Origin of the sequence: Nocardia sp. NPDC051750 (assembly GCF_044453135.1) — a bacterium.
Taxonomy (GTDB): Bacteria; Actinomycetota; Actinomycetes; order Mycobacteriales; family Mycobacteriaceae; genus Nocardia.
On record NZ_JBITCK010000002.1, the window covers coordinates 1 to 55679 of the forward strand.

The following is a 55679-nucleotide window of genomic DNA, read 5'->3' on the forward strand; positions in this document are numbered from 1 at the left end:
GTCCCATTCCGAACCCGGAAGCTAAGCCTGCCAGCGCCGATGGTACTGCACTCGACAGGGTGTGGGAGAGTAGGACACCGCCGGAACATAATTCCCTCTAGGGGCCCACATTTGTGGGCCCCTAGAGTGCTTTTCGGGGTGCATGCCGACCTCGTGGCCGCTAGGGCCAGAGCGGGGGCCGGTCGGGCACTGTCTCCGCCAAGGCGTTGCTCATACTCTGCAGCGTGTAGACACCGCGGGGACTGCGGCCGTGGCCGGGAAGGTCCGGAGCGGTCGCGCACCTTTGACGGAGAGTGGGACGGCCTCCGGATTCGGCTGCGGTATCTTCTCTTTGATCACGCTTCCACCGGACTGTGCACCGGTGGTTCACTGTTCGGGCGTCGACCGCAGTGGTCCGGCGCCGGGGAAGGGGGCTCCGTGGCTCATCCATATGGTGCGGCATCGAATGTTCCGCACGGGGGTCCTGGATTCGGCGGATATGCCGGGCCGCCCGGATACGGAGGTTATCCGGCCGGGCCGCCTATGAACCCCCGGCCGCAGCGACCCATCTCCGTTGCCAGAGTGGTGATCGCAGTGGTGATAGTGCTCGGCCTGACGTTCGGTGTGGCGGTGGGCGCGTACTTCTGGGTGGAGCAGCGTAAACGTGCCTCCGGGCCGATGGAATATCCGGCTGTCGGTGACTGCGTGGCGGCCACCAGTGCTCTGTTCATAGAGGTCGACGAGGGCGATGATCCCGTTCGTGTCCTGGATTGTGCGGACCCCACGGCCACCTGGAAGGTCGTCGAATCCAACTTGGAAGAAGGGGGATACAACAGCGATCTCCAGTGCGAGATCGGTGATGTGGGGTCGATCCACATCACCGATGACCATTACGGGGAGCAGCACTCGGCGAGGGTTTGTACGGTACCGAATCTGCAGCCCGGTCGTTGCTACGAGCACAGCGGGATTCTCGAGTACACATATGCACCATCGTGTGGCGACCGGTCTGCCCGGTTCGACCGGGAGGTGCGGGGAGCTACGGATGTAGCTGTATGCGAACCGGCGTTCGAAGGTGAGCGGCCGTCCTATCTCGGGGGCTATCACCACGCCGACAAAACGAACCGTGTCGTCTACTGCTTTGGGTACATCGAATGACCGCCGCCGATAACCGGCGTCGCTGAGCCTGTTCCGGCTTGTTCGCCCGGTTCGGTCGAGGCGCCGTTCCGGAGCCCGTACCGAAAGGGCCTAGACTCTGCCGGATGCGACTCGTGATTGCTCGTTGCCAGGTCGACTATGTGGGGCGGTTGACCGCTCATCTGCCGATGGCTCGCCGGCTGCTGATGCTCAAGGCGGACGGGTCGGTGCTGGTGCATTCCGATGGGGGGTCCTATAAGCCGCTGAACTGGATGAGTCCGCCGTGCTGGGTCGAGGAACGGGAACCCGATGCCGCGGCGGGGCAGTTGAAAGCGCTGTGGGTGGTGAGCAACAAGGCGGGGGAGGAGCTGCGGATCAGTATCGAGGAGATCGAGCACGATTCCAGTCATGAACTCGGCGTGGATCCGGGGCTGGTGAAGGACGGGGTGGAGGCGCATCTGCAGGAGTTGCTGGCCGAGCATGTGGAAACGCTCGGTGCGGGGTTCAGTCTGATCCGGCGGGAGTACATGACCGCGATCGGCCCGGTCGACCTGCTGTGCCGGGACGCGACCGGGCAGACGGTCGCGGTGGAGATCAAACGGCGGGGTGAGATCGACGGGGTGGAACAGCTGACGCGGTACCTCGAGTTGCTGAACCGGGACCCGCTGCTCACGCCGGTGGCCGGCGTGTTCGCGGCGCAGCAGATCAAACCGCAGGCGCGGACGCTCGCGGAGGACCGCGGGATCCGCTGCCTCACCCTGGATTACAACGCCCTCCGTGGGACCGAGAGCAACGAATTCCGGCTCTTCTAAGCTGGAAGCTATGCCACGACGGAAACCGCGCAGCGAGCGCTACGGAGCGCAGCCGCAGCAGTTGGGCACGGGCCTGGGGGACGTGTACCGCCGGACCGAGGCCGGGCCCGACGGTGACGAATACGTTGTGCGGACGGTGCCCGGGGCGCGAGCGGTGAAGCGGTACCGCTGCCCGGGCTGCGATCACGAGATCGTGCCGGGAGTGGCGCATGTTGTGGCCTGGCCGGTCGGCAGCGGTGAAACCGACCGCCGGCATTGGCATCGGGGCTGCTGGAACGGACGGGGAACCAGGGGGATCACCCGGCGCTGGTCCTAGCGGTTATCGCCTGGACCTGCGGTGTGCTGACGGGTGCGATGCGGAAGCATCGTTGCCGACCGCGGAACGGTGCGGCCGAACCGATCGGGGGGTCGTGCGCGAAGGGTCAACGGGTCGGCTCGCGACAGTGTCGTCCGCGGCGCCGTGCCCGGAGGTCGCCGGTTCGCCGAGCGCCGAATCGCAACGGCGGGGCGCTCTGACGCGGTTGGTACAGACGGTGGGGAGTTGGCTGGGAAGCCGGGGAGTCAGTGGCGAGACGCCGGTGAATGTGGAGGCGTCGGCCGGGGCGAGGCCCGCCGGCCTTGGCGGGCCGGGGCGGTCGACATGAGGAAGGCCGCCCCGGTGGGGGCGGCCTTCGGAGTGATTTGTCGTGTCGCCGTACACGTTCCGACAGCAGCTCTGAGGGAGCTCTAGTTGCTGATGTCGGCGTTTTCGCGTTCTTCGTCGACGATATCTTCCGACTCGTCGTCGGCGTTCACCTCGGGGATCGCCTTCTGATTGTTGCGGCCGGATACCGACTTGTTCTGCCCACTGCCGATGGATTTACGCGACTGTTCGGGCACCCCGTCGAGCAGCTCGCTTTCCCGGTTGACGGCGGCCAGCATGGCGGGCACCGAATCGAGCTGGCCGCGGATGCCGAGCAGCTGGGCGAGCACCCGGCCACGCAGGACGCGCATCTCCTCGGCCAGTTCCTTGGCGTGCGCGATCTTGCGCTCGGAGGTCTGGGTGGCGGAGGTGATGAGGCGGTTGGCCTCGTCGGTGGCGTCCTTGATGCGCTGGGCGGCCTCGGCGCGGCTGGTGGCCTCGAGCTCCTCCATCGCGCGGGTCAGCTTGGTGCGCCGCTCCGCCATGGTGACCTCGAAGTCCTGCTGAGTCGCCTTGCGCTTGGCGTCGGACTCCTTGGCCAGGCGCTCGGAATCGGCCTGGGCGGCTTCGATGATCTTGGCGGATTCGGTACGCGCGTTGGCGACGGTCTGCTCGTATTCGATTTCGAGAGCTTCGCGCTTCTCTTTGGTCTCGGCGAGCAGCGATTCGTACTTACCGCGCATCTCCGTGGCCTGCTGTTCGGCGATGGAGACCATCTCCGCGGCCTCGGCCTGTGCGAGTGCGCGGACCTCGGAGGCCTCGTCGGAAGCCAGTCGCAGCATCCGGGAGATGCGGTCGCTCATCCCTTCCGCAGTGGTCGGCGGGACGGACAGCCGGTCGACTTCCTTACGGAGCTCGTCGATTTCGTCGCGGGCATCCTCCAGCTGACTGGCGAGGTTGCGGGCCTGGGCGGCAGCGGCATCGCGGTCGGTGGCGGTAACCCGCAACTCGGCATCGAAACGGTCGAAATAGTTACGTACCTCGTCTTGCGCATAACCCTTGCGCACGACGGTGAAGGGCAGCGCAACGAAGCGATTGCGATCGGACTCGGGTGACGACATGGCCAACAAACTACAGCCTGAGACCGGCGCATGGTGAGTCGACCGGGAATGTTATCGGAGGTACTCCTAACGGTCCGATTACGATACTAGTGCGTAACATTCGGATCAGGTTCGAGTAACTCGACCAGCACACCGCCAGCATCCTTCGGATGGACGAAATTGATTCGCGAATCGGCGGTTCCGCGGCGCGGCGCCTCGTACAGCAACCGGATCCCGCGATCGCGCAGATATGCGGAAACGGCCTCGATATCGGTGACCCGGAAAGCCAGTTGCTGCAGGCCGGGGCCGCTGCGATCGATGAACTTCGCGATCGTGGAGGTCTCGTCGAGCGGAGCCAGCAACTGCAGAGCAGTCGAATCGTCCTCGGCGGCGGGAGCGGACAGCATCGCTTCCTGAACGCCCTGTTCCTCGTTGACCTCGCGGTGGGTTTCGACCAGGCCGAGCGTTTCGGCGTACCAGGCGACGGCCACGTCCAGATCGGGCACGGCGATGCCGACGTGATCGACTGCGACGACGTAGTCGGCGGGGATGAATTCTGATGACGGGGTAGCGGTGCTCACCCTTCGAACGTAGCGCGTTCCGGTGTGACGCCGGTATCTACCCGCCCGGTTCCAGGTTGACCGAGGGCGGCTGCCGTCAAATCGTCACCAGTGATATGTGCATCCCTGTGGACTACTCCCGGGCGCCCGCAGGTTACCGTGGAGTCGTCCGCAGGTGCGCTGCTTCCGGCAGCGCGCCGAGGTCGGTTCGCCGAAGCCGGGCCGGGCCGGCCGGGAGTTGTTCGCGAATGCTTCCGGACCGATCACCCCGGTGGTCGAGGCTCGGCTGATCCGGAGCGATCAGCGGGAGGGGGCGCAGCGACCGGCCGGCGGGAGTGAAGACCGGGGTCACCAGGGCCCCGACCCGCGGCGCCGGAGGCGCCGTCGAGATACAGGAGGCTCGTCGTGACCAACTCCGTGATCGTTGCCGGTGCCCGTACCCCGGTCGGCCGGCTGCTGGGCGGTCTGAAGGATTTCAGCGGATCGGATCTCGGCGGGTTCGCGATCGCCGCCGCGCTGGAGAAGGCCGGTGTCCGCGGCGACCAGGTCGACTACGTGATCATGGGCCAGGTGCTCACCGCGGGCGCGGGGCAGATCCCGGCCCGGCAGGCCGCCGTCGCCGGCGGTATCCCGATGGATGTTCCGGCGCTGACCCTGAACAAGGTGTGCCTGTCCGGTATCAATGCCATCGCCCTGGCGGATCAGCTCATCCGGGCCGGTGAACACGAGATCGTGGTGGCCGGTGGTCAGGAGTCGATGAGCCGTGCCCCGCATATGCTCGAAAAGAGCCGGACGGGTTTCAAGTACGGCGATGTGACGCTGCGCGACCATATGGCCTACGACGGCCTGCACGATATCTTCACCGATCAGGCGATGGGTGCGCTCACCGAACAGCGCAACGACAAGGATCCGATCGCCCGGGCCGACCAGGATGCTTTTGCCGCGGCCTCGCATCAGCGGGCCGCCGCCGCGTGGAAGAACGGGGTCTTCGATGACGAGGTGGTACCGGTCGAGGTGCCGCAGCGTAAGGGCGACCCGGTGCTGTTCCGGCAGGACGAGGGCATTCGCGCCGACACCACCGCGGAGTCGCTGTCGACGTTGCGGCCTTCGTTCAGCAAGGACGGCACCATCACCGCCGGTTCGGCGTCGCAGATCTCCGACGGGGCCGCCGCGGTGGTGGTGATGAGCAAGACCAAGGCGCAGGAGCTCGGGTTGAGCTGGATCGCCGAGATCGGCGCCGCCGGTATGGTGGCCGGCCCGGATTCGACGCTGCAGGATCAGCCGGCGAATGCCATCGCGAAGGCGTGCGCCAAAGAGGGGATCGCGCCGGCCGATCTGGATCTGGTGGAGATCAACGAAGCGTTCGCGGCGGTGGGTATCGCCTCGACCCGCGCGCTGGGCATCGATCCGGAGAAGGTCAATGTCAACGGTGGCGCCATCGCCATCGGGCATCCGCTCGGGATGTCGGGTGCGCGGATCGTGCTGCATCTGGCGCTGGAACTGAAGCGTCGCGGTGGCGGGGTCGGCGCGGCCGCGCTGTGCGGTGGCGGCGGTCAGGGTGATGCGCTGATCGTCCGGGTCTGAGCGTCCGGTATGACCGGTGTGACCGGTTCGACTACGACGGCGTGTAGTGGCTGAGGCAGAATGGTGCCCATGAACTTTCTTGGTCTGGGCACCACTGCCGGCAGGTTCCGTTTCTTCGCCGTGCTCGAGGCTGTTTCCTGGTTGGGGCTGCTGATCGGAATGGCCTTCAAGTACCTACCCGAGAACGGCAACGAAATCGGCGTGAAGATCTTCGGGCCGGTGCACGGGACGATCTTCGTCATCTTCGTCCTGGTTGCTCTGCTGACCTCGCGCGAGTTCGAATGGAACTGGAAGACCACCGTGCTGGCGCTGCTGTCCAGCATCCCGCCGTTCTTCACGGTTCTGTTCGAGGTGTGGGCCGTGCGCACCGGCAAATTCGATGAGTCGGGTGCGTCCGGCAGCACCGAGTCCCCGAAGACTCTCGCCGCCTCGTCGTGACAGACTGGAACCTGTGACTCGACCAGCATCTCGCCGTCCTTCACCAGCCGCAGCCGCCGCCATGTCCGGGGCGGTCGATCTGTCCGCCCTGAAACAGCCGCCCGCGGGTGCGGCGGCCGACGTCGGTGACCACACGGTCACCGAGGCGGATTTCGAGACCAAGGTCCTGCGCCGCTCCGCCCAGGTGCCCGTTGTGGTGGTGCTGTATTCGCAGCGCAGCCCCGGCAGTATCGAACTCGTACAGCTGCTGGAACGGCTCCTGGGCGAGGCGAACGGCGCCTGGGATCTGGCCGCCGTCGAAGCCGAGAGCAATATGCGGATCGCGCAGGCGTTCGGCGTGCAGGGCATCCCGACTGTGATCGCCGTCGCGGGCGGTCAGCCGCTGGCCGATTTCCAGGGTGGGCAGCCCGAGACCCAGGTCCGGCAGTGGCTGGCCGCCGTGGTGCAGGCCGTGGAGGGCAAGCTCGAGGGAGCCCCGGACGCCCCGGCCGAACCGCCCGTCGACCCGCGGTTCGCGGCGGCCGAGGCGCTGCTCGACCAGGGCGATCTCGCGGGCGCGGAATCGGCCTACGAGGCGATCGTGTCCCAGGAACCCGGCAATATCGAGGCCAAAGCCGCGCTGCGGCAGCTGAAGTTCCTGGTCCGGGCCCAGGAGGTGCCGGAAACCGCCATCGCGACCGCCGACGCGGATCCGGCGAATGTGGCGGCCGCGCTGGATGCCGCCGATGTGGAGATGTTCCAGCAGCGACCCGAGGCGGCGTTCGACCGATTGATCGGACTGATCAGCCGCACCGCCGGTGACGAGCGCGCGACCGTGCGCACCCGGTTGGTGGAACTGTTCGAGTTGTTCGACCAGGCCGAACCGTTCGTCGTCGCGGCCCGCCGCAAACTGGCCACCGCCCTCTACTGAGCCGCCGACCGCCCGCTGCTGAGCAGCGGACGGTCGCCCTGGCGAGGCGCTGGGCTGCGGTGGCGGAACATCTCAGGGGCGTGGGGTCAGCCAGAGGACGCTGAGCGGGCCGAGCGTGAGCGCGGCGGACGCGGGCCGGTCGTGCAGTGCCGTGGGATCGGCGTGGACGACGCCGAGGTTTCCCGCGCCGGTTCCGCCGTATTCGAGTGCGTCGGTGTTCAGGATCTCGAGCCAGTCGCCCGCCAGGGGCAGGCCGATCCGGTAGTCGGTGTACGTGCTGCCGGAGAAGTTGCAGACACAGGCGACGGTGCTGCCGTCGGCGGCGTGGCGCAGGAAGGCCAGCACGTTGGATTCCCGGTCGTCGCTGGTGATCCAGGAGTGGCCGCCGGGGGTGGTGTCCTGGCTCCACAGAGCCGGATGCGCGCGGTAGACGCGATTGAGGTCGGCGACCAGGAGCTGGACTCCGCGGTGCAGCGGGTTGTCCAGCTCGTGCCAGTCGAGGCCGTGGTCGTGCCACCATTCGCGGTAGTGACCGAATTCCTGGCCCATGAACAGCAGCTGTTTGCCGGGGTGGGCCCACATATAGGCGAGTAGCGCCCGGACGCCCCCCGCCTTGGCGAACTCGTCGCCCGGCATCCGGGTCCACAGGGTCCCTTTCCCGTGCACGACCTCGTCGTGGCTGATGGGCAGCAGGTAGTTCTCACTCCACGCGTACATGAGCGAGAAGGTGATCTCGTTGTGGTGCCAGCTGCGGTGCACCGGGTCGCGGCCCAGATAGCTCAGCGTGTCGTGCATCCAGCCCATATTCCATTTCATGCCGAAACCCAGGCCGCCCACCTCGGTGGCGCGGGTGACGCCGGGCCAGGTGGTGGATTCCTCGGCGACGGTCAGCACCCCCGGATACGAGTCGTGCAGGCTGTTGTTCAATTCGGTGAGGAAGGCGACCGCCTCCAGGTTCTCGCGGCCGCCGTGGATATTCGGTTCCCAGCCGCCGTCGGGACGGCCGTAGTCGAGGTAGAGCATCGCGGCGACCGCGTCGACCCGGAGTCCGTCGATATGGAATTCTTCGATCCAGTAGCGGGCGTTGGCGACCAGGAAATTGCGGACCTCCGGGCGGCCGTAGTCGAAAACGTAGGTGCCCCAGGCGGGTTGTTCGCCGTGGCGGGGGTCGGGGTGCTCGTAGAGGGGGGTGCCGTCGAACCGGGCCAGGGCCCAGGCGTCGCGGGGGAAATGGGCGGGCACCCAGTCGAGGATGACGCCGATACCGTCGGCATGCAGGTGGTCGACGAAGGCGCGGAAATCGTCCGGGCTGCCGAACCGTGCGGTCGGAGCGTAATAGGAGGTGACCTGATAACCCCAGGAGCCGCCGAACGGATGCTCGGCGATCGGGAGGAGTTCCACATGGGTGAAACCGAGGCGGCGCACGTACTCGCTGAGTTGTCCGGCGAGTTCGCGATAGGACAGGCCCGGCTGCCAGGACGCGAGATGGACCTCGAAGATGCTGAGAGGTGCGCGCGCCGGGTCCGTGTGGGTGCGGGTGGTGAGCCAGTGCTGGTCGGTCCACTGGTGGTGGCTCTCGGCGACGACGGAGGCGGTGGCCGGGGGTAGTTCGGTGGCGAAGGCGAGTGGGTCGGCGTGATCGGCGATCCGGCCGTCGGCGCCGTGCACGCGGTATTTGTAGCGGTCGCCGGGAGCGGCGCCGGGGACGAAGACCTCCCAGACGCCGGACCGGCCGAGGGCACGCATCGGCCAGGTGCCGCCTTGCCAATGGTCGAAATCGCCGAAAACGGTGACACCGCGGGCATTCGGCGCCCACACCGCGAACGACACCCCGGTGACCTCGCCGTCCAGGCCCGGATAGCGCCGCGCATGCGCGCCGAGTACCTCCCACAACCGCTGATGGCGGCCCTCTCCGATCAGATGCAGATCGAGCTCGCCGAGAGTCGGCAGGTGGCGGTAGCCGTCCGCGAGCACCGTGGCGGGATGATGCGGGTAGGTGGTGACGACGCGGTAATCCAGCAGCTCGGGGTACGGGAGGGTGGCGGCGAAAACCCCGTGGCCCAGCGCGTCCAGCCGGTGTTGCGCCTCGCCCACGAGAATCGCGACCGATTCCGCCTCCGGCCGCAGGACCCGGACGGCCGTACCGTCCGGACCGGGGTGGGCGCCGAGAACCGTATGCGGGTCGGGATGGTTGCCCGCGGCCAGCAGCAGCAGATCCCGCCGGTTCACCGCGACCTCACCGGAAGGACCGCCGGTAGGCCAGTCCGGCGCGGGCATGATGCGGAACCGGGGGCAGGGCGATCACATGGGCGACCGCGCGGGCCGGGTCGAGGCGGATGTAGTTCGTCTGGGCCCAGTGGTACTGCTCGCCGCTGATCTCGTCGTGGACCACCGGATGGTCGTGCCATTCCCGGCCGATGGCGGGCAGGTCCAGCGAGAGCATGCCCTGTTCGGCGGTGAACGGGTTGAGGTTCACCACGACCAGGACGGCGTCCCCGGTCGCCGGGTCGATCTTCGAATACGCCAGCAGGTTGTCGTTGTCGATGTGATGGAAATGCAGGCAGCGCAGCTGGCGCAGTGCGGGATGCCGGCGGCGGATGTCGTTGAGCCTGGTCAGCCACGGCTCCAGCGATTCGCCGCGGGCGCGGGCCGCGGCGAAGGGCCGGGGGCGCAGCTCGTATTTCTCCGAGTCCAGGTATTCCTCGCTGCCCGGTCGCACGGCCTGGTGCTCGTACAGTTCGAAACCGGAGTAGACGCCCCAGCTCGGAGCGAGGGTGGCGGCGAGTACCGCGCGCACGGCGAACATGCCCGGGCCGCCGTGCTGCAGGCTTTCGTGCAGGATATCCGGGGTGTTCACGAACAGGTTGGGTCGTGCCTCGTCGGCCTTGGCGGCCAGTTCGTGCCCGAATTCGGTCAGCTCGTGCTTGTGGGTGCGCCAGGTGAAATAGGTGTAGGACTGGCTGAATCCACGCCGGGCCAGACCGTACAGGCGGGCCGGATAGGTGAACGCCTCGGACAGCAACACCACCTCCGGGTCGGTCCGGCGGACCGCGGCGATCAGCCATTCCCAGAAGTCGGCCGGTTTGGTGTGCGGATTGTCGACGCGGAAGATCTTCACCCCCAAGCCGATCCAGTACCGCACCACCCGCAGCACCTCGGCGTACAGGCCGTCGGGGTCGTTGTCGAAATCGAGCGGGTAGATGTCCTGGTATTTCTTCGGTGGATTCTCGGCATAGGCGATCGTGCCGTCGGGCAGGGTCGTGAACCATTCGGGATGCGCGGTGACCCAGGGGTGGTCGGGCGCGCACTGCAGGGCGAAGTCCAGGGCGACCTCGAGCCCGAGATCGGCCGCGGCGCGTACGAACGCGGAGAAATCGGCTTCGGTGCCGAGTTGCGGATGGAACGCGTCGTGCCCGCCGTCGGCCGATCCGATCGCCCACGGTGACCCGACATCGTCCGGACCGGCGGTCAGCGCGTTGTTACGGCCTTTGCGGTTCACCCGGCCGATCGGATGGATCGGCGGCAGATAGACGACGTCGAAACCCATCGCCGCGATACGTGGCAGAGCGGCGGCCGCGGTCGCGAAGGTGCCGTGCACCGGGTTGCCGTCGGAATCGCGACCACCGGTCGAGCGGGGGAAGAACTCGTACCAGGCGCCGGCGAGGGCACGCGGGCGCTCGACCAGCACCGAATACTGCGGCCCGCGGGTGACCAGATCCCGCAGCGGGCTGTCGCGCAGGACCTCCGCGATCTCCTCGGTGAACGCCGGAGCGACCCGCGCGGGCAGCGGGTCGGCTCCGCGCAGGGCGGCCGCCACCGCCCGCAGCCGCTCGAACTGTTTCTTGCCCACCGCTTGCGCCGCCCGGTCGAACAACCGGGCGCCGGACTCCAGATCGTTGGCCAGATCGACCGCGCTCTGCCCGACCGCCAGTTTGGCCTCCACCGCCGACCGCCACGTCGCGAGGGAATCGGCCCAGCCTTCGACGCGGTAGTGCCACAGGCCGGGGGTACTGGGTGTGAAGATCCCGTTGAACACATCGGGCTGGTAGTCGGGTGTCATCGGGACCCGGGTCGACCGGGACGACCCCGGCGCGCGGATCGCCAGGGTCGCGCCGACCGCTCCGTGGCCGTCCCGCCACACCACGGCCCGCACCGGGAACACCTCGCCGACCACCGCCTTCGCCGGATACCCTCCGGGGATGTGCGGGGCGGTGTCATCGATGGCGATGCGGCCGGTCATCCCGACAACAGTATTGGCGTCGCTTCCGAAGCCGGGGGGCCGGGGGTGCTGTGTCTTCGCAGGGGCCCGCCGGCTTCCCCGACCACGGATCATCGGGGCCGGCGGGGTATACGGACATCAGTGGCCAGGCGGGCGACCGAGCCCGGGGGGCCGGCCACCCCCTTGATTACCCGTGACCATGGTCGGCCCGGATCCCGGATGCCAGGGGGAGATGGGGCCAGTGCGACAGATCGGCGAGCATCTGCCGGTCGTGGGTGGCGACGACGACGGCGGCCGGTGTCTCCGACAGGGCGGCGGTGAGATCGTCCACCAGCGATACGGACAGGTGGTTCGTGGGTTCGTCGCAGAGCAGCACCATGGGGCGGGCCGACAACTGCAGGGCGAGATACAGCCGGCGCTGCTGACCCTGCGAGAGCCGCCCGACGGGCGTTCGATACGACTCCTTCTCCAGCAGGCCCATCGATGCCAGCGGTACCGGGGCGATATCGCTGTGCAGGGCGAGGCTGCGCACATGCCGGTCGTAGAGTTCCTGCGCGGTCGGCTCCGGCTCCCAGGCGGGGACCTCCTGGTCGATGCGGACGATACGAGCGGCGCCGTGGTGGTGAACGCTGCCGGTGGAGGGTTCCAGCTCCCCGGCCAGCACCGCCAGCAGGGTCGACTTACCCGCACCGTTGTGCCCGGTGACCAGGAGCCGTTCGCCCGCGTCGAGGGAGAGTGCGACCGGGGAATCCAGCCGTCCCGTGACCGTGATGTCATCGCAGCGGAGCAGCGGGGTGCCCGGGCGGACAGCGAGGTCGGGGAAACGCAGCCGCAGCGGCGGTTCCGGCACGGTGACGGTATGTGCGTCGAGTTCGGCCCGGCGCCGGTTGAATGCCTGTACGAGGCCCGGCGTCCGGGACTGCCGCTGATGCTTCCCGTGTCCCTTGTCCGGCCGCCAGCCGGTGCTGAGCCGGTCGCGGGCGTGCGCGACGGCTTCGCGCAGGCGCGCATGCTCGGCCAGCTGATCCGCGTAGTCGTTCTCCCACTGTTCCCGGGCGCGGCGCCGGCCCTCCTGCCAGCCGGCGTATCCGCCGGCGAAGAGCTGTGGCCGCCCGTCCTCGCTGGGGTCCAGATCGAGGAATTCGTCGGCGACCGCACGCAGCAGCGCGCGATCGTGACTGACGACAACCAGTCCGCCGGAGCGGGAACGCAGGCGCCCGGTGAGGAAATCCAGCCCGTCCCGGTCGAGGTGGTTGGTCGGCTCGTCCAACAGCAGGATGTCCTGGGTGGCACCGAGCAGGCACGCCAGCCGGACCCGATGGCGTTGCCCCACGGACAGCGTCTCCAGCGTGCGTTCTCGGTCCGTACACGCGTGCAGGGCCGCCAGCGCGATATCGACCCGGCGTTCGGCATCCCAGGCGTCGAGCCGGGTGGCGGCATCCAGCGCGGCGGCGTAGGCGTCGTCGGCTCCGGGTGCGCCGGCCGCGAGCGCGACGGACGCGGAGTCCAGGTCCCGCAGGGCCCGCAGGGCCGGTTCGATGGATTCGGCGATCAGGGTGCCGACGGTCTCGCCCGCGCGGAACGGTATGGCCTGCTGTGCCACACCGATCGTGCCGATCCGGCCGACGGTGCCGCTGTCGGGTTGCCGCAGCCCCGCTAGTACGTGCAGCAGGGTGGTTTTACCGCGCCCGTTCTCCCCGACGATCGCGAGCCGGGAACGGGCGGACACCGTGACGGAGACATCCGCCAGAACGGGTCGCGAACCGAGGGTCACGTGGACAGAGGTGGCCCGGATGTGCGCGTGCGCGCCGGCCGGCAGCCGATCGGTGGACGACGAGTCCCGATGGAGGTCGGAGGAGGTCAGGCCACTGTGGGCCGGGTGAGAATCGGAAATGGTACGAAAATCAGGCACTGAAGCTCCGCAGCTCGAGGAATGGAGCCGGGACAGCGCAGAACACCGCCCGGCACGACGCTCGGACGGCGGCTTCGGAGAAGAGTCGGAATTCCGGTCGCCGCCGTCAGCGGCGCGACCAGGGCTTCATCGACACAGAACCTGCAAACACGTCGGCAACCCTAACGGAACCGCTCTCCCCGGGACAACGAGATTTCGAGCACTGCGCCTCGAGTAACCCCGATCGAACCTGACGCGCCCAGCGGCGGCGCCCAGTCTTACGAGGCCCTTGGAGGTTTTGGCCCGGCCCTGCTTTCAGCCCTCGAAGCGCATGCGGCGCAGCCGCGAGTCTCGAGGGCTGAAAGCAGGGCCCAAGGGGGGCCAAAACCCGCGCCGCCGCAGGCGGCGCAAAATAACACAGCATGAAGGCACTGCGTCGGTTCACCGTCCGCGCCCATTTGCCGGAGCGTTTGGCCGCGCTGGGCGAGCTGTCGACCAATCTGCGCTGGTCGTGGCACAGTCCGACGCAGGATGTGTTCGCCGCGCTGGACCGCGGGCGGTGGGCGGAGATCGGGCACGATCCCGTGCGGATGCTGGGGGAGGTGCCGCCCGCCCGGATGGCCGAGCTCGCGGCCGACCCCGGATATTGCGCGCAACTGGACGCCGCGGCCGCCGACCTGCGGGCCTACCTGGATCGGCCCGGCGCCGATTTCGGGGTGCGGGGGGTCGCGTACTTCTCGATGGAGTTCGGGGTCACCGAGGTGCTGCCGAACTACTCCGGCGGGCTCGGGATCCTGGCCGGGGACCATCTGAAGTCCGCCTCCGATCTCGGTGTGCCGTTGATCGGGGTGGGGTTGCTGTACCGATCCGGCTACTTCCGGCAGTCGCTGACCGCCGACGGCTGGCAGGCCGAACGATATCCCGCGCTGGACCCGCAGGGGCTGCCGCTGCGGTTGCTGACCGCGGACGGCTCGCCGGTGCTGGTGCATGTGGCGATGCCGGATCGGCGGGTGCTGGCCGCGCGGGTGTGGATCGCGCAGGTCGGCCGCGTGCCGCTGCTGCTGCTGGATTCGGATATCGCGGGTAACGACCCCGATCTGCGGGCGGTGACCGATCGGCTCTACGGCGGCGATCAGGACCACCGGATCAAACAGGAGATCCTCGCCGGGATCGGGGGGGTGCGGGCGGTGCGGGCCTATACGGCGGCCGCCGGGCTCCCGGATCCGGAGGTCTTCCATATGAACGAGGGCCACGCGGGTTTCCTCGGTCTCGAGCGGATTCGCGAATACCTCGCCGCCGGGCACGATTTCGATACCGCGCTGGCCGCGGTGCGGGCCGCGACCGTCTTCACCACCCACACGCCGGTGCCGGCCGGTATCGACCGGTTCCCGGTCTCGCTGATACACCGGTATTTCGGTGGGGCGGCGGGCGAATCGGATTCGCCGCTGCTGCCCGGTATCGGGGTGGACCGGATTGTCGCGATGGGCCGGGAAGCCGATCCGGCGTTGTTCAATATGGCGCATATGGGGTTACGGCTCGCCCAGCGCGCCAACGGGGTGTCGCAGCTGCACGGTGCCGTGAGCCGGAGCATGTTCAACCCGCTGTGGCCGGGATTCGATCCCACGGAGGTGCCGATCGGATCGGTGACCAACGGTGTCCACGCGCCTACCTGGGCCGCCCGGGAGTGGGGCGAGGTGCTCGATACCACGGACGGTTCGGGTGACTGGGAAACCTTGCGCGACCTGGATCCTGAGCGGTTGTGGGATATCCGCAACACTCTCCGTGCGACGCTGGTCGGGGAGGTGCGCCGGCGACTCCACGAGTCCTGGCGGCAACGCGGTGCCGTCGCGGCCGAATTGAACTGGGTGGATTCGGTTTTCGATCCGGCTGTGCTGACCGTCGGCTTCGCGCGCCGCGTTCCCACCTACAAGCGGCTGACGCTGATGTTGCGCGATCCGCAGCGATTACGCGACCTACTGCTGGACCCGGACCGCCCGGCGCAGCTGGTGGTGGCCGGTAAGAGTCATCCAGCGGACGAAGGTGGCAAGGCACTGATCCAGCAGGTGGTGCGGTTCGCCGACGATCCGTCGGTGCGGCACCGCATCGTCTTCCTGCCCGATTACGACATGTCCATGGCCCGGTACCTCTACTGGGGTTGTGATGTGTGGCTGAACAATCCGTTGCGGCCGCTGGAAGCGTGCGGCACTTCCGGCATGAAATCGGCGCTCAACGGCGGCCTGAACCTGTCCATCCCGGACGGCTGGTGGGACGAGATGTTCGACGGCGAGAACGGCTGGACGATCCCGACCGCGGACGGGGTCACCGACGACGACCGGCGCGACGACCTGGAGGCCACCGCACTCTACGAGCTGATGGAGCGGACCGTCGCACCCCGGTTCTACGACCGCGACGCGCGCGGCCTGCCGGTGCGCTGGCTCGAGATGGTGCGGCACACGCTGTGCACGCTCGGGCCGAAGGTGCAGGCGGACCGCATGGTCCGCGACTACGCACAGCGGTACTACGCCCCGGCCGCCGCCGCGGGCCGGCAGGCGACCGAGTCGGATCTGCGGGCGGCGCGGGAAATCGCGGACTACCGGAACCGGGTGACGCAGGCCTGGCCCGGGGTACGGGTGGTGCAGGTGGACGCGGCCGGTCTGCCGGACACCCCGGTCCTCGGCGCCCCGCTGTCGCTCACCGCGCGAGTGGATCTGAGCGGTCTCGAACCGCGGGACGTGGTGGTCCAAGCGGTGCTGGGCCGGGTCTCACCCGAGAACGACCTCACCGACATCACCACGGTCACGATGTCGCCGGCCGGCCGGGAAAACCCGGACGGCGGGCTGGAGGTGTTCACGGTCGAAACGCCGGTCTCGCTGTCGGGTGCGGTCGGTTACACGGTCCGGGTGCTACCCGCCCACGACCTCCTGGCGTCGAATGCCGAGCTGGGCCTGGTCGCCAACGCTTGAGGGGCGGGGGAGGTCGTCAGGGAGCGGTGACTACGGTTCGTAACAACTTTCCGATACCGTTCCACTGGCGCTGACCGGCGTTGCGTTCCACCAGGTCGCGGGGTTGCCCGCGGGGTGGAAGCTGCCGGTCACGGTGTGCTCGGCCGCAGATACCGGCGGGTGTTGCCGTGGTTCGTTCGACTCCGCTCGCACGTGACCGGCGCCCGGACGGAGAGACCACGCTGAGCGACTGGAGGGCCTCATGGCCACAGGTCTACTGACCCGGACCCGCGGACGGGTCGATACCTTCTTCGGGATCGGAGTCCACGGGTCGACCGTGCGACGTGAGCTGATGGCGGGGACGGTGACGTTCCTGGCGATGTGCTACGTGCTCGCGGTCAATCCGTCGATCCTCGGCGACCAGGGTGATCTCGGGGCGCAGGGCATTCCCACGCAGGCGGTGTTCACCGCGACCGCGGTGGCGGCGGTGGTGGGCTCGCTGGTGATGGGTTTGTGGGCGCGGTATCCGATCGCGCTCGCGCCCGGTATGGGGTTGAACGCGTTCTTCGCCTATTCGGTGGTGCTGGGGATGGGGATCCCGTGGCAGGTCGCCTTGTCGGGGACCCTGCTGTCCGGTGTGATCTTCTTCGTCCTGGCGATCACCAAGATCCGCGAGAAGATCCTCAACGCGATTCCGCTGCAGCTGAAGCTGGCGGTCGCGGCGGGCGTGGGGACCTTTGTGGCGTTCCTCGGGCTCAAGAATGCCGGGATCGTCGTGGACGATCCGGCGACCCTGGTCGGGCTCGGTGATTTCACTCAGGGCACCACGGCGCTCGCCTTGTTCGGGCTCATCCTCACCGTTGTTTTCCTGGTGCGCGGCTGGCACGGGGCGGTGCTGTACGGCATCGTCGCGACAGCGGTTCTCGGCATGATCACCGGGCTGGTGGACATTCCGGACGGGGTGGCCGCTATCCCGCAGGGGCTGGATCAGACCTTCGGCCAGGCGGTGATCCATCTCCCCGACGCGTTCACCGCGCAGATGGCGGTGGTGGTGCTGACCATGCTGTTCGTCGATTTCTTCGATGCGTCGGGGACGTTGATCGGGGTCGCGAACCAGGCGGGTCTGCTGAACGACAAGGGTGAGTTGCCGCGGGCGTCGAGCGCGCTGTCGGCGGACGCGGTGGGCACCATGGCCGGTGCGGTGATCGGTACGTCGACCACTACGGCCTATGTGGAATCGACGGCCGGTGTCTCGGCCGGCGGCCGGACCGGGCTCACCGCGGTGGTGACGGCCGCCTGGTTTGCGGTGGCCATGTTCTTCTTTCCGATCTTCGCGGTGGTGGCGGGGTCGGGAGCGGTGACGGCGGCGGCGCTGATCGTGGTCGGGGTGCTGATGGCCCGGTCGCTGGGCGATATCGACTGGAGCCGGCTGGAGTTCGCGGTGCCGGCGTTCATCACGATTGTCATGATGCCGCTGACCTATTCGATCGCGAACGGCCTGGCCATGGGGATGATCTTCTATCCGGTGGTGATGGTGGCCCGGGGGCGGTTCCGGGAGGTGCATCCGGTGATGTGGGTGCTGACGCTGGTGTTCCTCGGATATTTCTTCCTGCTCGCGGAGTAGCTTGCGCCCCAATAAGGTTAGGATAACCTAGCCAAGGAAATCGGACTTCGGTCCGTTTGTTTCCCTGGCTAACTATCTGCCGAAGATGAGGGGTTCCGATGACTGCCGGCTCGACACTGGACCGCACCGACAACGCCACGACCAGAGAACCGACCCTGTCCACCGATATCGGACTCCTGATCCTGCGGGTGGTGTTCGGTCTGCTGTTCGCCGCCCACGGCGCCCAGAAACTGTTCGGCTGGTTCGGCGGCGAGGGTCTGGACGCCAACAATGCCGGGTTCGAGAAGATGGGCTTCAACCCCGGCGACCTGTTCGGCACTGCGGCCGGCCTCAGCGAATTCGTCGGCGGGGTGCTGCTGGCCCTCGGCGCGTTCACCCCGCTGGCCGCGGCGATCGTCCTGGGCACCGGAATCGTCATTGTCAACACGGGTTTCAGTAAGGGACTGCTCGGCGGCTACGAGATGGGTCTGCTCTTCGCCGTGGTCGCGCTGGTGATCGCCTTCACCGGGCCTGGACGGCTCGCGGTGGATTCCGGTCGTCCATGGGCACGCAGCGGCCTGACCTGGGGTCTGATCTCGGTGGGTGCCGCGGTCGTCGCCGCGGTGATCACACTGATATTCAAAGGCGTGCTGTAATTCCGGGCGCGCCTCCGGCACCACCGCTGGGCGTATTCGATCGAGTGTGGGGCCGAAACCCACGGGTCCTTGCCGAGTTCGGTGGTGCCGGTGGGCGCGTGGGTCAGACCGCTGCTGCGGCGTCGAGGCGGTGCAGGGCCTTCAGCACTATCTCCGGGTCGGCGGTTTCCCAGTACGGGGGCAGGGACGCGCGCAGGTAGCCGCCGTAGCGGGCGGTGGCCAGGCGGGGGTCGAGGATGGCGACCACGCCGCGGTCGTCCACGCTGCGCAGCAGCCGGCCGGTTCCCTGGGCCAGCAGGAGAGCGGCATGGCTGGCGGCCACGGTGAGAAAGCCGTTGCCGCCGTGGGATTCGACGGCGCGTTGCCGGGCTGCCAGCAGTGGGTCGTCGGGGCGGGGGAAGGGGATACGGTCCAGGATCACCAGGCTCAGGGACGGGCCCGGGACGTCCACGCCCTGCCAGAGGGACAGCGTGCCGAACAAGGAGGTCTCCGGGTCGTCGGCGAATTTGCGGACCAGTGCCCCGGTGGAATCCTCACCCTGGCACAGGATCGGCGTTGTCAGCCGGGAACGCAGCGCTTCCGTGGCGGCCTTCGCGGCCCGCATGGAGGAGAAAAGCCCCAGTGTCCGTCCACCGGCGGCCGATACCAGCCGCTCGATCTCGTCGAGATAGGCCGGAGGCAGACCGTCCCGCCCGGGGGCCGGCAGGTGTTTGGCGACGTAGAGAATCCCGGATTTCGCATGGTCGAACGGTGAGCCGACGTCCAGGGAGGTCCAGCGCACAGTATCGGTATCGGTCGGGGCTTCCGCGCCGTTCGCCAGGGCCGGGTCGGCCTTACCGCCCGACTGCGGCGGCAGGCCCCAGGTGCGGGCAAGACCGTCGAACGAACCGCCGATCTGCAGGGTCGCCGAGGTCAGGACGACCGTCGCCGTGCCGAACAACTGGCTGCGCAACAGCCCGCCGACGGCCAGCGGCGCCATACGCAGGGTGCGGCGGGTGACACCGCGGATCTCGTCGGCCGATAGCCACACCACGTCACGGCGGGCCGCGGGATCGGGTTCGTCGAAGGCGGTGAGGGCGCGCACGGCGCTGTCGTGGATCTCCTCGACGGCGGCTACCGCCATATTCCGTCCGGCGACAGCCTCCGGATCGGAGCCGGGGGCGCTCGAGCCCTGCGGGTTGAGGGCGGTGCGCGCGTTCCAGGCGGCGTCCCGGATCAGCGCCAGGACCTGACCGATCCCGCTGGGCAGTGCCTCCCAGCGGCTCGGGCCGAGATCCTCGAGGGCGGCGTGCCAGGCCTCGGCCGCGGCCTCCAGCCGGTCGACCTCCTGCTCGTCCACGAGTTTGGCGCAGCGCCGGGCGGCGGCGCTGATCGCCGTGGCCGACAGTTCGGCGGTGGCCACACCGGTGACCCGGTCGACCAGTTCGTGCGCCTCGTCCACGACCACCACATCGTGTTCCGGCAGGACCTGGATACCGCTGATGGCATCGATGGCCAGCAGGGCGTGATTGGTGACGACCACATCGGCCTGCGCGGATTCGGCGCGGGCGCGTTCGGCGAAACAGTCCTGGCCGAACGGGCACCGGGATTTGCCCAGGCATTCCCGCGACGACACACTCACCTGCCGCCACGCGCGGTCACTGACCCCCGGGGCGAGTTCGTCGCGGTCGCCGGTCTCGGTATCGGAGGCCCATTCGTTGAGTCGTTTGACCTCCCGGCCGAGCCGTGAGACCGCGAAGGCATCGAACAGTTCCGCTTCGGCGGGCTCGTCCGGGATCGCGCTGTTTATCTTGTTCAGGCACAGATAGTTGTTGCGCCCCTTGAGGATCGCGAACTCGGGTGTGCGCCCGAGCGGCTTCGCCAGGGCCGCGGCGAGCCGGGGCAGATCCCGGTCCACCAGCTGCCGTTGCAGGGCGATGGTGGCGGTGGAGACGACCACCGTGCGCCCGGTGCGTACCGCGTGCCGCAGGCTGGGCACCAGATAGGCGAGGGATTTGCCGGTGCCCGTACCCGCCTGCACCGCGAGATGCTGCTTGGTCTCGATGGCGTTGTCCACCGCGGCCACCATGGTCATCTGCCCGGGGCGCTCCTTGCCGCCGAGCTCGGATACGGCGGTCGCCAGCAGGGTCGATACGGGTGGGAGTTCGGGCACTCGGGCAGCCTACTGCGCTGCACCGACACCCGTGCGCGGAGTCGGGAACCGTGCCTTCTCCGCGTGCCATTTCTTCGGCCGGTGCCCGGTGTGGCACTTCACAGCGATCTTACTCAGAAGTAAGGTCGGCTCATGGCGTGGAAACCTGATCAGATGCCCGACCAGCACGGGCGCACCTTCGTCGTCACCGGAGCCAACGGCGGGCTCGGTGCCGAGACCACCGAGGTCCTGGCCCGCAAGGGTGCCACCGTGGTGATGGCCTGCCGCAACACCGACAAGGCGCGGGAGGTCGCCGACACGATCGGCGGCGATGTCCAGGTGCGCCGCCTCGACCTGGCAGACCTGTCCTCGGTCCGCGAATTCGCCGATGCCACCGGTGAATTCGATGTACTGATCAACAACGCGGGTCTGATGAACGTGCCGTTCTCGCGCACGGTGGACGGTTTCGAGACCCAGTTCGGCGTGAATCACCTGGGGCATTTCGCGCTCACCGGCCTGCTGCTGGACCGGATGCGCGACCGCGTGGTGACGCTGGCGAGTATCGCCCACAAGCAGACCCCCAAGTTCTGGGTCGACGACCTGAACTACGAGCACCGGCGCTACCAGCGCAACCTCGCCTACGCGCAGGCCAAACTCGCGAACCTGATGTTCGCGCGGGAACTGCAGCGCCGGCTCGATGCGGCGGGGTCGAAGAAACGGTCCTACGGTGTCCATCCCGGTGTCTCGGCGACCGAACTGTTCACCCGCACCGAAACCCCGCTGGACATGATCAGCAAACCGGTGATCCGGCTGGTCGGGCACGCGCCGGCGAAGGCGGCGCATTCCACCCTGTTCGCGGCGACGATGCCGGACGCCGACCCGGAGACCTACTGGGGTCCGACCCGGCTCTTCCAGTCCCAGGGCCCGGTGCAAGCGTCACCGTCGACCCGGCTGTCGAAGAACACGGACCTGTGGCGGCGGCTGTGGGAAGAATCGGAGCGGATGACCGGGGTCGTATACAAGTTCTGACCGGGGACGACGGGGTTGTCACGATGCCCACCTCACACTACGGCCGGTGTAGTAGACGGGTACCGTGGTAGCCGTGTCCGAAACGCCCCGTCACACCGTGCATCGCCCGGCCCTGATCGTCTTGGTGTCCGTGCTCGCGGTGGCCGCGCTGGCGTTGGGCTGGTGGCAGTGGGAGCGGTTCTCCTCGGCCAGCGGCACGGCACAGAACCTCGGCTACGCGATGCAATGGCCCCTGTTCGCCGGATTCGCACTGTTCGCCTACTTCCGCTTCGTCCGGCTGGAGCGGGAGGCGGAGGACGACGACCGGGCGCCGGCCGGGGACACCGCGGACCGGTCCGCCGGTTCGCGGGACACAGCCGCCGCGGCCGGTTCCGGGGCGCCCGCCGATCGGGGCCCGGCAGCCGGCCTGACAGGTGCGCTGTCCGGCCGCCGCCGCACCGCGGCGGCCCGGCAGCCGCGCGAGATACCGGCCGGGTTCCTGCCCGAACGTCCGCGCGCGGCCCGCGACGCCGATCCGGTGCTCGCCGAGTACAACAGCTATCTGGCCCGGTTGAATGCCGCGGGCGACCAGGCGGGCACCGAAGCCCGCGATTCTGAGAGGAGCGCGGGTTGACCGCCAGCGAGAAGACCACCACCCCGGAGCCCGTGGCGGCCCGGCCCGCAGGCGACCGGAAGATCGCGGGCGCGCTGCTGCGTTACCGCGTCCTCGCCTGGACCACCGGTCTGTGGCTGCTGCTGCTCACCGCCGAGATGATCGCGCAGTACGGGTTCGGGGTCGAGACCCCGTCCTGGATCGCGATGGTGCACGGCTGGGCGTACTTCATCTACCTGATCCTCACCGCCGATCTCGCGGTGAAGGTGCGCTGGCCGATCAAACGTACCGTCGGCACGCTGCTCGCGGGCACGATTCCACTGCTCTCGTTCTTCGTCGAACATCGCAATACCCAGCAGGTCAAACGCGATTTCGGCGTCTGACCGAGCCGGCCCCCGACGCTTACCGCGCCCCGGCCGGCTGGAGACCGGACAGTGAGCGCGGTCGGCACAATGCGGCCGACCGGTGCGGTTCAGCTCAGCCGGACAGTGCGATTCGGTGGGCAGTGCAGTTCGCCGGGCCCGCGCGGTCCCGGCCGGGCGGTGTGGTTCAGCCGGCCAGTGCGGTGAGGGCCGGTAGTAGCTGGGCCAGCGCCCGCGCCCGGTGGGACGCCGCATCCTTTTCCGCCGGGGTGAGCTGAGCCGCGCTGAGTTCACCGCCGTCCGGATGGAACAGGGGGTCGTAGCCGAAACCGCCGTCGCCCTGTGGGGCCCGCGCGATGGTTCCCGGCCATTCGCCGCGCACCACGATCTCGGCGCCGGCCGGGATCACCAGCGCGCACGCGGAGACGAAAAACGCGCCGCGGCGATCGTCGGGAACATCGGACAGTTGGGCCAGCAGAAGCGCGTTGTTCGCGGCATCGTCGCCGTGCCGGCCGGACCAGCGAGCCGACAGCACGCCCGGCATCCCGTTCAGCGCGTCCACCGCGATCCCGGAATCGTCGGCGATACACGGCAATCGGGTGGCCGCGGCCCCGTCGCGCGCCTTGGCCAGCGCGTTCTCCTCGAACGTCGCCCCGGTTTCCGGCGCATCCGGGTACTCCGGGACATCGTCCAGCCCGACGATGTCCAGGCCGGACACTCCCGCTTCGTCCAGGATCCGGCGCAGTTCGTTCAGTTTCTTGGCGTTACGGCTAGCGAGCAGAACCCGGCGGGACATCACTTCTTCTTGGCGGGTTCGCGGGTCTCGGGCAGCACGCCGGGATAGGGGAGGGCGAGCGCTTCTTTCTGCACGGCGAACAGCCGCTCGCAACCCGCCAGCGCGGAGTCCAGCAGCTTGTCGAGCGTGGACCGCGGGAAGGTCGCCCCCTCACCCGTGCCCTGGATCTCGACCAGGGTCCCGGTATCGGTGGCGACAACGTTCATATCGACCTCGGCGCGGGAATCCTCCTCATAGGGCAGATCCAGCCGGACCCGGCCGTCCACCACGCCGACACTGACCGCGGCGATCGCACAGGAGATCGGCTGCGGATCGGCCAGGCCGCCCGCGGCACCGAGATAGGTGACGGCATCGGCCAGCGCGACGTAGGCGCCGGTGATCGCAGCCGTGCGGGTGCCACCGTCGGCCTGCAGTACATCGCAGTCGACGGCGATGGTGTTCTCGCCGATCGCGGCCAGGTCGATACAGGCGCGCAGCGAGCGGCCGACCAGCCGGCTGATCTCCTGGGTGCGTCCGCCGACTTTGCCCTTGACCGATTCCCGGCCGCTGCGGGTATGCGTGGCGGCCGGCAGCATCGCGTATTCGGCGGTGAGCCAGCCCAACCCGGAGTCACGCCGCCAGGGCGGTACGCCCTCGGTGACGCTGGCCGTGCACATTACCCGCGTCTGCCCGAACTCGACCAGCACCGAACCGGCCGGATGCGTGGTGAAACCTCGGGTTATCCGTACCTCGCGGAGTTCGTCGTCCGCCCTGCCATCGGCTCGTCTCGACACGCGCTCAGCGTAGTGGGGGACCCTGGCCGGCAAGCGCCGGGGGCTGAGTGCGCAGCTGTGGCGCCGAGTTCACCGAGGCATCGGAAGGTTTTGATGCCGCGGGGATCGATTCCCCGCGCGGCGCGCCGAAATTACAGGTCGAAGATCTCGCCGGGGGTCACGGCGTGCACCGGGCCGGTGAACTCGGCCTTGGCCTCGGCGATGACATCCTCGCGGGAAGTCCACGGCGGGATATGGGTGAGCAGCAGTTCCCCGACTCCGGCGGTGGCGGCGATCCGGCCCGCTTCGGTTCCCGAAAGGTGTATGCCCTCGGGACGATTCGCGGGATCGTGGGTCCACGAGGCCTCGGCCATCAGAACGTCGGCGCCCTGGGCCAGATCCTGGACGGCCGGGCAGACCGCGGTGTCACCGGTATAGACGAAGGTGCGTCCCGTGGCGGTGACGATCCGCAGACCGTACGACTCCGGCGGGTGGAACATCCGCCGCGCGGTGAGGGTATGACCGGGACCGAACTCCACGGTTTCCCCGTCCGCCCACGGGCGGAAGTCGATCACATCGGACCAGTCGTCGCATTCGCCGCCGACCTCGGCCGAGGCATTGCCGATCCGCACCGGCGCGTCGGACGGGCCGCGGACGATCGCCTGCCCGGTGGGCGGGCTCGGGTGGTAGCGACGCCAGACGAGCAGCCCGGGGAGGTCCAGGCAGTGGTCGGCGTGCAGATGAGTGAGGAAGATGTCGACCTCACCCGGGTCGGCGTATCGCTGCAGTGCACCGAGGATCCCCGGACCGAAATCGATAACGACCGGCGACATGTCCGGACCGGTGAGCAGATATCCCGACGCTGGGGAATCCGGGCCGGACACACTGCCCGAGCACCCGAGGACCGTGAGGCGCATGTCCCCATGCTGCCACGATGTTTCCCGATTCAAGACAGCATCCCCCGAAAATACTGGCCGCATCCGCGGTCACCGAGGCGAGACGGGCGGCCCGGTGCGCAGTTGACGGCGGTGTCGACGTTCATCACTGGAGAGTACCCAGCCGGCCAGCAGTCCACCCATCGCGCCGAAAAGGTGGCCCTGCCAGGAGATTCCGTCTTGACCTGGGAGGACGCCCCACAGCAGGGAGCCGTAGCAGACGAGTACCACCAGGCCGAGCACGATCTGGCCGGCCTGCCGGGCGAACACGCCGCGGCAGATCAGGTAGGTGAGCCAGCCGAAGACCAGCGACGACGCGCCGATGTGCACGGAGTAGGACCCGCCGGTGAGCCACGTGCCCACACCGGCCACCAGCCAGACGATCGCGGTGGCGGCCAGTCCCCGCCGGATACCGGTGGCCAGGGTCAGGAAGCCGAGGATCAGCACCGGCAGGGTGTTGCCGATCAGATGATCCCAGCTGCCGTGCAGCAGCGGAGCGAACAGGATGCCGTCCAGGCCGTCCACCGCGCGCGGCTTGATCCCGGCCGAGCAGTCGAGGCAGTAGTCGATCAGCGAGTCCACCGACTCGATCAGATAGAGCAGAATGACGAAAGCGCCCACCAGCACCCCGGCCCGCGCCCAGTTGCGCCGGGTGGCGGCGAAGCGGGACCGGTCACCCGGTGATCCGGGAGCGGACGGGCCGCCGGTAGCGGGCCGGAGTGCGGATATGCGGTCGGGATCGAATGAAGCTCCCAGCGGTGCGCCACCGGTCATGACCATCCTCCTCAGGGCGCCGAGCTGCCCGGCGCACTGCTATCGAGAGTACTGGTGTTTCAGGGCGGAATTCCGGCGTCGCAGGGGCAGGCACGGCCACGGATCCTGTGGGCCCAGGTTCACCCCACCGTAGGTTCCGAACCCGGGCTCGCTCTCCGCCGTTGCGCTGTGTTTATTTGCGCCGCCTCCGGCGGGACGGGCCCCGAACCACCGGATGCCGACCCACCGCATGCACAGAAACGGGTCAGGTCCCGTGCGGACAGAGGGGTGGCTGACACCCGGATCCGACGCGCTCAGCCGCTGGTGACGAGCTCGGCGGGGCCGAACCACGCGCGCCAGTGCGCCGAAAACACAGCTCAAGCCCAGAGCTGGCCGTCGAGGCGCTCCTCGGCCTCTTCGAGCGTGCCGTCGTATGCCCCGGTGGACAGGTACTTCCAGCCGCCGTCGGCGACGACGAAAGCGATATCGGCCCGGATACCGGCGGCGACGGCCTTGCGGGCGACGCCGAGTGCGGCGTGCAGGATCGCGCCAGTGGAGATACCGGCGAAGATGCCCTCCTCGAGGACCAGTTCGCGGGTCCGGCGGACAGCGTCGTAGGGGCCCACGGAGAACCGGCTGGTCAGCACGGATTCGTCGTACAGCTCCGGAATGAAACCCTCATCGATATTGCGCAGTCCGTAGACCAGCTCGCCATAACGGGGTTCCGCGGCGACGATCTCGATACCGGGAACCTTCTCCCGCAGGAACCGGCCGGTCCCCATCAGGGTGCCGGTGGTGCCCAGACCGGCGACGAAATGGGTGATCTCGGGCAGATCCGCCAGGATCTCCGGACCCGTCGTCTCGTAATGCGCCAGCGCGTTGGCCGGGTTGCCGTACTGGTACAGCATCACCCAGTCCGGGTTCGCGGCGGCGATCTCCTTGGCCCTGGCCACGGCCTGGTTGGAGCCGCCGGCCGCGGGCGAATCGATGATCTCGGCGCCGAACATGGTGAGCAGCTGACGCCGCTCCACCGAGGTGTTCTCCGGCATCACGCACACCAGGCGATAGCCCTTGAGTTTCGCGGCCATGGCCAGCGAGATCCCGGTATTGCCGCTGGTGGGCTCCAGGATCGTGCAGCCGGGGGTGAGCCGTCCGTCGGCTTCGGCCTGTTCGATCATGCGCAGGGCCGGACGGTCCTTGATGGAGCCGGTGGGATTGCGGTCCTCGAGTTTGGCCCACAGGCGCACCGGCAGGTCGCCCTCCCATTGCGGGGAGAGGTTGCGCAGACCGACCAGCGGCGTATTGCCGAGGGTGGCGATCAGGGATTCGTAGCGTGCCACGGGTCCGTCAGGCCCCGCCCGCGACGGCCGGCAGGATCGTCACTGTCGCGCCTTCGCCCACCGCGGTCTCCAGGCCGCCGGAGAACCGGACATCCTCGTCGTCGACGTAGATATTCACGTAGCGATTCAGTTTGCCCTCGTTGAGCAGCCGCTCGGCCAGACCGGGATGGTTGGTCTCCAGATCCTCGATCACCGCGGCGAGCGTGGACCCCTTGGCCTCGACGCGTTTCTCGCCCCCGGTGTGGGTGCGCATGATGGTCGGGATGGACACGGTGACCGGCATGGGTGCTCCTCGCTGTGTTGTCTGTCGGAAATCGTGGTGGTCAGGCGGACTGGTAGGCGGCGACGATCTGTACCGGCTCCTCGGTGACCTCACCCTCGAGGATCCGGTAGCTGCGCAGTTCGTGCTGCTCCGGGTCGCGGGTGGAGATCAGGACGTAGTGCGCGTTCGGCTCGGAGGCGTAGGAGATATCGGTGCGGCTCGGGTAGGCCTCGGTGGCGGTATGCGAGTGGTAGATCACCACCGGCTCCTCGTCGGCATCGTCCATCGCGCGCCATACCTTCAGCTGCTCACCGGAATCGAACCGGTAGAAGGTCGGCGACCGCTCGGCGTTGATCATCGCCACGAAACGTTCCGGCCGGTCCGACCCCTCGGGCCCGGCGATGATGCCGCAGGCCTCGTCGGGATGGTCGGCGCGTGCGTGCGCCACCATGGAATCCACAAGGTCGGCCCTGATCACGAGCACAATCGAACCTCTCCGCCTATCGTCTCGGCCGTCGCCGACCCATCACAGCCGACAACCACCGAGGATATTCGCCTATTCCCGGACCACCGCATGCCCCCCGTCGCCGAGCCGGCCGGCCCTCGGCACCCCGAATAGCCAACCATGCGGGAACCGCATCCCGCGCCGAGCTCCCAGTGCGGCCTTCACAACCAGACATGCCCACCAACGGCCGAGTTCAGCGAGGCCCCGGAGGTTTTAGCCCCGCCTGCCGTCCGTCCTCGAAGCGCATGCGCCGCAGGCTCGAGTCTCGAGGGCGGACGGCAGGCCCAAGGGGGCCCAAACCCCCGCGTACGCCGGCGCGCCGATAACACAGCCACGAGCCTTCACGGTCCAGCTCAGGTCCGCCTCCGCGGGCACGTTCACACCCGTCCTTCCGGGACAGGCCCGCCCGCTTATCCACGGGTCGGTCCGCCGACTCCATGCCGGCCGGCTCCGGGCGCGATCAAGACCCGAACAAGTCGCTGTACGCGGGGATACCGGCCACCGAAACCGCCGAGAGAATCGCGTCGACCACAGCCCGCTCTACACAGACCGCCGCTGCCGTGCACAGTTCGTCGATCAGGGGGAGATCCCCGGGGAATGCCCCTGGCAGCGCCGGGAGGTCCGGCGGTGTCGCTGTTCCGGTCGCGAGTGCGAAGAAGGTGTCGCCGTCGAGTGGGGAGTGCGCCGGCCGTACTGCCCGCGCCAAACCGTCGTGCGCGGTGGTGGCGAGCCGTCGGCAGCCCAGCGTGTCCAGCGGTGCGTCGGTGGCGACCACCCCGATCGTGGTGTTGAGGACCGTGCTCTTCACCGGAAGCGCGTTGGCCGTGGCCAGCTGTTCCGCCGTGGCCGGCCGGAGCCCGGCGAACTCGGACCCGTCGGTGCCGGTACCCCACGGCAGTCCGGTGCGCGGGTCGAAAACCGAGCCGACCGGGTTCGCGACCACCAGTGCGCCCACCGTGATCCCGGCCGCCACACCCTCGGTGAATCGGATACTCGCGCTGCCGATCCCGCCCTTGAGTGCTCCCGCCTGGGCGCCCACGCCGGCGCCGACGCAGCCGCGCAGGAAATCGGGCCCGGCGGCTTCGGCGGCGTGGTAACCGAATTCGGGCGTGGGCCTGGTGTACCAGTCGCCGACGGGCAGATCGAAGATCACGGCGCCGGGCACGATCGGCACCACCCGGCCGGGATCGTCCGGGGACATCGGGATGCCCTCGCCGTGTTCCTCCAGCCAGCGCATCACGCCGTCCGCGGCGGCGAGACCGTAGGCGCTACCGCCGGTGAGCAGAATCGCGTGCGCGTGCCGCACTGTGTTCGAGGGGTCGAGGAGGTCGGTTTCCCGGGTGCCGGGGCCGCCGCCGCGCACATCCACCGCAGCGACCGCCCCGCCCGGCGCTCGGACCACCGTACTGCCGGTGGCGGCGCCGGAACCGCGGGTGGCGTCCGGATCGAGGACATGATGATGGCCGACCAGGAGGCCGGAAACATCGGTGAGCGCGTTACGCGGTCCGGGTGCGCCGGTCACGGGGCCATCGCCTGCAGGAGGGAATCCTGCATCCAGGTGAGCCAGTGGTACACGTCCAGGTGCGGGGCGCGGGGATCGTCGGGCGGGAACTGCTCCGGGGTGTCGGCGTCGATTTCCAGAACCACTCCCAGAGCAAGCCGGACATCGGTCAGCGCGGTGAGCCAGGCATCGGCTTCCTCCGGGGTGAGCGCGATCTTGCCGCCCTCCTCGGGCAGCGTGCGCAGCACGACACCGGCGGCCGCCAGTTTGTCGTCGATGATCTCCGGTTCGTGGAGTCCGCGCAGGGCGCTGTTGAGGTCGGCGCGATCCGCGTCGGGGGAACCGGGTTCGGCGCGATGGAATTCGGGCAGCAGCCGGGCGAGTCGCGGATCGTCCGGCGGGATGGTGTTCCCGCTGCGCAGACCCGTCAGTGCGGCGAGCTCGTCCTCGGGGGCCGACGCCGCCCGCTCGCCCAGCAGTCCGGACACCGCGCCCACCAGCGAGCGCAGTACGCTCGCTTCGCGCGCGTCCATCTCCGACCGCAGTTTGAGACCGCTCAATGAGTTCTTCCGGCTCCATTTACGCACGTCGCTACGGTAACCGTCCGATCAGTCGTCTCGTTGCATGGTCGCCCACAGCCCGGCCGCGTGCAGCCGGCGGACATCCTGTTCCATTTTGTCCCGCGAACCGGACGATACGACCGCTTTGCCCTCGTTGTGCACCTTGAGCATCAATTCGGTCGCCTTGGCTTTGCTGTAGCCGAACAGCTTCTGGAATATGTAGGCGACGTAGTGCATGAGGTTGACCGGATCGTCCCAGACCACCGTGACCCACGGGCGGTCCTCCGCCTCCAGGATCTCGGTGGCTTCCACAGCCTCGGGGGTCGCCTGTGCCGCCGACAACGCGGCGCGCGGGGCGCCGGCGCGGACCTCGATCGTCCGGGAGCGGGGTGCTGTGTTGCACAAGGCCATGAAACCAAGGGTACGACTCGCGGAGTAATTCACAACACCCGGAGCAGCAACAATACGCCTGTCGCCGGGGTGCTACAGGCACCGCGCGAAACCTGCGGCACGCTGCCGGAACGCTGCGCGCGGGCCGCCTCGCCGGATCGACCGCGGCGGACGCTTTCCGCGCGCCCGGGCCTGGCCTGTTTACAGTGAACAACCGTGGACCCGCGCGATACGGCCGGCAGTACCGCCCTGCTGACCGACCAATATGAGCTCACCATGCTGGCAGCCTCGCTCGCCGACGGTTCGGCGGCTCGGCGCTGCACCTTCGAGGTGTTCGCCCGGCGGTTGCCGCACGGCCGCCGCTACGGCGTGGTGGCCGGTACCGGCCGGCTTCTCGACGATCTCGCCCGTTTCCGGTTCGGCGACGCGGAGCTGGAAATCGCCGCCGGGTTCCTCAACACCGCGACCGTCGACTGGCTGCGGGAATACCGTTTCACCGGCGATATCGACGGCTATCCGGAGGGCGAGCTGTATTTTCCGGGGTCACCGATCCTGTCGGTGACCGGTAGTTTCGCCGAATGCGTGTTGCTGGAGACGCTCGCGCTGTCGGTGCTGAACCACGACAGCGCGGTCGCGTCCGCGGCCGCGCGGATGGTGAGCGCGGCGGGCGGGCGCCGCATGATCGAGATGGGGTCGCGGCGCACCCATGAACAGGCCGCCCCGGCCAGCGCGCGGGCGGCGTATCTGGCCGGTTTCCACGCGACGTCCAACCTGGAGGCCGTGCGCCGCTACGGCGTGCCGGGTGCGGGGACCAGTGCGCACGCGTTCACGCTGGTGCACAGCGGCTCCGACGGCGAGCACGAGATCGAGGCTTTCCGCAGCCAGGTCGCGGCGCTGGGGGCGGGTACCACCCTGCTGGTCGATACCTTCGATATAACCCGCGGTGTGGAGCTGGCCGTGCAGGTGGCCGGGCCGGAGCTGGGCGCTGTCCGGATCGACTCCGGTGATCTGGGTGTGCTGGCCCGGCAGGTCCGCGGGCAACTCGACGATCTCGGGGCCCGCGACACCCGGATCGTGGTGTCCGGTGACCTCGACGAATACGCGATCGCGGCCCTGCGGGCCGAACCCGTCGACGCCTACGGGGTGGGCACCCAGCTGGTGATCGGCTCGGGCGCCCCGACCGCGGGCATGGTGTACAAACTGGTCGAGGTCGACGGTGTGCCGGTGGCCAAACGGTCCAGCCACAAGGAGTCGCGGGGTGGTGCGAAGCGGGCGGTGCGACTGGCGCGGTCGACCGGGACGATCCTCGAGGAGATCGTCTACCCGGCGACCGGCCGGTATCCCGATGCGGGCGGACTCGACGTCCGCGATCTGATGGTCCCGCTGGTTCGCGGCGGGGAGGTGCTCGACCGTCCCGCGCTCGCCGATTCCCGGGAGCTGGTGGCCCGCGGGCTGGTGAGCCTGCCCTGGGAGGGGCTGAAGCTGTCGGACGGTGACCCGGCGGTCCCCACCACATTTGTGGCCTGACCCGGCGGCGGGGAGGAAACTGAGGGTATGAAACGCGCGCTGATCGTGGTGGATGTGCAGAACGATTTCTGCGAGGGCGGCTCCCTGGCGGTATCGGGCGGTGCCCGCGTCGCGGGGCTGATCAGCGAGTATCTGCGCAGCGCCGATTACGACGCGGTGGTGGCCACTCGCGATTACCACGTGGATCCGGGCGCGCATTTCTCCGATACCCCGGATTTCGTGGACAGCTGGCCGCCGCACTGCCGGGTGGGCACCCCGGGCGCGGAGTTCCACCCGGACTTCGACACCGCCGCGGTGCAGGAGGTCTTCTCGAAGGGCGAATACTCGGCCGCCTACTCGGGATTCGAGGGTGCGTCGGGCGGTGGCGCGGCGCTCGCCGACTGGCTCCGCGACCGCGATATCGCCGCCGTGGATATCGTCGGAATCGCCACCGACCACTGCGTCCGTGCCACCGCCTTGGACGCGGCCGCGGCCGGTTTCCCCACCCGCGTACTGCTCGGCCTGACCGCCGGCGTCGCCCCGGCTACTGTCGAATCGGCTCTCCACCAGCTCGATCGGGCCGGGATCGAACTCTCCGGCGAGATAGTCGGCGGCTGACCCCGGCTCTCGCCGCGGTCCGTGTCGGTACGGCGAGGCAGAATTTCGCCCATGACCGCCAACGGGGATGATGCGCGCGCCTATGCACTGTCGCTGCCGGAGACCACCGAGCAATTCACCTGGGGGATGCCGACTTTCCGTGTCGCGCGCCGGCTCTTCCTCACTCTCCCGGAAGACGAGACGTCGATGGCGGTGCGCTGCCCGATCGTCGACCGCGACGAATTGGTGATCGCCGAACCGGCCAAGTTCTGGATCGCGGGCCATGAGGCCGGCAACCCGTGGGTCCGGGTCCGTCTCGCGGCACTCGACGATCACGACGAGATGCGAGCCATAATCCAGGATTCCTGGAGATTGGCGGCGCCGCCGAACCTCCTCGACGGTGATTGACGGCTCTGCTCCGCGCACTGAACCGTGAAGGGCGAAGCGGTCGGTCCGTGCGGCGAAGTTGCTGTGTTTTCGGTGCGCTGATCGGCAAAAGGTAGCGAGCGAGGCCGCTCGTGAAGATGAGGCGGCGCCGAAACTCCACGGGCTCGCCGCACTCGGTTGTCCCTCAATACTCGCACGCGTATATTCGTATGCGAGTAAGGAGGGTCGATGGCGAAGCAGCGCAAGGTGGCGAATCTGCTGGCCCTGGCCGTGCTCGCGGTGATGCAGGACGAGTCCATGCACCGCTATCAGATCGCGGCGCGGCTGCGGGAGTACGGCAAAGACCGCGATATGGACATCAAATGGGGGTCCCTGTACACGGTTGTGCAGAACCTGGCCAAGGCCGGTTTCCTCGAGGTGGTGGGCAGCGAACGTGCCGGCGCGCGGCCCGAACGGGTGATCTACCGGATCACCGAGGCAGGCCGCGCCGAACTCGTGGACTGGACCCGGGAACTGATCGCCGAGCCGGAGCCCGAACACGGGCGGTATATCGCCGGCCTGTCCATCTTGTCGGTGCTACCCCCGGATGAGGTGGCGCAGCTGCTGGGACGGCGGCTCGCGGTGCTGGAGGAGCAGATCGCGCAGGTGAAGAAGGAGTTCGCCGCGCTCGCCGCAACCCTGCCCCGGCTGTTCCTGATCGAATCCGAATACGGGCTGGCGGTCCTGGAGGCGGAGGCCGGATGGACCCGGGCCCTGCGCGCGGAACTTGTCGACGGAACCTTCCCCGGCCAGGCGGAATGGCAGTCGTGGCATACCAGTGGGTCCGGTGTGGACACGGCACGGGCCCGCGAATACGTGGAGGGAGCTGATAGACCCAGCGACCAGTGAATTACACCGGGCTCGATGGAGGTGCGGCTACACCACCACCGAGACCGGCTCACCGTCTCGGACCGTGCCCGCGCGTACGCACACCCAGCCGCGAGTTTGGCAGAACACAGGATAACGGGTTTGCGAGACGCAGGGCACCGAACCCTGCGCCGCCGGAGGCGGCGCCGAAAACAAGGAGTACTCCTGTGTCCGGAATCGACACCGCGCTGGTGATCGGCGGCGGAATAGCGGGGCCCGTGGCGGCCACCGCACTGCGGAAAGCGGGTATCGCGGCCCGCGTCTACGAGGCCTATCCGGGGCCCGCGTTCACAATCGGCAGCGGGCTGGCCCTGGCGCCGAACGGCGTGGCCGCCCTGGATGTGATCGGCGCCGGCGACGCCGTCCGCGATATCGCCGTGCCGGTACCGCGGATGAGTCTGTCCGTCGGTGGCAGACTCCTCCCGGCGCCGAGCCTGCCGGATCAGCCGCCCATGCAACTGGTCGATCGCGCCGAACTGCATCGGGTATTGCACGAGCGCGCCGTCGCGGCCGGTGTGCCGGTCGAATTCGGTAAACGCCTGGTGGCGGTCGACCGGACCGATGCGGGAGTCACTGCCCGGTTCGCCGACGGCAGCACCGCCACCGCCGATGTGCTCGTCGGCGCGGACGGGATCCGTTCCACCGTGCGGGCTCTGATCGACCCCGAGGCCCCGGGGCCGGAATTCACCGGGATGCTCGGATTCGGTGCCACGGTCGAATGCGATATCGACACCCCGGCGGAGACGATCGTCTTCGCCTACGGCAAGCGTGCCTATTACCTGTACTGGCCGCTCGGCGACGGCAGGATCGGCTGGGGAGCGAACCTGCCCAGCGCCCAGTATCTTTCGCTGACCGAGGCCCGGAACGTCCCGGCTCAGCGCTGGCTGGAGATCCTGCGCGACACCTACGGTGCGGATGACCCGGGCGGCCCGCTGGCCCGCGCGACCACTCCGGAACAACTGGAGGTCACCGGGGCATTGCACATCATGCCGCCGGTGCCGCGCTGGTACCGCGACCGCATGGTGCTGGTCGGCGACGCGGTGCACGCGCCGTCGAACAGTTCCGGTCAGGGGGCTTCGCTGGCCATCGAGAGTGCGATCCAACTGGCCCGCTGTCTCCGTGATATCCCCGACCCGCGGGCCGCGTTTGCCAGCTACGAGCAGTTGCGCCGATCCCGGGTGGAGCGCGTGGCCGCCCGGGCCGCGAAGATCAACCACAGCAAAACGCCCGGCCCTGTGGCTCGCAAAATGATGCAGGTGATCATGCCGATCATGGCCCGGACGATGAACCCGGAAAAGATGGTCGGCACCGAACAGCGTTACCGCATCGATTGGGAGGTGCACGTGTAGTCGTGCCGCGCGCGGCGGCCGGAAACTCTCAGGGCTGGAAAGATCCCGGCGCCACGTAATATCTCCCGTAGTGGGCAGTGGATTCGGGGAGGTATCGTGCTCGTCCTTTTGGTTGTGGCCACCGCACTGATGGGCCTCATTCTGCTGGACACCGTCGGGACCACCGCGGGCGCAGGACTTCTCGTCCTGTCCGGGGTGCTGGGGGTGACGGCCGCCGTGCGCCGGTATCGGCGCAGCCGGGCGCCCCTGCGTGCCAGGTCGCGGTCCGCGGCCGCGGGCCCCTGGTTCCTCGGAGGCGGGGGCGGGGGTGCCGGCGGTGGTGGTGGCTGCAGCGGAAGTAGTGGCTGCGGTGGCGGCGGAGGTTGCGGCGGCGGGGGCGGTGGTGGCGGAGGAGGGGAATGACCTCCCCGCACCCGGACTTTCAGCACTCGAACGGGATGGTGTTGCCCGCGGCGTCGCGGGCACCCGTTCCCTTCGCTATGGCCTCCGCCAATTCGGTGCAGGTTTTCCAGGTGCGGGGTGGGGTGTCATCGAGATTGCCGATCGTGTACCACTCCTCGGTTTCCCGGTAGCGGACCAGACCGTGACCGCCGGGATCGAGGGTGATATCCAGGGCGCCCGAGATCGTCCCGGCCTCCCGGGTCATCACTGACGTTTTGTTCGGCAACTCGATGACTTCGGCTATTTGAACTCACCTCGTTTTACGCAGTCGTCCACCGCGGTCCGCAGTGCGGTCTGCTCGTCCTGATCGACGCTCAGCCCGTACTTTAGCTTGACCTGGACGTAGTGCGAGATATATCCGCACCGGAAACTTCCCGGCGGCAGGTAATCCGAGGGGTCCTGATCGCCTTTGGACCGGTTGGCCGAGGGGTCGGAGGCGATGAGGTTCACTGCGTCGTTGGCGATCCGGCGCCGGGTATCGGTATCCAGATCCTTGGCGCCGGACCGCCAGGCCTCGGCGAGCGGCACGATATGTTCGGCGTCCACCCCCGACGGTGCGGTGATGAACTTGTAGGGCTTCAGTTTTCCCGTCTTGGCCTCCAGGACGCCGTAGGCGTCCTGCCAGCCGCCGCCCTTGCCGATCTTCAGATCGCAGGTCTTCACGTCCAGGCTCACCTCGCCGGTGGCATCGCGCAGCATCATCACCTCGCGAGTGGTGCATTTGCTGTACTGGGCGAACTCCGGGCCGAAACCGTGTTCGGCCTCGTTGTTGTCCCAGTGCGGGAACTTTTCCCGGCTGTAACCCGCCATCCCGACCTCGGCTTTCACCGGTAGCCGGTCGAGTGCGGACCGGACCTCGGCGGCGGAACCGCTCACGGCATTCGCCGCGCCGGCCGCCGGGGCTGTGGTGCTGTCGCGCCCTTCGAGGAAATATCCGCCGGCCAGGACCACCACGATCAGAATCGGCACGGCGACAGCGGCGAACTTACGGAGCGGTGCGGGGAGTACGGAGAGTAGCGATTTCATCGCGGCACCTCCGCGAATCGTGCGGAGATGGGCGAAACGCCCGGATCTTCTTCATATGCTGTGGGCTTCAACGAATTTCCTTGCCGAGTTTCCGGGGTTGTACCGAGCGTCAAGCTACCGGTCGCCCAGCTAACTCGAAGCTACTGCGCTGTGTGAGATTCGGCATATTCGGGTCCCCGGCACCACCCCCGAGTCGCCGTGCCGGCGCCGACTCGGGGGTGGGCCTGCCACGATCGAGGGCTCGGATGCCCGGCGCGATACGCGGACCGGTTGTCCGGACCGGCTGCCGCGCGGGCGGACGCGGGGCTTGATGAGGGGGAGCCCCGTGACTGCCCGTGCGCCGGAAGTGCGCTCGTCGTGACGTATTTCGACCGGGGCTGACCCGGCCCGTTGTGGAGGTATCGAGGGATGGCGGCAGGTGAACATTTCGTCAATGTTCGGTGTCCACCGGCCTACGTTCGTGAAAAGCATAGGGAATTCCCATGATTGGGAGAAACCGGGGGTGCCGGTCGAGTTCGCCATGACTACCGGTCGGCGGCCTCGTCGTCCGGGATGATTTGAGCCGTCGGGGGGACGCCCGTGTCCAGGAAATGGATCAACCGCTCTATACGGTCGGTGTGCTCCAGGGTGCAGGTGAGTTGGTAGCCGATGAGGGCGAGGGTGATGGCGGTATCGGTCGGGTCGTTCGCGGTGGACAGCGCGGCGTGCAATTTCTGGTTCAGCGCCTGCATGGTGGCCTGCCCGCCGGCGTCGTAGTCGGCGGTGTGCCGCCCCGTGGTGACTGCACGCTGGGCTCGGGCGGTGGCTTCCGCGGTGAGTCCGGCCATTCCGCCGAGCAGGCCGAGGACCGGCGCGGCGGCGATCGGCTCCGGATGGCTGCGGTACACCTGATCGGCGACCTGGCTGAACAGATGGCCGATGCGGGACAGTTCACCGGCGATCTGGATGGCGGTCACCACATGGCGCAGGTCGCGCGCCACCGGCGCCTGTAGTGCCAGCAGTACGACGGTGCGCGCCTCGCAGGCGCCGTACATCGTCTGTAGTCGTTCGTCGAGGGCGAAGACCTCGTAGGTCGCGGTGAGGTCGGCCTCGACGAGGGCGTCGGTCATACGTTCGGCCGCCTCGTGGGTGATGCGGCACATCTGCGTCAGATCCGCGGTCAACGCGACGAGCTCGTTGGTGAACTGAGTTCGCACGGGGGAATTGTCACCCATGGTGCGCGTATCGGTCGAATGATCCGGCGATTCGTTCGCCACGGTTCACGCGGCGGGCGGCTTTCCGGCTCCGGTGTTACCGTCGCCACATGACCGATATGCGAAGTATCAAACATCGCATCGTCACCACGATCCAGCGCCGGGTGGCCAATCCGCTGAACCGCCGAGTGCCCGTACAGCAGTTGCTGGAGACAACCGGCCGGGTCAGCGGCGAGCCGCGCGTGGTCCCGATCGGCGGTCGTCGTAGCGGTAACGAGTTCTGGTTCGTCTCCGAGTTCGGGGACCGCAGTCACTATGTGCGCAATATCCGTGCGAACGGCCGGGTCCGGGTGCGGTTGCGCGGCGAATGGTATTCCGGCACTGCGCATCTGGTACCCGATGACGATCCGGTGCGCCGGTTGGCCTCGCTACCGCGTGGCAACAGTGCAATGGTGCGGGTGATGGGTACTGATTTGTTGTCCATTCGTGTCGATTTGGATGAATGATCTGCGTCTGTCCGGGCGGCTGACGAAATACCCGGAATTCCCGTCTTTCGCGCGGTGGAATTCCCGGTGGAACCTGTTCTCATATATCTTCGGGGGCCGAGTGACGATACGCACAATTTCCGGTCGATGATGTGCGCGGTGTATTTCCGGTGCGGACTGTCACACCACCGGGAATTTGTTTGTCACCTCCCGTAACGATTAACTTCCTCTCCGTTGGCATCGATGCCGGACCGGAGAGATTGAGCGCATGAACTTCGCACTATTGCGTGCCGCCGCGGCGGTACGCGGATCTCGGCGATGACTCCCGAGAGCCGGACCGCGGCGATCGATTCGGGCCCCCGCACCGATTCCGCCGGAACCCCGCCGCCTACGCGGCGGGCCGAATCCGCCCGGGAGATCGTCGGCAAGAATTTCTCCGGCACCATCGTGTCCTCCGTGCGCACCTTCGGCCGGGCCGTCGGGATGGCGCAGGAATCGGTGGCCGGCACGGTGTCGGACCTGGCGCGCGGCCGGTTCCAATGGCAGGAGATGCTGGTCCAGGCGTGGCGCCTGGTGACCGTGACAGCCTTCCCGGCCATCCTGATGGCGATCCCGTTCGGTGTGATCGTCTCCGTCCAGGTCGGCAACCTGATCCACAATCTCGGCGCGGATTCACTGCTCGGCGCCACCGGAGGTCTGGGTGTGATCAAACAGGGCGCGCCCATGGCCACCGGGTTCCTGCTCGGCGGCGCCGGGGCCGCGGCCATCGCGGCCGACCTGGGCGCCCGTACGATCCGGGAGGAAATCGACGCCCTGCACACCATGGGGATCAGCCCGGTGCATCGGCTGGTGATCCCCCGCATGGTGGCGATGCTGCTCGTCGCCCCGCTGCTGAACATCCTGGTGATCTTCGTCGGCATCGTCGCCGGATATCTGGTGGCCATCGGCGGGCAGGGCGTGACGCCCGGTTCCTACTGGGCCACCTTCGGATCGTTCACCACCGCCGCCGACGTCTGGGTCTCGCTGCTCAAGGCACTGATCTTCGGGTTCCTGGTGGTGATCATCGCCTGCCAGCGCGGACTCGAGGCCAAGGGCGGCCCGCGCGGCGTGGCCGACGCGGTGAACGCCGCGGTGGTGCTGTCGGTGGTGTCGATCGTGATCGTCAATCTGGCGATGACCCAGGTGACCGCGATGTTCCTGCCCACCAGGCTGGCGTGATGGCGGCGACCTCGTACGCCCCGAAGGGGTTCGGACTCGTCGCGCGCTATTTCCGGCGCGGCAGCCGGATTCTGGGCGCGGTGGATTCGCTGGGATTCGTCATGGTGTTCTGCTGGCAGGTGCTCTCCTCGATTCCGCTGGCGCTGCGCCGCTACCGGGGCGAAACGCTGCGCGTCATCACGAATATGACCTGGGGCCGCGGATCGGTGATCGTCGGCGGCGGGACCGTGCCCATGATGATCGTGCTCGGCGTGGTGATCGGCGCGTCGATCGGTGTGGAATCCTTCGCCACCCTGGACATGCTGGGGATGGGGCCGGTCACCGGCATCGTGTCCGCCTTCGCGACCACCCGCGAACTGGCGCCCATCGCCGCCGCGGTGGGTTTCGCCGCGCAGGCCGGCTGCCGGATCACCGCGGAGATCGGGTCGATGCGCATCTCCGAGGAAATCGACGCCATCGAGGCCCTCGGGCTGCGGTCGGTGCCGTTCGTGGTGACCACCCGGGTCATCGCCGGCGCGATTGCCATCGTCCCGACCTTTCTGATCGCGCTGATCGGCTCCTACTTCGCCTGCCGCGGGCTGATCACCCTCGTGCACGGCCAGTCCGCCGGGGTCTACGACCACTATTTCTTCCAGTTCATCGCCGGGTTCGACATCATCGCGGCCACGGTGAAGGTCGCGGTGTTCGGCATCGTGGTGATCTGCGTGCACAGCTACTACGGATTCTTCGCCACCGGCGGGCCCGAAGGTGTCGGTATCGCCTCGGGCCGGGCCGTACGTGCCAGTTTCGTCGCCATCATCGCCATCGACATGGTCCTGACGATCGTGCTGTGGGGATTCAACTCGGCGATCAGCTTCACGGGATAGGGACAGATGCCGAAGTACGGAATGCCCGGGGTCGCCGCCGGTCCGCGCAGCGCGCGGCGGGTCGGTGTCCTCGTGGTCGCGGTGCTGGCGGTGGTCACGCTGGCCGGATACGGGTACCGGGCGGTGACGTCGGACGACGGGCTGCGCGTCGCGTTGCGGACCGAGCAGATCGGTGACGGTGTCGTCGCCGGAACGCTGGTGCGGGTGGACGGGGTGCAGGTCGGCTCGGTCACCGATATCGTGCCCGCCGGGCGCGGTACTCAGCAGATCAGTCTGTCCCTGGACGAGAACCGGTTGCACGGAATCGACGACAGCATGCTGGTGGACTACGCGCCCGCGAACCTCTTCGGCATCAGCGAGATCGAGTTGCGGCCCGGGTCCGGCGGTGCGCCGCTGCGCTCCGGTGCCGTGGTGGACCTGACGGGTCGCCGGGCCGCCGAGGTGTACGACGCCACGATGGGCGCGCTGCTGCGCAGCCTGTCGCAGACCAGCGGCACCGTGTTCACGGCGGATATGGCCGAGGTGATCTCCCAGGCGGCGGCGGACGTCAAGGCGTTCACGCCGCTGGCCGAGGCCCTGATCACGGCCGGGCGGGTGATCGCCGAGCACCAGTCGATGCCCGCGAACGAACTTGTCGGGCGGCTCGGGCCCGCGTTCGAAGGCGGCGGGCAGTTCGCCGGCGCCACCATCGAGGTGCTCGATCAGATCGTCGATATCGATGTGCTGCGCACCGACCGCGCGGATTTCGATGCCGGAGTGAAAGCCCTGACCGGGGAGATCCTGCCCGCTCTCGCGGACACCATGAACAGCGCCGGTCAGCTGTCCGGCTACACCGATATGCTCGCGCCCACCCTGAATCTGATGGCCCTGGCCGTGCCGGACCCGCAGCAGTCGGCCGCGGATCTGCGTACGTTGCTCACCCGGCTCGGGGTCGCGTTCAAGGACGGGCCCCAAGGACCCGTGCTCGACCTCGAGGTCGAAGTGAACGGAGTCGCGGGAGGTGAGCGGTGACCCCGCGGGGCGCCGCCTGGCGGCTGGTCCTGTTCGCCGGGGTGATGGCTCTGGTCCTCGCCCTGGTCATCGGCGCGATCAAACGGCCCGTGGACGGCGACACCGAAACCCACCACGCCTTGTTCACCGACGCGAACGGCCTGAAAACCGGTGACGATGTGCGGATGTTCGGGGTGCAGGTCGGCAAGGTCGAGGCGGTCACCCTGGCGGGCGACAAGGCGAACGTCCGGCTCACCGTCACCACCGACACCCCGGTCTTCGACAACAGTGTGCTGGCGATCCGGTACCAGAACCTCACCGGTCAGCGGTATATCGACCTCCAGCAGCAGCCGAACCCGGGTGCCCGGCTGGCCGACGGTATGGATATCGCCCCGGAACAGACCGTTCCGTCGTTCGATGTGACCAGCCTGTTCAACGGCCTGCAACCGGTCCTGGCGACGCTGTCGCCGGAGGCGGTCAACCAGTTCACCGAAAGCATGCTCGCGGTCATCGAGGGTGACGGCTCGGGGATCGGCCCCGCGCTGGACGCCATCGGCACGCTCAGCGAATATGTGGAGGACCGCCAGCACGTCATCGGCACCCTGGTCCGCAATATGTCCGACCTCGCCGAACGGGTGGGCGGCCGGCTGTATCACCTGGTACCTCTGCTGGCGCGGCTCACCGATATCTTCGAGGCGCTGCAGCGCAATGTCGGAGGTCTCGCGGATTTCGCGATGAGCGCGCCGGCGGTGCTCGAACCGGTGGACCGCCTGCTGGCCGCACTCGGCCTGAGCCCGGAGATGGGTCCCGATATCGACGCCATGATCCGGAATCTCTTCCCCGATCCGCAGCAGGCACTCGACACATTCGGGCGGCTGCCCGGCCTGCTCGCCGCGGTGGACACGGCGTTCCCGCGGACTCCGGCCGGGTTCCGGCCGGAGTGCAGTAAGGGTGCGGCCGAGGTCCCGGCGCCGGTGCGGGTCCTGATCGGCGGACAGCAGGTGGCGATATGCAACGGATGACCTTCGCCCGGTGCAAGTCGGCGCTCGGGCGCTTGTTCGATCGGGATCAGCCGATCACCGACGAACCGACGAAACTGCGGAAACAACTGCGGCTGGGGATCATCGGCGTCTGCGCGGTCGCGGTGCTGGGCATCGCGGTCGGTGCGCTGTACGTGGTGCCGCTGGGCAAGAAGACCTATACCGCCGAACTCAGCGAGGCGCAGTCGGTCAAGGCCGGTGACGATATCCGCCTCGCCGGTGTGCCGGTGGGCGAGGTGACCTCGCTGGAACTGCAGCCGGACCGGGTACTGATGAGTTTCACCGTCGACCGGGACGTCTTCGTCGGCGACCGGAGTTCGCTGGACATCCGCATGCTCACCCTGGTCGGCGGTCACTATGTCGCGCTGTTCCCGGCGGGCGATGCGCCCCTGGACGACACACCGATTCCGGCCGACCGGATCCGCCTGCCCTACAGCCTGATGGAAACGTTCCAGGACGCCACGGCACCGCTGCGCGAAACCGACGGCGATACGCTGCGCCGCAACCTCGCCGCGCTGGACACCTCCATCGACGCCGCCCCGGAATCCCTGCGTAGCGTCCTGGACACCGTCGGCAGCTACCTAGACGCCATCGAACGCCAGCGCGACCAGGTCTCGAACGCCATCGCGACCGCCGACGAATACGTGACCATGTACGACGGCGCGAAAACCGATCTGGGCCGGTTGATGGACAACGTCAACCTGATGGAGACGGTGCTACTGGACAAACGCGCCGAACTGCGCCAAGCCCTGGGCCTGCTCAGCTCGGTGGTCCAGCGGGTGACCGCCATGGCGCCGAGCTGGGAGCAGACACTGCAACCCAAGGTCCAGCAGCTGGCCGACGCACTGCCGCGGCTGCAGGAATACGGCGATCAGCTGGAGCCGATGATCGCTGCGGCCCAGAGCTTGAGCGGGAAACTGCGTGAACTGGCCGGACCCGAGGGCGGCGTGCACGTCGACCAGTCGGGGACGACGGTGACCGCGCCCGGCGCCGTGCTCTGCGTCCCGCTTCCCGGGAAGGTGTGCTGATGCTGAAACGGGTGCTGGCCTCGCCGGCGCTGATGTCGATCGCCGGCGCGCTGGTCCTGGTACTCGCGGTGACCGCCGCGTACGTGATTGCCTTCGAACCACTGAAATCCACCCGCGCGTACTGCGCGATCATGCCCGATAGCATCGGCCTCTACCAGGGCAATCAGGTGTCGATGCGGGGGATCACCGTCGGTTCGGTGACCCGGATCGCCCCGGCCGGCGCGAAGGTGCGGGTCGATTTCGAGATCGACGCCGACCACCCCGTGTACGCCGATGCCGGGGCCACCACGGTCTCCGACACCGTGGTGGCCGACCGGGAACTGGCGGTGCTACCGGGCGCGAACTCCACCGACGAACAGGATCCGGGGCAATGCCTCACCAAAACCCTGACGCCGAAGAGTCTCACCCAGACGATCACCGCGCTGGCCGAGCTGTCCGATCAGATCGGCGGCACCGAAACCCGGCCGAACGCGCTCGCGGGCGGACTGGACGCGGTGGACTCCGCGACCGCCGGCACCGGCGCGCAGATCAACGATCTGATCAACCAGCTCGGCCGGGTACTGGAATCCCCGGATGCCGATATCGCCCATCTGGCAGGTATTTTCGACGCTTACGCGTCGGTGTCCAACAAGGTTGCCGAGCATTGGGGGGATCTGAAACTGATGCTCACCCGGCTGGCGCCGACCCTGAACCAGGCGCACTCCGAACTGCTCACCCCCGGTATCGCATTGTTCGACGGGCTGCGCGAAATCCTGCCGATGCTCAACGACCTGACCGTGATCCTGGCCGACCCGCTCATGACCACCCTCGACAACCTGGTGCCGCTGGTGAAACTGCTCCGCGCGAATGTGGGTTCGCTGAGCGATATCGTGCGCACCACGCCGGTGCTGACCTCGGCATTGCGCACCGTCACCGATCCGGCGACCGGCGCCCCCGGCCTCACCTACGCCCCGCCGCGGGTCGCGATACCGCAGCAGAACGCCGAGCAGGTCTGCGCCGCGGTGAACGCCGTGACGCCCGGCCGCTGCACCGGGGCGGCGAACGGCATGGTGGATCTGGATCTGGTGCGGCTGGTACTGGGATCGGCGGGTGCGCGATGACACGGCGAATTCCAGTCGGGATGACACCGCGAACTCCCTTCGACGGGACAAAGCGAATTACTTTCGACCGCACTCGGTTGCGACGCGGCCTGGCGGCCTGCGGACTCGCCGCGACGCTGGCCGTCTCCGGTTGCGCGTTCGATCCTTCCGATATTCCGGTACCCGGCGCCACCGTCACCGGCGGGAGTTATCCGCTGCACATCGAATTCGCCAATGTGCTGAACCTGCCCGCCCGGGCGAAGGTGATCGCCAACGGCGCGCAGGTCGGCAATGTGGAGCGGGTCGAGGTCGTTCCGGGCACCGCCGACGGGCCGGGCTATGTCGTCGTGGATATCGACGTCGACGACGAGGTCGAACTACCGGCCACCACGGTTGCCGAACTGCGGCAGAACACCGTGCTCGGCGATATCCACGTCGCGCTCACCACACCGCCCGACGGGTACGACACCCTGTTGCGCCCGGGCGACACCATCACCCGCGACCGCACCCAGCCGCCGGTCCAGCTCGAGGACACGATGGCGGCGATCGCGCTGTTCGTCAACAGCGGCGCGGTCGGGCAGTTGCAGGACATCGTCAACCGCTTCAATTCGGTACTGCCCCAGGATCCGGCGCAGACACAACGGATCGCGCAGGTGCTGGCGACCGACGCGGTGGACCTGGCCGCGCACCTGGACCAGGTGGACCTCCTGCTGAACGGCGTCGCCGCGAACGCCGAGGTCATGCACGGGATCCAGGACGAGCTGGACAATATCCTGCGCCCCGAGTCGGTGCAGCAGATGAACGACGCCACCGCGTCCATCGCCGGGGTCACCGAGATCTTCGGCGGGCTGGGCCCGGTCGGTCAGTCGCTGAGCTGGCTCGCACCGCTCGCGCAATCCGGCGGCGCGGCCGCGGCGGCGTTCGTGCCGCTGGCCACCGGCGGTCCGCTGGATCTGCGGCAGCCCTCGAACCTGAACATGCTGATCGCGCTGCTGCGAGACAAGATCATCCCGTTTGCGGAGAACGGGCCGAAGGTGGATATCAGCGCGGTGCGCACGCCGGGCCTGTCCACCGACGATCAGGTGAACCGGATCATCGAAACCCTGCGCATGATCGGAGCCGTGCGATGAAACTCGGTCCGCTGGCGTCACTGGGCGGTATCGCCGCCATCACCGTGCTCGGCGCGGGCTATCTGACTTTCGGAGTGGTGCGCGCCGATCCGTTCCGCGATTTCGTGAACGCCTCCCTGGTCCTCGACGATTCCGGCGGTCTCGGCGTCGGCTCACCGGTCCTGCTCACCGGTATCGAAGTAGGTCGCGTGACCTCGGTGGACCGGGTGACCGACGGCGTGGAAGTCGGTTTCCGGGTGGACGATTCGCATCGCCTGCCCACCGACAGTGTCGTCACCATCGAGCACCTGTCCGCACTCGGCGAACCCTATGTGCAGTTCGTGCCGAAAACCGGGGCGGGCCCTTATATATCGGACGGGCAGCGGCTGGAATCGGAAGATATCCACAGCCCGCTGTCGATTCCCGAGGCCGCGCGCATGGTCACCCGCACCATGAACCAGCTCGACCCGGCCACCATGGGTTCCTTGGTACGCACCATGAGCGAGGCCCTGCACGGCACCGACGCGGTACTTCCGGAACTCACCCGCGCCGCGGACCTGCTCGCCGCCACGATCATGTCCCGCGAACCCCGTATCGCGGAACTGCTCGACAACTTCGAGACAGCCGCTGCCGACAGCGAATGGGCCGGCTCCGCTACCTCGGCGGCGGCCACCGAATTCACCCGATTCGCCGAAGTCCTCGACGATTTCGTCGAATCGGTGGGTCGGTTCACCGGTGACGAAGGGGCGCCGGAGGCCTACCTCCAAGGCGACGGACTCGTCCCCTTGCTGCAGCGGCTGCACACCCTGCTCGACGAGATCGGCCCGGAACTGGCCGCCCTGCAGCCGGGGCTTGCCCCGCTCACCGAAGCGCTCGGCACCACCGCGCCGCAGGTGAATATCAGCAGCCTGATCGATCAGGCGCTACAGAGCACCGACGAGGATTCGGTGCAGGTCCGGGTGGGCCTGAAATAGCTGGATATAGGTGACAATTCATTCCGGTCCGGGTCGGTCCGGGGTTTCGGTATCTGCGCGGTCGAGGATGGCCTGGGCTTGGTTGTCCACATCGCCCAGGGCCGAGATCAGATCCAGCGCACCCAGTTCGAACGGAGTCTCGTCGGCCATCTGGCGCAGCTCGGCCAGTACCGCATCGATATCGTCCGCCGGCTCATCATGGTGCCTGGTCGATGCGTCGGTCGGCTGCCAGGCGATGGCCTGCTGCCACCACGGATCGCGGATGGCCCACGCCCAGATGGTTTTGCGGACCAGGGTCGCGTTATCGGTGTAGAGCTGGAAGAACGCGTCCAGATCGCGGTGTTCGAGTTCGAAGATATCCTCCGGCAGCCGGCGAGCCCGGATATGGCACATCGGTGCGCGGGTCACCTGCAGGGCGGGGTCGCGCGGGTCCGGGGGAGTTTCCAGGATCTCGTCGAGAATGCTCTCGGTGAGATAGGGCAGGGTGAAGTTCCCGGTGGTCACCTTGATCCGGGTGGCGCCGCGCGGGTTGTAGAGGCGGCGGGTCGCGACATCCAGGATCGCCAGGTCACGGTCGGCGGTCAGCGCCAGCAGGGCGCGCAGGCAATCGAACCGGTCCCGGACGGTCGCTTCCAGCAGGGCGCCCCGGGCGTCCGGCCGGTGGTAGACCCGCAATCCGGTCCCGGATCGGTGGATCAGGGTGCACACCACTGCGACCGACTGCACCGGAGGGCTGGGCTCGGCGGTGTCCCGAAGGGCCAGATACCGCTCGTATGCCTGCTCGGCCGATTCGAGCCCGGCCGCCGGCAATACGGCGAAAAGAGAACTCACCCGCCAAGTACAGCAAAAGATGCGACCCGTCGCTGGTTCACTTCCGATACTGGGCAAGGGAATTCGCAGCCTGTCAGATACCGGCCACATCCGCGAGCTGTCCGATGGAGTAGGTGACCGTCATGGCCAGTGCCCCGCCGATTACCACCCGAGCCATGGCCCGCGCCCGGCCGCTACCGCCGAGCCAGGCGCTGATCGAGCCGGTCAGCGCCAACGCGAGCAGTACCGCGACCATGGTGGCCGGGATCCGGGCCGAGGTCGGAGGCAGCAGGATCGCCAATAGTGGCAGCATCGCGCCGACGGCGAAGGAGATCGCCGAGGACAGCGCAGCATGCCACGGGTTGGTCAGGTCGTCGGGATTCAATCCGAGTTCGGCTTCGGCGTGGGCGGCGAACGCATCGAATTCCGTCAGTTCCTCGGCCACCCGCCGGGCGGTCCGGGCGGAAAGTCCTTTGGCGTGATAGATCGCGGTGAGCTCGTTCAGCTCATCCCCGGGGTCTGCCGCCAGTTCCCGGCGCTCCTGCGCGAGCAGCGCGCGCTCCGCATCGCGCTGGGTGCTGACCGACACATACTCGCCGACCGCCATGGATATGGCGCCGGCGCTGATCCCTGCGATGCCGGCGGTGAGAATGGTGTCGGTACTGGACGCGGCGGCCGCGACACCCACCACGAGCCCCGCCGTCGAGACGATCCCGTCGTTCGCGCCCAGCACCCCGGCCCGCAGCCAGTTGAGCTTGGCCGCGAACCGGGGCTGCGGGAGATACTGGCCGTTCGCTGCGTCGGTCATAGCCGCAGACTATGCCAATAACCGCAGGTGAGGCCATGCTGTGTCGAACCGTCGAGTGGTCTCCGGTGCCGTGCCGTGCGTGCCGGAGCGAACCGCTCAGGAACTATCGGGGCACGGCGTACACGTACAGGAGGGCGATGGTGACCAGGCCCATTGCCGGGGTCAGAACCCAGGTCTCCACCTTGTTCCCGGTGCGGGAGATGATCGGTACGGCCAGCCGGGGCTTCAACGGCCACAGCAGTGGGCAGCCGCGGTCGGTGAGGCAGTCGCCGGCGATATGGATGAGTGAGCCCAGGCCGATGGCGAACGGTAGCCAGTAGGGCGAATCCGGGAGCCAGCGGTCCATCAGGACCGTTCCGCCCCCGGCCAGCAGCACGCACAACCCCCAGGCCCGGAACGAATCGCCCTTCGGGGTCAGATGCAGGGCCCGGAAGCCGAAGGCCAGCATGACGAAGATGACGCCCAGCGTGAAGTATCTGCCCAGATACATCACCCCGGCCCAGGTCGCCCAACCGGCGAGCAGGACGAACAGCAACCCGTGTGTCCCTTTACGGTGTCCACCGGCGATGGTCGACACCCCCTTCGCCACCACATTGCTCACCGGGCCCAGGGAGTCCCCGATCGTGCCGCCCGGGTGATCGATATCCGGCAGCAAGGCCGCACCTGCCGTGATCAGGGCGCCGAGAATCAATTCGAGCGCGCTGACATCGACGGGTCCGTTCACGAATTCCATCACCGGGACGGGAACAACGGTGGCGGCGGTGGCGAAAGCCAGCGCGCCGCTGGTGGCATGGGAATGGCCGAGCAAAACACTCTCCCGGTATCAAGGTGCGATCGGACGTAACGATCCAAGTTAGCAATCGATTCCGACAGACAATCCGGGCCTGCGACGCGCCGAGGTCTTGCGATCACGAGACACGCCGTGCCGACGGTTGTTCCGGCGAAAATGCTCCGGATACGTCTGTACGCCCGGCGTTATCGATGCAATGCTGTCGCGATCGGAGCGCCGGTGGAGCGTTCCGTCCATGGAGGGGGTGTCGAATGCGTGATGTCCAGCCGATTCTCTGTCGGGTGCCCGAGTACGAACCGCCGACAGAATTGCCTGATGGGTTACCACCCGTCCGGTCCGGGGTCCGTCCGTTCGCCGGAAGTCCGTCGATGTCGGCGCCTGCGCGCAGCGGCAAAGAACCCGTCGAGCCTGCATCCGCGGGCGGAGAATCCTCAGCCGCCGCAACCACGACAACCTGCGCGCCCGAAAAACCTGCGGAGAAACCCGCGGCCGATTGCCGCCCACGCGTCGACCGCCGATCCCTGCGCTCCGGTAGCAGCACCCCGGCGAGCATCCGTCGAGTCCAACGAGCCGGTCACGCGGTCGAACGGCACGACGAACCCGGCGACGCGCGCGAATTCGCCGGAAGAACCCTACGGATCCTGCTGGAGATCCTGGACCGCCGCCGCCCGGTCGCGCAGCTGACCACCCTGTGTGCCCCCGCGCTGATCCACACCGTCGGATCCCTGGTGGCCGGCGACCATGTCCCGAGCCGGACACTGGGCGCCGCGGTCCTGACCAAATACCGGCTGTTCCCGGCCGGCGACCATGTATTCGAGCTGGTAGCCATGTACGAGCGCGGCCCACGCTGCCTCGTGCTCGCCGGCCGCGTCGAGCACACGAAAACAGGCTGGAAGGTGACAGCCCTCCGCCTGGCCTGATCGCACCGGGAGCTGACCGTGAAACGTGGCGTGCAAGCCCGGTCCTTCAGGGGCGGGAGGAAGTGAAAGTATGGGATCAGCTGATATCCGCCGGATTGGCCCGCAAACCCTGAATCTTCCGGGCATTGCCGGCGCGGTATTTCGGTCCGATCGGCGGGAGGAGTTCGAGCGATGGCGTCGTATCCAGGGATTTCCGGGCGGACATATGTGGTCACGGGTTCCGCCTCCGGCATCGGTGCCGCTACCGCCGCCATGCTTCGCGAACGCGGCGCGAAGGTCATCGGGTGCGATCTGGACGACGCGGAAATCCGGGCGGACCTGTCCACTCCCGAGGGGCGGCGGTCCCTCGTGGACCAGGTCACCGAGCGCGGGCCGATCGACGCTGTTCTGGCCATCGCCGGAGGGGGCAGAACCGGTCTCCTCGAGACCAATTACTTCGGTGCCGTCGCGACATTGGAGGGGCTTCGGCCGTTGCTCGCGCAGAGCCCGGCGCCCCGAGCTGTCGCGGTCTCGTCGACGTCGTCTCTAGCGCCGGTGGATGAACGCGTGCTGCAAGCCTGCCTGGACGGCGACGTCGCCGCGGCACTTGCCTACCTCGACGCCGACCCGTCGCTCGCCGGGCCGACGGGCGCCTACGGTGTCGCGAAACGTGCGTTGAACCGATGGGTGCGCACGGTTGCCCCGACCGCCGAGTGGGCCGGGGCCGGAATCGCCCTCAATATTGTCGCACCGGGTGTCGTGGACACACCGGCAGCTGCCTGGATCTTCGCCGACGAGGCGACCCGGAATACGGTCGAGGCCGCCGCCCCGCAACCCTTCGGCGGGTTCCCGGGGCGGCCGGAATGGGTCGCCGAGCTGATCTGCTGGTTGTCCGGCGCGGACAACCGTTTCGTCACCGGTCAGATCGTTTTCGCCGACGGGGGTGCCGAAGCCGCGGCGGTCGGTGACCAGCACTGGCGCTGAGCGCTGTCCGGGTGAGCGGCGAATCGAAGTTCGCGGGTTGTGCGAAACGCCCGGTGATTGCGCAGTTCCGCCACGGTCCTTCGAGGTCTTTCCGGTGCGGGGCGGAGATACTACAATGCGTAGTATTGCTTGGACGGTAGCCGTGTGAGCGGCTCGACCTCGGAGGTCGTCATGACCGGAACGTCTGTCCGAATATCTCCCGTAACGGCCGAATTGCGCTGGGCTACTGCGATATTCGCGGTCGCTCTGGCGGTACACGGCGCGGATCACCTGCGACGCGGCATGAATTCCATCTCGATGACGGTCATGGCGCTCGGGACGGTGCAGACCGTGCTCGCCGTCGTAACCATCGCCTTGGTGTTCGCCGGGCATCGCTGGGCGCCCCTGGCCGCGATCGGCATAGGCTTCGCCAGCGCGATCGGGTTCACCCTGGTGCATCTGTTCCCTGACTGGTTCGGGCCGTTCAGTGATAGCTTCATCAACCCGCCCGCGGTCGCCGGGGTCACCGGGTTTTCCTGGTTCGCAGCGATTTTCGAGGTCGCCGCCGATTTGCTGATCGGCTTCGCGGGCCTCCGGGCCCGCCGCCGCGCCAGGTGACCGCAGCTGACACCAGGCGATCGGCAGCCGACCCCGAGCGCCGGAATCCGGGTGCTTTCCGGCGTGCTGTGGGGCAGACTCGGGCGGATGAAGGCGCGGAGTACAGGCGAATTGATCGCTGCCGTGGACGGTGGTGCGCGGGTGAAGTACCTGCCGTTCTGGGGGCATCATCCGCGTCCGGACGGAGTGATCGGCTCGAATTGCCTGAGTCAATGGTGGCCGGTGGAGTTCACCGTCGACGGAGTGGATTTCCGGACAGCCGAGCATTACATGATGTGGCGCAAGGCGATGCTGTTCGACGACCGGAGCATCGCGGACCGGATCCTGGCAGCGCGGCATCCGGGTGAGGCCAAGAAATTGGGCCGAAGTATCCGCGGGTTCGCCGAGGATGTGTGGGTGGAGCACCGATACGGGATCGTGGTGGCCGGAAGTCTGGCGAAATTCGGTCAGCACGAGGAACTGCGGCGATTCCTGGTGAACACCGGCGACAGGGTTCTGGTGGAAGCCAGTCCGGTGGACCGGATCTGGGGTGTCGGATTGACCGCCGACGATCCGCGAATCGAGGATCCGACCGGCTGGAAAGGGCTGAACCTGCTCGGGTTCGCGCTGATGGAAGCCCGCGAGGGATTGCGGCCCTGAACTCGGGCGAAATCGCGGACCGAGCGTTGGGATACCGGCCGAGCTGCTCGCGCTGCCGTGGCGGCAACTCGGCCGGGCTTCGAGGTCAGACGACAAGCCTTTCCTCGGTGACCATTACGGCCACCGAATTCATATCGATGAACTTGCTCTCGTCCGGGTTCACCAACTCCTTGTAATTATCGGACGTGAAGAAGGCGTTGTGATCCGCCCAGCTGTCGAACCAGATTTCGGTGAGGCCGTCGTAGGCGGGACTCGGATATCCCTCGGCGGGTACCGGGTGGGAGACGGTGTACTTCTTCACGTACTGCCGCGCTTCCGGAATGGAGGTGAACAGCGGGGCGTGGCGGTTTCGGTGATGGTCGACGAATTCCTCGAAGGTCATCCCATCGATGCGGTTGATCAGGAAAGCAAATTTGATCACGGACTTCTCCTTTCGTGCTCGCGAATGCGGGAGGCCGGCAACCGGATACCCGGCGGCGGACCGCGAGCCAGGGGATTAACCTAAACGTTCACATCGATGTCAGGGGCAAGCCGCTGTGACCCGACGCACACGAGGAGTTGACGATGCGGATCGGTGAACTGGCCGCCCGGACGGGAGCGAGCCGTCGATCACTGCGCTACTACGAGGAGCAGGGCTTGCTGGTCAGCACGAGGTCTCCCAGCGGTCAGCGGTGCTACGACGATGATCACGTCCAGCGGGTGGCGCTGGTGCGGGCATTCCTGGCCGCCGGGATGTCCAGTAGAACCATCGCTCGAATGGTCCCCTGTATGGCGGAGCCCACGAGGGACAGGGCCCGGCAAGCCTTGACCGCGATGAATCAGGAGCGAAATCGCCTGTCGGCCACGATCGACAGCCTGGCCGCCGCCAGAGCGGCACTCGATGACCTGATCACCGTGAACCGGGACTTCCTGGCGAACGCAGCGGATGACTAGGCCGGGTGCAGCGGGAACTTCTCACCGCTCGTGTGGGCGGTGAGCGTTCCGCAGCGTGAACCCAGGCCGCTGACCCGCCCGCTTTGTCCCGATCCGGTGCCTTACGCTGCTTCTCCGGATATCGGATGAATCGGAGGGCGAATGGTCAGCGGGAACGAGCCGGGGGCCCGGCGGCGGGATTCCGCGGCCACGCGGGTCGCGATTCTGGCGGCGGCGCAGGAATTGTTCGCCGAACGGGGGTACGAGCGGGCGACCGTGCGGGATATCGCGACGCGGGCCGGGGTCAACCAGGCATTGTTGTTCCGGTATTTCGGAACCAAGGACGAGCTTTTCCGGGCGACGATGACCGATCGCGGGCGGTCGGTCCTCGATGCCGGCCCGGTGGACGCGCTGCTGTCCAGATTGCTGGAACGTGCGCTCGGGCCGAACGAGGGGCTGTCACCCGGGAGTTGGTTGCAGGCGGCGCTGCGGTCCAGCGGCCACGAAGAGGGCGCGTCGGTGATTCGCCGGGAGCTGGGGGAGGAGTACATCCGGGCGCTGTCGACGCTCACCGCGGCCGAGGACGGGGATCTGCGTGCCGATCTCCTGCTGGCCTGGCTGCTGGGAATCGGGCTGGTCCGGTCGGTGCTGCACCGGGAACCGTTGGACAGCGCGGACCCCGCGGAGATTGCCGGTCATGTGCTGCGTGCGGCCGGGGTGCTGCTGGAGCGCAATGATGCGAGATTCCCTCCGGCGTAACCCTGTTGCGCCGTTGACTCCCCACACTGCAACCCCTTACCCTGCCTAAGTAAGCGGCTGCTTACAACGGCCGGAGCTGTCGGGAAGGGAGACCGAATGAGCGTGAACACCGAGGTGCGGCAGTACCCCTTCGGCGAACCGGTTCGCCTCGATATGGATCCGCTCTACGCGAGACTGCGCCGCGAAGAACCGGTCTCCCGGGTTGAACTGCCCTACGGTGGGCAGGGCTGGCTGGTCACCCGCTACGACGACGTCAAACTGGTACTCGGCGACCCCCGGTTCAGCCGCGCGGTCACCGTGGACCGGGAAGACATACCGCGCGCGACCCCCGCCCCGGCACGCCCCGATTCACTGCTCAGCATGGACCCGCCCGAACACAGCAGGCTGCGCAAGCTTGTCGCGAAGGCGTTCACCAGCCGCCGGGTCCAGCAGCTCCGGCCACGCACGCGGCAGATCGTCGACGAGAAACTCACCGAACTCGAGCGCGCCGGCGCACCCGCCGACCTGGTGCAGGGATTCGCGCTCCCCCTGCCGGTCACCGTCATCTGCGAAATGCTCGGTGTGCCACCGCAGGACCAGCACCGGTTCCGCGATTTCTCCGACGCGATCCTGTCGACCACCGCCTACACCCGCGACCAGATCGAAGCCGCCCGCGATTCGCTGGAGGGCTACCTCGCCGAACAGGTCGCCCAGCGCCGGAAGCACCCCACCGACGATCTGCTCGGCGCCCTCGTCGCCGCGCGCGACGACGAAGACCGCCTGAGCGAGCGCGAGCTGGTCAACCTGGGCGTCGGCATCCTGATCGCGGGCCACGAGACCACCGCCAACCAGATCGCCAACTTCACCTATGTGCTGCTCACCCAGCGTGCGTACTGGGACCAGCTGCGCGCCGATCCCGAGTTGATCCCGGGCGCGGTCGAGGAACTGCTCCGGCACACCCAGCTCGGTGCCGGCGGCGGGCAGCCCCGGGTGGCGACCGAAGATGTGGTGCTCAGCGGGGTCACGGTGCGGGCGGGAGACGCGGTGTTCGTGCACACGCAGTCCGCGAACCGCGACGAAGCCGTCTTCGACGACCCGGAATCACTCGATCTCACCCGGCAACGTAATCCGCACGTGGCCTTCGGATATGGGGCGCACCACTGCCTCGGTGCGCAACTGGCGCGCGTCGAACTGCAGGTCGCGCTCGAGGCGCTGCTGCAACGGTTCCCCGATCTGCATCTCGCGGTACCGGTGGACGAGGTCCCCTGGAAGTCGGGTCTGCTGGTACGGGGTCCGGAGAAACTCCTGGTCGGCTGGTGAACTCACGCCTCCCGGAGGAGTAGCCGGAACGCGCGGTGCGCGGGGAGTGAGCGGCGGGTGTGGACAGGTGGGGAGAGTTGTGAAACGGCGATCGGCTACCCCTTGTCTGCATGGCAGTGGGGGAGCAGGGTGAGAGATGCCGGTGGCGCCACCGGGGCGCTGCCCCTGAGCAGAGAGGGGGTGGATCGTGTTCGCGCGATCTACCACTATTCAGGCGCAACCCTCCGCTATCGATACCGGAATTGCGCATATGCGTGAAGTCGTTATGCCCGCGTTGCGGGACGTGCCCGGATGTGTCGGGTTGTCGCTGATGGTCGACCGGTCGACCGGGCATTGCATTGCGACCAGTGCCTGGGAGTCCGTCGAGGCGATGCACGACAGCCGGGAAAAGATCGGCCCGATCCGGGAACGTGCGATTGCGGCGTTCGGGGAGAGCGCGCAGGTCGAGGAATGGGAGATAGCCGGTCTGCACCGGGCGCATCACACGCATGAGGGCGCATGTGTGCGCGCGACCTGGGTCAAGACCGATCCGAGCCGGCTCGATTCGGCCGTCGAGATCTACAAGGCTTCCACCTTGCCCGCGATGGAGGAGCTGGACGGTTTCTGCAGTGCCAGCCTGATGATCAACCG

At 67.9% G+C, this 55679-nt stretch carries 58 protein-coding genes and 1 rRNA gene (1 of these 59 running past the window's edge); 36 read left to right on the top strand and 23 right to left on the bottom strand.

The features are described 5' to 3' along the window. The 4 genes from rrf to ACIA75_RS07295 all read left to right on the top strand — a co-directional run. Positions 1-86: ribosomal RNA gene (gene rrf / locus ACIA75_RS07280) — 5S ribosomal RNA — on the top strand; the annotation flags it as partial. 475 nt (positions 87-561) lie between these two features. Further along, a complete protein-coding gene (locus ACIA75_RS07285) occupies positions 562-1134 on the top strand; it encodes a hypothetical protein (protein ID WP_397101051.1) in 573 nt (190 codons plus the stop codon). A 104-nt stretch (positions 1135-1238) separates the two neighbouring features. Further along, complete coding sequence (gene nucS / locus ACIA75_RS07290; RefSeq protein ID WP_397101052.1) at positions 1239-1925, top strand: endonuclease NucS; 687 nt, start codon at positions 1239-1241, stop codon at positions 1923-1925. Between the two features lie 10 nt (positions 1926-1935). Further along, positions 1936-2241, top strand: a complete 306-nt coding sequence (locus tag ACIA75_RS07295) for an ATP/GTP-binding protein (protein WP_397101054.1) — start codon at positions 1936-1938, stop codon at positions 2239-2241. Positions 2242-2651: 410 nt separating this feature from the next. Here the strand turns inward: ACIA75_RS07295 and ACIA75_RS07300 are convergent, their stop codons facing one another. Beyond that, positions 2652-3668 carry a hypothetical protein gene (locus ACIA75_RS07300; RefSeq protein ID WP_397101056.1) on the bottom strand — a complete coding sequence of 339 codons (1017 nt, stop codon included), beginning with the start codon at positions 3666-3668 and terminating at the stop codon, positions 2652-2654. Between the two features lie 86 nt (positions 3669-3754). Then, a complete protein-coding gene (gene mce / locus ACIA75_RS07305; protein WP_397101058.1) occupies positions 3755-4228 on the bottom strand; it encodes a methylmalonyl-CoA epimerase in 474 nt (157 codons plus the stop codon). A gap of 384 nt (positions 4229-4612) precedes the next feature. Between mce and ACIA75_RS07310 the strand changes: the two genes are divergently transcribed. From ACIA75_RS07310 to ACIA75_RS07320, 3 genes are all read left to right on the top strand, one after another. After that, positions 4613-5791 carry an acetyl-CoA C-acetyltransferase gene (locus tag ACIA75_RS07310; protein WP_397101060.1) on the top strand — a complete coding sequence of 393 codons (1179 nt, stop codon included), beginning with the start codon at positions 4613-4615 and terminating at the stop codon, positions 5789-5791. A 69-nt stretch (positions 5792-5860) separates the two neighbouring features. Then, a complete protein-coding gene (locus ACIA75_RS07315) occupies positions 5861-6229 on the top strand; it encodes a DUF3817 domain-containing protein (RefSeq protein WP_397101062.1) in 369 nt (122 codons plus the stop codon). A gap of 61 nt (positions 6230-6290) precedes the next feature. Further along, positions 6291-7139, top strand: a complete 849-nt coding sequence (locus ACIA75_RS07320; RefSeq protein WP_397101064.1) for a tetratricopeptide repeat protein — start codon at positions 6291-6293, stop codon at positions 7137-7139. A 72-nt stretch (positions 7140-7211) separates the two neighbouring features. On the opposite strand, the gene glgB is transcribed toward ACIA75_RS07320, so the two are convergent. The 3 genes from glgB to ACIA75_RS07335 form a co-directional block, all read right to left on the bottom strand. After that, entirely contained in the window at positions 7212-9416 is a 2205-nt protein-coding gene (glgB, locus tag ACIA75_RS07325; protein ID WP_397101066.1) for a 1,4-alpha-glucan branching protein GlgB, read from the bottom strand. Next, positions 9376-11379 (bottom strand): maltotransferase domain-containing protein, encoded by a 2004-nt coding sequence (locus ACIA75_RS07330; RefSeq protein ID WP_397101068.1) that lies wholly within the window; start codon positions 11377-11379, stop codon positions 9376-9378. The genes glgB and ACIA75_RS07330 overlap by 41 nt, the downstream gene beginning before the upstream one ends. A gap of 166 nt (positions 11380-11545) precedes the next feature. Beyond that, a complete protein-coding gene (locus tag ACIA75_RS07335) occupies positions 11546-13222 on the bottom strand; it encodes an ABC-F family ATP-binding cassette domain-containing protein (protein WP_397103399.1) in 1677 nt (558 codons plus the stop codon). Between the two features lie 449 nt (positions 13223-13671). Between ACIA75_RS07335 and glgP the strand changes: the two genes are divergently transcribed. The 3 genes from glgP to ACIA75_RS07350 all read left to right on the top strand — a co-directional run bounded on the left by glgP (position 13672) and on the right by ACIA75_RS07350 (position 18450). Further along, positions 13672-16212, top strand: coding sequence for an alpha-glucan family phosphorylase (glgP, locus tag ACIA75_RS07340; RefSeq protein ID WP_397101070.1), 2541 nt, complete (start codon positions 13672-13674; stop codon positions 16210-16212). A 241-nt stretch (positions 16213-16453) separates the two neighbouring features. Beyond that, complete coding sequence (locus ACIA75_RS07345) at positions 16454-17815, top strand: NCS2 family permease (protein ID WP_397101072.1); 1362 nt, start codon at positions 16454-16456, stop codon at positions 17813-17815. 98 nt (positions 17816-17913) lie between these two features. Beyond that, entirely contained in the window at positions 17914-18450 is a 537-nt protein-coding gene (locus ACIA75_RS07350; RefSeq protein ID WP_397101074.1) for a DoxX family protein, read from the top strand. A 103-nt stretch (positions 18451-18553) separates the two neighbouring features. On the opposite strand, the gene ACIA75_RS07355 is transcribed toward ACIA75_RS07350, so the two are convergent. After that, positions 18554-20602, bottom strand: coding sequence for an ATP-dependent DNA helicase (locus tag ACIA75_RS07355; protein WP_397101076.1), 2049 nt, complete (start codon positions 20600-20602; stop codon positions 18554-18556). A 132-nt stretch (positions 20603-20734) separates the two neighbouring features. Here ACIA75_RS07355 and ACIA75_RS07360 point away from each other — a divergent pair, with 132 nt between their 5' ends. From ACIA75_RS07360 to ACIA75_RS07370, 3 genes are all read left to right on the top strand, one after another. Continuing rightward, complete coding sequence (locus tag ACIA75_RS07360; protein WP_397101078.1) at positions 20735-21610, top strand: oxidoreductase; 876 nt, start codon at positions 20735-20737, stop codon at positions 21608-21610. 73 nt (positions 21611-21683) lie between these two features. Continuing rightward, entirely contained in the window at positions 21684-22223 is a 540-nt protein-coding gene (locus ACIA75_RS07365) for a transcriptional regulator (RefSeq protein WP_397101080.1), read from the top strand. Then, the gene (locus tag ACIA75_RS07370; protein WP_397101082.1) at positions 22220-22585 is read left to right on the top strand and encodes a DUF3817 domain-containing protein; all 366 of its coding nucleotides are present in this window, start codon (positions 22220-22222) and stop codon (positions 22583-22585) included. The genes ACIA75_RS07365 and ACIA75_RS07370 overlap by 4 nt, the downstream gene beginning before the upstream one ends. A gap of 166 nt (positions 22586-22751) precedes the next feature. On the opposite strand, the gene rdgB is transcribed toward ACIA75_RS07370, so the two are convergent. The 10 genes from rdgB to clpS form a co-directional block, all read right to left on the bottom strand. Then, entirely contained in the window at positions 22752-23360 is a 609-nt protein-coding gene (gene rdgB, locus ACIA75_RS07375; RefSeq protein ID WP_397101084.1) for an RdgB/HAM1 family non-canonical purine NTP pyrophosphatase, read from the bottom strand. After that, positions 23360-24133 carry a ribonuclease PH gene (gene rph / locus ACIA75_RS07380; RefSeq protein WP_397101086.1) on the bottom strand — a complete coding sequence of 258 codons (774 nt, stop codon included), beginning with the start codon at positions 24131-24133 and terminating at the stop codon, positions 23360-23362. Before rph ends, rdgB begins: the two co-directional genes overlap by 1 nt. Before the next feature lie 131 nt (positions 24134-24264). Continuing rightward, a complete protein-coding gene (locus tag ACIA75_RS07385; RefSeq protein ID WP_397101088.1) occupies positions 24265-25029 on the bottom strand; it encodes a cyclic nucleotide-degrading phosphodiesterase in 765 nt (254 codons plus the stop codon). Between the two features lie 69 nt (positions 25030-25098). Next, positions 25099-25821 (bottom strand): rhomboid family intramembrane serine protease, encoded by a 723-nt coding sequence (locus tag ACIA75_RS07390; protein ID WP_397101090.1) that lies wholly within the window; start codon positions 25819-25821, stop codon positions 25099-25101. A gap of 356 nt (positions 25822-26177) precedes the next feature. Next, positions 26178-27140 carry a PLP-dependent cysteine synthase family protein gene (locus tag ACIA75_RS07395; RefSeq protein WP_397101092.1) on the bottom strand — a complete coding sequence of 321 codons (963 nt, stop codon included), beginning with the start codon at positions 27138-27140 and terminating at the stop codon, positions 26178-26180. Positions 27141-27147: 7 nt separating this feature from the next. Continuing rightward, on the bottom strand, positions 27148-27423 hold the full coding sequence (locus ACIA75_RS07400) for a MoaD/ThiS family protein (protein ID WP_397101094.1): 276 nt from the start codon (positions 27421-27423) through the stop codon (positions 27148-27150). Between the two features lie 40 nt (positions 27424-27463). Then, complete coding sequence (locus ACIA75_RS07405) at positions 27464-27886, bottom strand: Mov34/MPN/PAD-1 family protein (RefSeq protein WP_397101096.1); 423 nt, start codon at positions 27884-27886, stop codon at positions 27464-27466. Between the two features lie 481 nt (positions 27887-28367). After that, on the bottom strand, positions 28368-29429 hold the full coding sequence (locus tag ACIA75_RS07410) for a P1 family peptidase (protein ID WP_397101098.1): 1062 nt from the start codon (positions 29427-29429) through the stop codon (positions 28368-28370). Beyond that, the gene (locus tag ACIA75_RS07415; protein WP_397101100.1) at positions 29426-29995 is read right to left on the bottom strand and encodes a DUF2017 domain-containing protein; all 570 of its coding nucleotides are present in this window, start codon (positions 29993-29995) and stop codon (positions 29426-29428) included. Before ACIA75_RS07415 ends, ACIA75_RS07410 begins: the two co-directional genes overlap by 4 nt. 21 nt (positions 29996-30016) lie before the next feature. Then, the gene (gene clpS / locus ACIA75_RS07420; RefSeq protein WP_397101102.1) at positions 30017-30379 is read right to left on the bottom strand and encodes an ATP-dependent Clp protease adapter ClpS; all 363 of its coding nucleotides are present in this window, start codon (positions 30377-30379) and stop codon (positions 30017-30019) included. A 195-nt stretch (positions 30380-30574) separates the two neighbouring features. On the opposite strand from clpS, the gene ACIA75_RS07425 reads away from it, so the two are divergent. The 6 genes from ACIA75_RS07425 (at position 30575) to ACIA75_RS07450 (ending at position 35505) form a co-directional block, all read left to right on the top strand. After that, positions 30575-31885 (top strand): nicotinate phosphoribosyltransferase, encoded by a 1311-nt coding sequence (locus ACIA75_RS07425; protein ID WP_397101104.1) that lies wholly within the window; start codon positions 30575-30577, stop codon positions 31883-31885. Positions 31886-31912: 27 nt separating this feature from the next. After that, positions 31913-32482, top strand: coding sequence for an isochorismatase family protein (locus ACIA75_RS07430; protein ID WP_397101106.1), 570 nt, complete (start codon positions 31913-31915; stop codon positions 32480-32482). A 51-nt stretch (positions 32483-32533) separates the two neighbouring features. After that, the gene (locus ACIA75_RS07435) at positions 32534-32869 is read left to right on the top strand and encodes an MmcQ/YjbR family DNA-binding protein (RefSeq protein ID WP_397101108.1); all 336 of its coding nucleotides are present in this window, start codon (positions 32534-32536) and stop codon (positions 32867-32869) included. Positions 32870-33076: 207 nt separating this feature from the next. Beyond that, positions 33077-33736: a PadR family transcriptional regulator gene (locus tag ACIA75_RS07440; RefSeq protein ID WP_397101110.1), complete on the top strand. Its 660-nt coding sequence runs from the start codon at positions 33077-33079 to the stop codon at positions 33734-33736. A 185-nt stretch (positions 33737-33921) separates the two neighbouring features. Beyond that, on the top strand, positions 33922-35103 hold the full coding sequence (locus ACIA75_RS07445) for an FAD-dependent monooxygenase (RefSeq protein WP_397101112.1): 1182 nt from the start codon (positions 33922-33924) through the stop codon (positions 35101-35103). A gap of 96 nt (positions 35104-35199) precedes the next feature. Then, positions 35200-35505 (top strand): hypothetical protein, encoded by a 306-nt coding sequence (locus ACIA75_RS07450; RefSeq protein WP_397101114.1) that lies wholly within the window; start codon positions 35200-35202, stop codon positions 35503-35505. Between the two features lie 19 nt (positions 35506-35524). On the opposite strand, the gene ACIA75_RS07455 is transcribed toward ACIA75_RS07450, so the two are convergent. From ACIA75_RS07455 to ACIA75_RS07465, 3 genes are all read right to left on the bottom strand, one after another. Continuing rightward, positions 35525-35749, bottom strand: a complete 225-nt coding sequence (locus tag ACIA75_RS07455) for a hypothetical protein (protein WP_397101116.1) — start codon at positions 35747-35749, stop codon at positions 35525-35527. Between the two features lie 35 nt (positions 35750-35784). Continuing rightward, the gene (locus ACIA75_RS07460) at positions 35785-36570 is read right to left on the bottom strand and encodes an HNH endonuclease family protein (RefSeq protein ID WP_397101118.1); all 786 of its coding nucleotides are present in this window, start codon (positions 36568-36570) and stop codon (positions 35785-35787) included. 524 nt (positions 36571-37094) lie between these two features. After that, the gene (locus tag ACIA75_RS07465; protein ID WP_397101120.1) at positions 37095-37766 is read right to left on the bottom strand and encodes a phosphate signaling complex PhoU family protein; all 672 of its coding nucleotides are present in this window, start codon (positions 37764-37766) and stop codon (positions 37095-37097) included. Between the two features lie 107 nt (positions 37767-37873). Between ACIA75_RS07465 and ACIA75_RS07470 the strand changes: the two genes are divergently transcribed. The 9 genes from ACIA75_RS07470 to ACIA75_RS07510 all read left to right on the top strand — a co-directional run bounded on the left by ACIA75_RS07470 (position 37874) and on the right by ACIA75_RS07510 (position 46552). Beyond that, a complete protein-coding gene (locus ACIA75_RS07470) occupies positions 37874-38269 on the top strand; it encodes a nitroreductase/quinone reductase family protein (RefSeq protein ID WP_397101122.1) in 396 nt (131 codons plus the stop codon). Between the two features lie 297 nt (positions 38270-38566). Beyond that, complete coding sequence (locus ACIA75_RS07475; protein WP_397101124.1) at positions 38567-39466, top strand: MlaE family ABC transporter permease; 900 nt, start codon at positions 38567-38569, stop codon at positions 39464-39466. Further along, positions 39466-40332: an MlaE family ABC transporter permease gene (locus tag ACIA75_RS07480; RefSeq protein WP_397101126.1), complete on the top strand. Its 867-nt coding sequence runs from the start codon at positions 39466-39468 to the stop codon at positions 40330-40332. Before ACIA75_RS07475 ends, ACIA75_RS07480 begins: the two co-directional genes overlap by 1 nt. 6 nt (positions 40333-40338) lie before the next feature. After that, positions 40339-41343 (top strand): MlaD family protein, encoded by a 1005-nt coding sequence (locus ACIA75_RS07485; protein ID WP_397101128.1) that lies wholly within the window; start codon positions 40339-40341, stop codon positions 41341-41343. After that, entirely contained in the window at positions 41340-42344 is a 1005-nt protein-coding gene (locus tag ACIA75_RS07490; protein ID WP_397101130.1) for an MlaD family protein, read from the top strand. The genes ACIA75_RS07485 and ACIA75_RS07490 overlap by 4 nt, the downstream gene beginning before the upstream one ends. After that, positions 42332-43390 (top strand): MCE family protein, encoded by a 1059-nt coding sequence (locus tag ACIA75_RS07495; protein WP_397101132.1) that lies wholly within the window; start codon positions 42332-42334, stop codon positions 43388-43390. Before ACIA75_RS07490 ends, ACIA75_RS07495 begins: the two co-directional genes overlap by 13 nt. Next, positions 43390-44490 carry an MlaD family protein gene (locus tag ACIA75_RS07500; RefSeq protein ID WP_397101134.1) on the top strand — a complete coding sequence of 367 codons (1101 nt, stop codon included), beginning with the start codon at positions 43390-43392 and terminating at the stop codon, positions 44488-44490. Before ACIA75_RS07495 ends, ACIA75_RS07500 begins: the two co-directional genes overlap by 1 nt. A 20-nt stretch (positions 44491-44510) precedes the next feature. Further along, positions 44511-45599 carry an MlaD family protein gene (locus ACIA75_RS07505; protein ID WP_397101136.1) on the top strand — a complete coding sequence of 363 codons (1089 nt, stop codon included), beginning with the start codon at positions 44511-44513 and terminating at the stop codon, positions 45597-45599. Next, on the top strand, positions 45596-46552 hold the full coding sequence (locus ACIA75_RS07510; RefSeq protein WP_397101138.1) for an MlaD family protein: 957 nt from the start codon (positions 45596-45598) through the stop codon (positions 46550-46552). Before ACIA75_RS07505 ends, ACIA75_RS07510 begins: the two co-directional genes overlap by 4 nt. An 18-nt stretch (positions 46553-46570) precedes the next feature. Here the strand turns inward: ACIA75_RS07510 and ACIA75_RS07515 are convergent, their stop codons facing one another. The 3 genes from ACIA75_RS07515 to ACIA75_RS07525 all read right to left on the bottom strand — a co-directional run bounded on the left by ACIA75_RS07515 (position 46571) and on the right by ACIA75_RS07525 (position 48978). After that, a complete protein-coding gene (locus tag ACIA75_RS07515; protein WP_397101139.1) occupies positions 46571-47383 on the bottom strand; it encodes a hypothetical protein in 813 nt (270 codons plus the stop codon). 73 nt (positions 47384-47456) lie between these two features. After that, positions 47457-48170 (bottom strand): VIT family protein, encoded by a 714-nt coding sequence (locus ACIA75_RS07520; RefSeq protein WP_397101140.1) that lies wholly within the window; start codon positions 48168-48170, stop codon positions 47457-47459. A gap of 103 nt (positions 48171-48273) precedes the next feature. After that, positions 48274-48978: a metal-dependent hydrolase gene (locus tag ACIA75_RS07525; protein WP_397101142.1), complete on the bottom strand. Its 705-nt coding sequence runs from the start codon at positions 48976-48978 to the stop codon at positions 48274-48276. Positions 48979-49328: 350 nt separating this feature from the next. On the opposite strand from ACIA75_RS07525, the gene ACIA75_RS07530 reads away from it, so the two are divergent. From ACIA75_RS07530 to ACIA75_RS07545, 4 genes are all read left to right on the top strand, one after another. Then, positions 49329-49880, top strand: a complete 552-nt coding sequence (locus ACIA75_RS07530; RefSeq protein WP_397101144.1) for an Rv3235 family protein — start codon at positions 49329-49331, stop codon at positions 49878-49880. Positions 49881-50051: 171 nt separating this feature from the next. Next, complete coding sequence (locus ACIA75_RS07535; protein WP_397101146.1) at positions 50052-50843, top strand: SDR family oxidoreductase; 792 nt, start codon at positions 50052-50054, stop codon at positions 50841-50843. Between the two features lie 297 nt (positions 50844-51140). Beyond that, complete coding sequence (locus ACIA75_RS07540) at positions 51141-51440, top strand: hypothetical protein (RefSeq protein ID WP_397101148.1); 300 nt, start codon at positions 51141-51143, stop codon at positions 51438-51440. A gap of 87 nt (positions 51441-51527) precedes the next feature. Beyond that, entirely contained in the window at positions 51528-52079 is a 552-nt protein-coding gene (locus tag ACIA75_RS07545; RefSeq protein WP_397101150.1) for an NADAR family protein, read from the top strand. 85 nt (positions 52080-52164) lie between these two features. Here ACIA75_RS07545 and ACIA75_RS07550 read toward each other — a convergent pair whose 3' ends face one another. After that, complete coding sequence (locus ACIA75_RS07550) at positions 52165-52500, bottom strand: EthD domain-containing protein (protein WP_397101152.1); 336 nt, start codon at positions 52498-52500, stop codon at positions 52165-52167. 143 nt (positions 52501-52643) lie between these two features. Between ACIA75_RS07550 and ACIA75_RS07555 the strand changes: the two genes are divergently transcribed. From ACIA75_RS07555 to ACIA75_RS07570, 4 genes are all read left to right on the top strand, one after another. Further along, positions 52644-53012: a MerR family transcriptional regulator gene (locus tag ACIA75_RS07555; protein WP_397101154.1), complete on the top strand. Its 369-nt coding sequence runs from the start codon at positions 52644-52646 to the stop codon at positions 53010-53012. 141 nt (positions 53013-53153) lie between these two features. Then, positions 53154-53750, top strand: a complete 597-nt coding sequence (locus ACIA75_RS07560; RefSeq protein WP_397101156.1) for a TetR family transcriptional regulator — start codon at positions 53154-53156, stop codon at positions 53748-53750. 96 nt (positions 53751-53846) lie between these two features. Further along, positions 53847-55049, top strand: a complete 1203-nt coding sequence (locus ACIA75_RS07565; protein ID WP_397101158.1) for a cytochrome P450 — start codon at positions 53847-53849, stop codon at positions 55047-55049. 187 nt (positions 55050-55236) lie between these two features. After that, a protein-coding gene (locus tag ACIA75_RS07570) for an antibiotic biosynthesis monooxygenase (protein WP_397101160.1) crosses the window boundary here: on the top strand, positions 55237-55679 show its 5' portion. 178 nt of this gene lie beyond the right edge of the window; 443 of the gene's 621 nt are visible here — the first part of the coding sequence; its start codon is at positions 55237-55239; its stop codon lies off the right edge, out of view.

Excerpts from the sequence above, each read along its gene's own strand:
- nucS (WP_397101052.1), top strand. The coding sequence starts at position 1,239 with ATGCGACTCGTGATTGCTCGTTGCCAGGTCGACTATGTGGGGCGGTTG.
- ACIA75_RS07295 (WP_397101054.1), top strand. The coding sequence starts at position 1,936 with ATGCCACGACGGAAACCGCGCAGCGAGCGCTACGGAGCGCAGCCGCAG.
- ACIA75_RS07300 (WP_397101056.1), bottom strand. The coding sequence starts at position 3,668 with ATGTCGTCACCCGAGTCCGATCGCAATCGCTTCGTTGCGCTGCCCTTC.
- ACIA75_RS07315 (WP_397101062.1), top strand. The coding sequence starts at position 5,861 with ATGAACTTTCTTGGTCTGGGCACCACTGCCGGCAGGTTCCGTTTCTTC.
- ACIA75_RS07320 (WP_397101064.1), top strand. The coding sequence starts at position 6,291 with ATGTCCGGGGCGGTCGATCTGTCCGCCCTGAAACAGCCGCCCGCGGGT.
- glgB (WP_397101066.1), bottom strand. The coding sequence starts at position 9,416 with ATGCCCGCGCCGGACTGGCCTACCGGCGGTCCTTCCGGTGAGGTCGCG.
- ACIA75_RS07330 (WP_397101068.1), bottom strand. The coding sequence starts at position 11,379 with ATGACCGGCCGCATCGCCATCGATGACACCGCCCCGCACATCCCCGGA.
- glgP (WP_397101070.1), top strand. The coding sequence starts at position 13,672 with ATGAAGGCACTGCGTCGGTTCACCGTCCGCGCCCATTTGCCGGAGCGT.
- ACIA75_RS07345 (WP_397101072.1), top strand. The coding sequence starts at position 16,454 with ATGGCCACAGGTCTACTGACCCGGACCCGCGGACGGGTCGATACCTTC.
- ACIA75_RS07350 (WP_397101074.1), top strand. The coding sequence starts at position 17,914 with ATGACTGCCGGCTCGACACTGGACCGCACCGACAACGCCACGACCAGA.
- ACIA75_RS07360 (WP_397101078.1), top strand. The coding sequence starts at position 20,735 with ATGGCGTGGAAACCTGATCAGATGCCCGACCAGCACGGGCGCACCTTC.
- rdgB (WP_397101084.1), bottom strand. The coding sequence starts at position 23,360 with ATGTCCCGCCGGGTTCTGCTCGCTAGCCGTAACGCCAAGAAACTGAAC.
- ACIA75_RS07385 (WP_397101088.1), bottom strand. The coding sequence starts at position 25,029 with ATGCGCCTCACGGTCCTCGGGTGCTCGGGCAGTGTGTCCGGCCCGGAT.
- ACIA75_RS07390 (WP_397101090.1), bottom strand. The coding sequence starts at position 25,821 with ATGACCGGTGGCGCACCGCTGGGAGCTTCATTCGATCCCGACCGCATA.
- ACIA75_RS07400 (WP_397101094.1), bottom strand. The coding sequence starts at position 27,423 with ATGCCGGTCACCGTGTCCATCCCGACCATCATGCGCACCCACACCGGG.
- clpS (WP_397101102.1), bottom strand. The coding sequence starts at position 30,379 with ATGGCCTTGTGCAACACAGCACCCCGCTCCCGGACGATCGAGGTCCGC.
- ACIA75_RS07430 (WP_397101106.1), top strand. The coding sequence starts at position 31,913 with ATGAAACGCGCGCTGATCGTGGTGGATGTGCAGAACGATTTCTGCGAG.
- ACIA75_RS07435 (WP_397101108.1), top strand. The coding sequence starts at position 32,534 with ATGACCGCCAACGGGGATGATGCGCGCGCCTATGCACTGTCGCTGCCG.
- ACIA75_RS07440 (WP_397101110.1), top strand. The coding sequence starts at position 33,077 with ATGGCGAAGCAGCGCAAGGTGGCGAATCTGCTGGCCCTGGCCGTGCTC.
- ACIA75_RS07455 (WP_397101116.1), bottom strand. The coding sequence starts at position 35,749 with ATGACCCGGGAGGCCGGGACGATCTCGGGCGCCCTGGATATCACCCTC.
- ACIA75_RS07460 (WP_397101118.1), bottom strand. The coding sequence starts at position 36,570 with ATGAAATCGCTACTCTCCGTACTCCCCGCACCGCTCCGTAAGTTCGCC.
- ACIA75_RS07470 (WP_397101122.1), top strand. The coding sequence starts at position 37,874 with ATGACCGATATGCGAAGTATCAAACATCGCATCGTCACCACGATCCAG.
- ACIA75_RS07475 (WP_397101124.1), top strand. The coding sequence starts at position 38,567 with ATGACTCCCGAGAGCCGGACCGCGGCGATCGATTCGGGCCCCCGCACC.
- ACIA75_RS07480 (WP_397101126.1), top strand. The coding sequence starts at position 39,466 with ATGGCGGCGACCTCGTACGCCCCGAAGGGGTTCGGACTCGTCGCGCGC.
- ACIA75_RS07485 (WP_397101128.1), top strand. The coding sequence starts at position 40,339 with ATGCCGAAGTACGGAATGCCCGGGGTCGCCGCCGGTCCGCGCAGCGCG.
- ACIA75_RS07495 (WP_397101132.1), top strand. The coding sequence starts at position 42,332 with ATGCAACGGATGACCTTCGCCCGGTGCAAGTCGGCGCTCGGGCGCTTG.
- ACIA75_RS07500 (WP_397101134.1), top strand. The coding sequence starts at position 43,390 with ATGCTGAAACGGGTGCTGGCCTCGCCGGCGCTGATGTCGATCGCCGGC.
- ACIA75_RS07505 (WP_397101136.1), top strand. The coding sequence starts at position 44,511 with ATGACACCGCGAACTCCCTTCGACGGGACAAAGCGAATTACTTTCGAC.
- ACIA75_RS07510 (WP_397101138.1), top strand. The coding sequence starts at position 45,596 with ATGAAACTCGGTCCGCTGGCGTCACTGGGCGGTATCGCCGCCATCACC.
- ACIA75_RS07520 (WP_397101140.1), bottom strand. The coding sequence starts at position 48,170 with ATGACCGACGCAGCGAACGGCCAGTATCTCCCGCAGCCCCGGTTCGCG.
- ACIA75_RS07530 (WP_397101144.1), top strand. The coding sequence starts at position 49,329 with ATGTCGGCGCCTGCGCGCAGCGGCAAAGAACCCGTCGAGCCTGCATCC.
- ACIA75_RS07535 (WP_397101146.1), top strand. The coding sequence starts at position 50,052 with ATGGCGTCGTATCCAGGGATTTCCGGGCGGACATATGTGGTCACGGGT.
- ACIA75_RS07540 (WP_397101148.1), top strand. The coding sequence starts at position 51,141 with ATGACGGTCATGGCGCTCGGGACGGTGCAGACCGTGCTCGCCGTCGTA.
- ACIA75_RS07545 (WP_397101150.1), top strand. The coding sequence starts at position 51,528 with ATGAAGGCGCGGAGTACAGGCGAATTGATCGCTGCCGTGGACGGTGGT.
- ACIA75_RS07555 (WP_397101154.1), top strand. The coding sequence starts at position 52,644 with ATGCGGATCGGTGAACTGGCCGCCCGGACGGGAGCGAGCCGTCGATCA.
- ACIA75_RS07560 (WP_397101156.1), top strand. The coding sequence starts at position 53,154 with ATGGTCAGCGGGAACGAGCCGGGGGCCCGGCGGCGGGATTCCGCGGCC.
- ACIA75_RS07565 (WP_397101158.1), top strand. The coding sequence starts at position 53,847 with ATGAGCGTGAACACCGAGGTGCGGCAGTACCCCTTCGGCGAACCGGTT.